The sequence below is a fragment of the Streptomyces sp. NPDC055955 genome (assembly GCF_042270245.1).
Taxonomy (GTDB): domain Bacteria; phylum Actinomycetota; class Actinomycetes; order Streptomycetales; family Streptomycetaceae; genus Streptomyces.
This window is the reverse complement of record NZ_JBHJYS010000031.1, coordinates 1-54978: the sequence shown is the minus strand read 5'-3', so window position 1 is coordinate 54978 and position 54978 is coordinate 1. Positions and strand designations below refer to the sequence as shown.

Below are 54978 nucleotides of genomic sequence, written 5' to 3'. Positions count from 1 at the left end.
CGCGTGTTCGAGGTCATTGCCGACACGCCTCAGCACACCTATCAGGTACTGACCAAGCGGGCTCGGCGCCTGCGGCAGGTCGCCGACCGGTTGGAATGGCCGGAGAACCTGTGGATGGGCGTCTCCGTGGAGAGTGCCAAGGAGCTGCCGCGCGTCGACGATCTGCGAAGGGTGCCGGCGGTGGTGAAGTTCTTGTCTTGTGAGCCGCTGCTGGGGCCGCTGGAGGGCTTGGAGCTGTCTGGGATCGACTGGGTCATCGCAGGCGGCGAGTCGGGAGCGGGGCACCGGCCGCTGGACGAGGCGTGGGTGACGCAGATCCGGGACACCTGCCAGAGCGCCGGCGTGGCCTTCTTCTTCAAGCAGTGGGGCGGCCGCACGCCGAAGGCCGGCGGCCGCGAGCTTGCGGGCCGTACCTGGGACGAGCTGCCACTGCCTGCCGGGGTGTGAGCTGCCTGGGCGGCCGCACAACTGCTGGCCGCCCGGCAGTCGGGCACACAGGCTGGTCGCGAGTTAGCGGTGGGCGGGCTGTACGACAAGTTCGCGGACCCTGTCGCCGACGCCGGTTGATGGTGTCTTTCCCGCACTGTGCAGGTACTTGACGGCCTTGCGGGCGACCGGCTCGGTGACCTGTCCGTAGTAGGAGCCGAACAGCTCCAGGGTGTGGTCGACCAGCTTGACGGAACGGCCCCTGCGCAGCAGGCGCTCGAGGTTGGCGGCCATCGCCGGCACCGCCTCCTTCTCTACGACTGCGGGATCCGGGCGCAATATGGATGTGGCGGAGAAGAGGGCGTCGGGGTCCTGGTGCTCTTCTTCGAGTTCGAGTGTCTCCCACCACGCGCTGCGTGCCCGGGCAGCCTGGTCGCCGAACACCCACAGTCCGTACGGACTGTGGGTGGCGAACACCAGGTGGTAGACGGGCTTCCTATGTGGCGCGCTGGCGACGGGCACGGACTGCACGAACATGCCGGTGCGCATGTGCAGGCGGCGCGCGTACTCGGCAGCGACGGCTTCAGCCGCATCCGTCGCGTCATGGTCGCCGGTGAAGAAGTCCCGCCACCAGCGGCCGCCGCACACCGCGTCGAAGCGCTCCAGGCTGCGCTCGTTGCTCTTGGGCGAGGTCACGTGCCCGCCCAGCCGCCGTACTGCCATCATGCTGAAGTTCATCAGCAGCTCGGTTGCCGGCCGTTTCGCCGGCCTGCGGCGGGCGAGGACGTCGACAAGCCGGTCCAGCGGCAAGCACAATCCGCACGGGTCGAGGAACAGGAAGAGGGGCACCCCGGTGGCACGGTGCACCACGTCGTCCAGGACGTCGTCGACGCCTCCAAGGTGCGCGCGGGCGTCGACGCCCCGCGCCGCGTACCCGGCAACAACCTGCTGGAGACGCTCGAACGACTTTGGTTGCTGCTCCACGAAGAAGCACGACAGGTTCAGCCCGCGTGCCCGGTAGTAGGAAGCAACGCGCAGAGCGATCTCCGCGGATCCGGGATCGCCGTTCTCGTATCGGCCCTCGCCCGCGTACCCGTCGAGGTACACCACCCGCTGATCATGCGCCTGCTTGCTCGTCATCCCCCCGAACGGCGGGATGTAGCGGCGCAGCAGCTCGTGCTTGAACACGCTGGGGAGAGCTTTGCCCTCCCAGTAGGCCCCGCCCGTTCCACTCGACATGATCCCCCACTACGTCACGAATCGAATCCCCGCCGCTACGCATAGTGAGCCACATGGCAAGGCCCGGCAAGACCGAAACCCCTCAACTACCGGGCATGCAGACCGTCGTGGAGAAGGCGAAGCGATGAGTAGTGGCGATGGGTTTGCATGCGAACGGGATCCGGCGTCGCAGAAGTCGTCCGGAACGGACAAGGCATTGAGTGCCTCACCTGGAATGCGTTCAGGAAGCCGCGCCTGGATGCGCCGTACGGTGCGCTGATCGACCTCGCCCGCGACATCGACGCCGGGCGCAGTGACGGGTACGACGACGCCGACCGCATCCGCTCCTGGCGGATCTGACCAACCTGGCCTGAACCGCTGCAGGGGGAGAAGTCCACGATGGCCGACGTAGAGGGGCCCAAGAACCCGGCAGAGATCGTGCGAGCGCGGTACGCGCTCTACGTGGAGACGCTCCGGGGCCCGAATGCCCCAGGAGCAGTTCGACCTCCTGATGGAAGTCATCCGCGAGTACGTGAGAGCCGGCGGCGGCCGGTTCCGACTCGAGCTGGAACCGCGGGAGAAGGAGCTATTCACCGACGAAGTGCGGCAAGAGCTGCTCAACCTCCTTGGTCTGCTTGGCGCGATGCAACCCGGCCACGAGGACCGGGCCGACCACGTCGTCGCCCACCTGGGCGACGGCGAGCACGCCAAGGCCGCGATGTCGCTAGTGCCCCCGGACGTTGCCGACGACCCGGACAGGCTGCGCGCGATGCGAGACAAGCTCGATGCCCAGCAGCACCAGCGCAAGCAGGACGAGCACACGGTGGAGGACATCGCCCGCGCGAGCGGCATGTCCGACGGCTGACCGAGTGCAGAGGCGTCCGCTGCTCGGTGGGCACAACAGGGCTGTCTGAAACGGGAGGTTGGGGCAAACTGGGCCTGTGGCTGACGAACGCTCACCCCGCACCGATCTGGAACAGTACCTTGTGAACCGCTTCCTGGAAGAAGCGCTGGCCCAAGCAGCGGAGACCCTCCGCGACCCGGCACCGGTACAAGCGGCTCTGATCGTGGCGGCGCGAAACGAGGAGGAGAAGCAGCCGGCACTCGTAGTGCAGGTGCTCGACCACGGTGGCCAGGGTGCGGAGATCCTTCGCGAGTTCACTGCCACCATGAAGCACATATCGGAGTTGCTCCGCGCCGAGGCAGTTACCACGGCCATCGCACTCCCGGAGGAGTCGCGCGACGCGGAGCACGGCCTTGACGGCCTCCTCCGGTTGAGCCCTTTCGAGACCCCCGACGAGACGCTTAAGCGCGCCGCCGAACCCGAGATCGTCAACGAAATCCTGGCGGGCGGTGCTGTGGCTGCCTCGTTCACTGCGGCGGCCAGCGTCGCCAAGGCGAAGATGGAGGCCACCACTCAGCGCCGGAAGAACGACCTCGATGCCGAAACAGAGCGGCTGAGGATCGAGTCGACCGAGCGCATCGCCGGCTTCCAGGCCATGACGGGGAAGGTCGAGACCGAGGGCCCCGGCATCGACGAGGCGTGGCCGCTGGCCGGCCGCCCCTTGGGTCGCTGCCGGCGCTTGCAGTGCGGCCGGCCACCCAGCCCCGAAGGGCCCCCGGGCGGCCGACCGAGCGCTGACGCTACTGAACTTGAATGGGTGATGTCGGGGACGGGGAGCGTGGTGGTACCCCGAGCCGCTCCACCTGTGGCTGGCTCGGCAAGATGAGCGCATGGTCGAGAGCGAAGCAGTTCTGCTGGCGTTGCTGCGCGAGCTTGATGATCCGGAGTGGCTGGAGTGGCCGCAGCACTACGACCGTGGCGAGACCGCAGCCCGCTTCGGTGGTCTACTGACCCGACTCGAAGGCGACTTCGCAGCTCGCTGCACGGATGAGCAGGACACCCAGGACTCCAGCGAGTACGGACGCGTCGTCGTGCCGGCTGAGGCGACCGTATGCGGAACCCGGATCGTCGTCTGCGTGAGCAAGTTCGGCTCGCTGGCGCTTGTCTGCGCGGACAACCCGGGCGCCTTCCTCGGAACGGAGGAAGCCCAGGCCGAGGGCGAGTTGGACGGCGCTGACCTTGCCAAGGTCAACCGGGCGTTGGTTGGGCTCGGCTATGTAGTGGTTGCCGAGGAACTGCTGGAGAGCGACTACGACGGGCCGAGCCGACTGCCCTCGCATGTTCAGCGGCCCACCTGGTGGGCTCGCTTCTTCGGCTTCTTCTGACGATCACGCCAACAGGGCCAGGCCCGTGCCCGCCAGGCAGCCGTCGATGACCTCCGGCCGGTGCTGGAGCATCTTGAGCTTGCGCTTCACGGCGCGGGTGACCTGGCCGAGGTCGGCGGCGGCCAGGGTGCCGATGTCGCGCTTGACGAGCGACCAGATGCCCTCCTGTCCGCCGCCTACCAGGCGGGCGACCTGCCGCTGGCCCACGGCGACGAGTGTCCGACCTGCATCGGCGGAGCCTACCGACCTCATTGGTTCTGATCCGGCGGAGTCAGCCGAGCCACACGACCAGTCCGACGGAGAGTCCCTACGTCTGCAAATCAACCAGGGCCTGCATCTACTGAGAGTCTGGCCTGCTCCAACCGCCGAGTCGGTGGCGTGAGCCTGGCCGTAGCCAGGGACTTGACACTGGTCAGCTGGAGGGCGGCTGGTCAGGGAGGCATTCCGGGTCATGGATGGGCCTCTTGCTCGTATGGGCCGCGTACGGCCTCGGCGGAGGCGTCGCCTGCCTGGGGTTCTTCGAGAGAGGACCGATGAGTGGGGTTGAGGTAGTGCCGAGGCCGCCAGTGTGGCGCGTGGTCCGGGTGCTCGCGCCATCGACGGGCGATCCAGACCAGCTGGTTGAAGTCCTGGCTGAGGTTGTGCCGCAGTGTCTGCACCGGCCCCGGTTCCTCGCTGCGACCGTCGGCGACAGCCAGCTGCCAGGCGCTGATCTGCTCGGTGAGCCGTAAAGAGGTGGAGAGCATCGTGTTGGTGAGGGCGTGGACAGCGAAGTGTTCCTCGCTGGCCTCGGGCAGGCGCGCCTTGAGCTCGCCGAGCCGGGCCCGCAGGAAGTCCTTCAACGGCGTGACGTCGGCCTCTATGAGGTCGTCGGAGTACGCCGGCTCCGGACGCGGGGTTCTCTTCGCGCACTCCAGGGCGCGGCGGATGTCGTCCTCGTTCGGTTCGCTGCGCACAGTTGTGCCCTCCCTGTTGGCAAGCCCCGCTGAAGCCGGCCGCCAGCGAACGCGCTCCCATGCATCCACGCTCTGGGGTCCGTGATCCCTTCGCGTAGTGGGAACTTGGGCGGGTGGCGCTGTCCATGTCGGCTTTACTGATCTACCCAATTCGGACACGCAGCCACTCCTACGACTCCGTTGCGTGATCCTCCGAGGTCACCCAGCGCGGCGCCTTCAGGGTGTTCTCGGGGGAGTCCCAAGCGACCGATTTTGATCTCCGCGGGGGGCTAGGGTGAGGGCTTCCCGCGACCCACCCCGGAGGTGCCTGCCCGGTGACCGACAGCTTTGTTCACCTGCACAATCACACCGAATACTCGATGCTCGACGGCGCTCAGAAGCTCAAGCCGATGTTCGCCGAAGTCGACCGGCAGGGCATGCCTGCGGTCGCGATGAGCGACCACGGCAACATGTTCGGTGCGTACGAGTTCCATCAGGTGTCCAAGGGCTTCGACGGCGTCAAGCCGATCATCGGGATCGAGGCGTACGTCGCCCCGTCCTCGCGGCGCAACCGGAAGCAGGAGTTCTGGGGGCCCGGCGGTCAGCGGGCCATGTCGGACGACGGCGAGGGCTCGAAGGACGTCTCGGGTGGCGGCCGCTTCACTCACATGACGATGTGGGCCGAGAACGTGAAGGGCCTGAAGAACCTCTTCTACATGTCCACCGAGGCCAGCTACAGCGGCCAGTTCCCCGCTGGCAAGCCGCGCATGGACATGGAACTGATCAGTGAGCACGCCGAGGGGATCATCGCCACCACCGGCTGCCCCTCCGGAGCGATCCAGACACGGCTGCGTCTGAACCAGTACGACGAGGCGCGCGAGACGGCCGCCGCCTACCAGGACATTTTCGGCCGGGAGAGCTATTTCCTGGAGCTGATGGACCACGGACTGTCGATCGAGAAGCAGGTGCGGGACGGTCTGCTGCGTCTGGCCAAGGAGCTGAAGATCCCGCTCCTGGCCACCAACGACGCCCACTACATCCACGCGGACCAGGCGGATGCGCACGACAACCTGCTGTGCATCGGCGTCGGCAAGAACAAGGCCGACGAGAAGCGGTTCCGGTTCTCGGGCAACGACTACTACCTCAAGACCGCAGCCGCGATGCGTGAGCTGTTCTCGGAGATGCCGGAGGCGTGTGACAACACGCTGCTGATCGCCGAGCGCGTCCAGTCCTACGATTCCGTCTTCGAGAACGTGGACGAGATGCCGCAGTACCCGGACGTCCCCGAAGGGGAGACGCAGGAGTCCTGGCTGCGCAAGGACGTCCTCAAGGGACTGGAGATGCGCTACGGCGCCCCCATCCCCGACGAGGTCATGGAGCGCTTCGAGACCGAGATGAGCATCATCGGTCCGATGGGGTTCTCCTCGTACTTCCTCGTGGTCGCCGACATCTGCAAGTACGCGCGCGACAACGGCATCCCGGTCGGCCCCGGCCGAGGCTCGGCCACCGGCTCGATCGTGGCGTACGCGACCCGCATCACCGAGCTGTGCCCGCTGGAACACGGCCTGCTCTTCGAGCGGTTCCTCAACCCCGAGCGCATCAACCCCCCGGATGTCGACCTCGACTTCGACGACCGCCAGCGCGACACCATGGTCCGCTACGTCACCGAGAAGTACGGCGACGAGTACACGGCGATGGTCAACACGTTCGGCAAGATCAAAGCCAAGAACGCGATCAAGGACAGCTCGCGGATCCTCGGCTACCCCTTCCAGCACGGGGAGCGGATCACCAAGGCGCTGCCGCCGGACATCATGGGCAAGTCGATCCCGCTGGACGGCATCTTCGACTCCGCCCACCCGCGCTACGGCGAGGCGGGCGAGATCCGGGCGATGTACGAGAGCGAGCCGGACGTCAAGAAGGTCATCGACACCGCCAAGGGCGTCGAGGGCCTGACGCGAGGCACCGGCGTGCACGCCGCCGCAGTGATCCTTTCGAAGACCAAGCTGACCGACCGGATCCCGCTGCACATGCGGGCCAAGGACGGCGTCAAGATCACCGGCTTTGACTACCCCAGTTGCGAAAACATGGGGCTGGTCAAGATGGACTTCCTCGGCCTGCGCAACTTGGGCGTCATCGACCACGCGCTGAAGAACATCCGTGACAACCGTGGTGTTCACCTGGCCACCGTCGACCCGGGCACCGGCGATGACAGGGTCAAGGTCATCCCGCTCGACGACAAGAAGACCTTCGAACTGCTCGGCCGAGGCGACACGTTCGGCGTCTTCCAGCTCGACGGCGGCGGCATGCGCGCCCTGCTGAAGCTGATGGAGCCGTCCCGATTCGAGGACATCGCCGCAGCCCTGGCCCTGTACCGGCCCGGCCCGATGGCCGCCAACGCGCACACGAACTACGCGCTCCGCCAGAACGGCAAGCAGCACCCGGACCCGATCCACCCGGAGCTGAAGGAGGTTTTGGACCCGATCCTGGGCTCCACCCACCACCTGCTGATTTTCCAAGAGCAGATCATGGCCATCGCCCGGACCCTGGCCGGCTACACGCTCGGTGGCGCCGACATGCTGCGCCGTGCGATGGGCAAGAAGAAGCCCGAGGTCCTGGCCGCCGAGTGGGACAAGTTCCACGCAGGAATGGTCGGTAACGGCTACTCGGAAGAGGCCATCAAGGCCATCTGGGACGTCATGCTCCCGTTCTCCGGCTATGCCTTCAACAAGTCCCACACCGCCGGATACGGCCTGGTCTCCTACTGGACCGCCTACCTCAAGGCGAACTACCCGGCCGAGTACATGGCCGCGCTGCTCACCTCGGTCGGCGACGACAAGGACAAGGCCGGCATCTACCTCGCCGATGCCCGCAAGCTCGGCGTCACCGTTTTGCCGCCCGACGTGAACGAATCGATCGCCGAGTTCGCGGCCGTCGGCGACGACGTCCGCTTCGGCCTGCTGTCCGTGCGTAACGTCGGCGAGAACGTCATCGAGTCGATCATCGCGGGCCGCAAGTCCGGCGGGAAGTTCGCCTCCTTCGGTGACTTCCTCGACAAGGTCGACCTCCCCGCCCTGAACAAGCGGGCGATCGAGTCCCTCATCAAGGGCGGCGCGTTCGACTCCCTCGGACACACCCGCAGAGGGCTTTCCGCCGCTCATGAGATGGCCATCGACGCCGTCGTGCCGCTGAAGAAGGCCGCCGCCTACGGCCAGGACGACCTGTTCGCAGGCCTGGGCGGCGACGACGCGGCAGACGCCGCAGGCCTGGGCATGGAGGTGAAGATCGGCGAAGAAGAGTGGCCCCGCAGGCAACTCCTGGCCACCGAGCGGGAGATGCTGGGCATGTACGTGTCCGCGCACCCGCTGGACGGCACCGAGAATCTCCTTGCGGCCAACCGTGACACCACCATCGTCGACCTGATCGCCTCAGGACGCACAGAAGGCGTGGTCCGGCTCTCCGGCCTGATCACCAGCGTGCAGCCGAAGATGACGAAGCAGGGCAACGCCTGGGCGATCGTCAATTTGGCCGACCGTGACGGAACGATCGAGGTGCTGTTCTTCCCCGCCACGTATCAGCTCGTCGCCGGCGCCCTGGTCGAAGACGCTGTGGTCTCGGTGCAAGGCCGCCTCAACGACCGCGACGGCACGATCAGCATCTTCGGGCAGGAGCTCCAGACCCTCGACGTGTCCTCCGCGGAGCGTACGGGCGCAGCTCCGGTACAGCTCGTCCTGCCCTATCACCGCATCACCGAGAGGTCCGTCAAGGAGCTTGGGCGCATCATCGGCGCGCACCCGGGCAACACCCCAGTGCGCCTTGCGGTCCGAGGGGTGGCCAAGACGACCGTCTACCAGCTCGGGTTGATGGTGAACGCCGCGACGGTAGCTTCCGACATCAAGGGCTCCTTCGGCCCGGACATCTGGCAGGGAGTGGCGTGACCAACCCGATTGACGAGACCGAGATCGTCCTCCAGCTCGATGAGGTGGAGGATTGCCTCCGCTGCAGCGGGCCATCCTGGCTCAAGGCACGCTTCGCGCACTCGTGGACGAACGCGCGCGGCGAGACCGTCGCAGGGATTCGCGAGGCGCTGCTCTGCTCAGCCTGCGACCGCGGGACGCAGACTGCCGACGAGCTCCTGGCGCTGTTCGCCGGGGGCGACAGGCTCAATGCCGCCAGCATCGTGACGTTCGGCAGTCTCGTGGCGGCATGGGTGGAGTCAGTACGACAGCCGAGGGTGGACGAGATCTGCTCGAGCAGTGGACGCGCGGCGAGCCATAGGCCGTTTGACCCGTGCCATCAGCGTTGCTTCGCCGCGGGAGGACTCCGAGTGATCGAGTGTCGCCATGAAGCGGGGTACCTCTCATCACCCACTTTGACCTGCGATGATTGATGGCAAGGTACCTGGACGGTACTCTTCAGGCATGCCTGCCTTGAATGTGGAGTTCAGCGAAGAGGAGCTCGACGAGCTCCGCGAACTGGCGCGAGAGCAGGGGGTCACTCTCAAGGCCCTGGTACGCGCCTCGACCGCCGACCAGATCGCCCGCCATCGTGCGCTGAAGGAGGGCGCCGAGGCCTTCGCCCGCGTCTTCCACGATCCGGCTCTCGCTGAGGCCATCGCGGCCGCGGGCCTAGAGGACGGCCCAGCGGCCGGGGCAGCGGACCGGGCCGCCTGACCGATGCCGCCTGTCATCTATATCGATATGCGGTGGCTCCTGCAGCAGCAGGAGACCGCCCTGCCCGAACACCCGACCGTCGGCGACTTCTCGGCGCTGATGGCCGGCGTGGCCCGCCACCGCGTCGACCCGCCCCGGGCCGGCACCGACTCCGATGCGTCTTGGCGCGCGGCAGCTTTGCTGCACACCTTCCTGCTCCTCAAGCCGCTGCCCGCGTACAACGTCCGCTTCGCCTGTGCTGTGACGATCGCCTACATGCATGCCAGCGGTGAAGGAATCGACGCCCCCTACGGTGACCTCGTCGACCTTGCCGCCGAACTGCTATCGGGAAAGGCCGACGTGTTTACGGCAGCCGACCGCATCCGCGGCTGGCGCCTGTAACACGTACTGAACCGCGGACCGCTGCGACACGCCATCATGGGGCAGGGCCGTAGATTCTGCGACGGGCCAGCGCAGTTCGATTACCAGGAAGAGCTGGCTCTGCCGGGTCGAAGAAGATCTCAGCACTCGGGCGATGACGGCATGCCGACCCTAGTGTTCTGCTGGAAACGGTCCGCCGCTGCTGGCCAGTTGTCTTCCTCAGCAGGCGCGCTGAGCATCTACTCCCCGTCCTGATCCCTGTCGTCGTGTCCGAGGAGCTCGTCGGCGAGGGCGTGGGCGAGCATCTCTCGCTCAGCAGCACGGTTCGCGGCAGGGAGTCCGAGGAACAGCGCTGCCGACTGTTGCAGGAGAATTCCGGCGCCCTCCAGAACGGCATGCGCCCGCCCGATCTCATGCCAGCCCACGCCGGCCTCCCGCGCGGCATCGGTGGCCCAGCAGGACGCCTCGTGCAGCGCCCGCACCAGGCGCTTAACAGCCTCAAGGGCCACCTGCGGTTCCGCCGTCACCTGCCTTTGGAACTGCGCCAGGAGAACCTCCAAAGCCAGCTCCTGCACCGACAACTTTGTCCCCTCAGCATTCATGCCTACTCAACGAGCGACGGCACCTGGAGAGCCGGGCACCCAGGTGAGGAAGACGCACGCTGCTGTCTCCTGGGAGGCCTCGGATACGACGCTGGCTGGACCGGTGCGCCGGGTCAGCCAGCGTGTCACCATCGGCCTCCCGCCCTATGCACCCGACCTCAACCCCGTCGAAGCCATTTAGTCACTCGTGCGCAGAGCAACGGCCAACAGTGTTCGCCGATCCGGGAGTCACCAGGGTCAGCGGCCTGGCTCATCGCCAGAGCGGTTCGTCGAGGACGTCCCTACGTGGAGCTGCTGGCCTCCATATTTCTAGGGCTGGAGCTTCGACTTTCATCATTCTGGCTGCGCGCCAAACCGGTTACCTATTTGCTGGCTATTCACATGGTTTGTCAGTGCTTGCTGCTCCACTGACGACGTGACAGAACACAAGACATTCTTGGAGGGCTCCGACTGTGCGGAGCAATACGACAGCGACTCGGTGATCCAGGCCCTTCTGGATCGCGAAGAGCGGCGACTGCTCGCCTCGGCGACGGCGGTTCCCGACGGCGTTGATCAGTGGCGGGCGCTGGTGGCCGAGGTTGGCTTCGTTCGACGCAGTTCAGTCCTGGCCCGCGGGGCTCCGCTGCATCGGATCGATCAGCGCCAGGCGTGGCAGAGCTTCACCTGCGGTCTCTACGACCCCCGCACCCTCGCTTTGGCCGCGCTGGAAGCGGTGGTGAGCAGGCAGGAGATGGAGGCGGAGGCGACGACGGAGGAGGTGGTCGAGTTCCTCGCGTCGCTGGCAGCGTCCGCGGCGCCCGAACAGGAAGCCGCTGAGCATCTGGCGGTGGCCCGGTTTGTCCTGCGCGAGCTGCTGAATGACGCGCAGCACGGGGAGGAGATCGAGGTCTCCTACAGCGACTATCGCGCGGGGCACAGTCGGGTCACGCTGTCGCTGCGGATGCTGGAGGAGGGCATCGGCAGACGCGGCCAGGCCGTGTTGCGGGCCACGACTCCGGCCATCAATCTGCTGCTGTCCGGGCTGGAGCACGACCTGGAGGACGAACAGGCAGCGAAGGACACGATGCTGCGCCGTCAGGTAGCGAGCGGCCGGTGGGGACGCGCGGAAGAGAGTGCAGCCGAGAGTCTGAAGCTGTCCCTCATGTACTGCGAGCGGGTGCGAGCGGTGCTGGAGGAGACCGAACGCGATGTGCGGGCGGTGGACTGGAGTCGGGACGTGCCCGTGCTGCTGAAGGCGTCCCGCGAACACCTCGGTGAGCGCCACCGAGTGGAACGCGACCTGATGGAGTACATGCGCGGGGTCCGCAACGCGGTGGAGGACGCCGACGTACGCCGTACCTGTGAACGAGTCCTGCGGCTGCTGGGCCGGGCTCATCTGCGGCATACGCAGCTGCTGGAGAAGGTCATCGATGCCCGTCCGGCGTTCTTACGGTCCCAGGCTGACCAGCGCTTCCGCCCCTCGCCGCGCCTGGCCCTCGTGGGAGTGCAGGAGGACGTGCTGGAGCCGTTGCTCTGCCTCGGGATCGAGGACGCCGAAGTCATCGCGAGTCGGTTCGCCGATGCGGTCGGCGGTCCGGTGGTCTCCCATCAGCCACGGCTTCAGGACTGGTGGGCATCGCTGCTGGCCCCGGCCCGGGAAGTGCAGGAAGCAGTGCCCGACGAGGACATCGAGCTGATCGCCGACGACCCGGGTGAGCTCTCTGTCTACAGCCAGGAGGACCTGGCTGTAGCGCGCACTGTGCTCATGGAGGCTCTGCGTACTCCGGTGCGGCTGTCCCAGCTACTTGAACAGGCGCTGGTTTACACGGTGGAGGCCGCGGACTTGTTGGCTGTCTCCGCGCTGCGGGCCTATGCCCCCGATCCCGAGGAGGACGAGGTGGACGACGTCGCGGACGAGCTGGCGGACCTGCTCGGTGAACTCGTGGTGGTGCTCGATGACGGCGCCGCCTTCGACCTCGGACCGCTCGCGGGCAGTGACCTACTGCTCGTCCCTGCCCAGTCCCTGATCCCTGATCCCACGCACGCCGAGGACGACTTGGAGGTCCTGGTATGACCACCAGCACGTATGCCTATTCCCCCGCCGACCTGGCGGACGCGGCGGTACTGGTGCGGTTCGGATGTCAGCCGCGTCTTCGGCCCCTGCAGTTCCCGCAGTACCGGGACCTCCTGCAGCGCTACCGGATGGACGGGGCGTTCCGCGACGCGGTGGACGCCGGTGCGGACGGTCTGGACCTGGACGTGATGGAGGCGCACACGGTCGAAGGGCTGATCTTGCATCCCCGGGAGGGCTCCTGGCTGTCCTATCGCCTCAAGGACCACCCGAAGCTGGGGGTCAACGACCGCCTCGTCCTCGGGCTCGCCCATGTCGCCATCGCCGCCAGGGCCTACCCCACGGCCGGGGATCTGGAGGAGGAGACCGTCAAGCGGATCTCGCTCACGGATGTCGACGACTTTCTGCGGCGGCTCACCGCCAAGCTCCGCGATGCGGCCGTGGACGCGGACGGCCTGCCCGTGCCGCACCCCGAGCTCAAGGCCGCCTGGCAGCTGTACAGCAAGCTCCCGCCCTCGCAGCTGACACGCAAGAAGGGGCAACTGTCGCAGTCGAGCACCCAGCGGGTGATCAAGGAGGCGCTGGACTGGCTGGTGGATCAGGGCATGGCCTATCGCGCCGACGAGCTCGGGCCGGGGACCTACCGGCTCGCCCACCGCTTCCGCGTCCAGGTACGCGAAGCCGCCGCCTCGGCGGCATTCACCGCGCTGTGCGACCTGCGCCGCGCCCACCTCGCCGAGGAGGACTGACCCATGCTCCAAGTCCGACGCCTTCGTCTGGAGAACATCGGCCACCGCGCTGCCGGCTTCAAGTCACTCGTGCTGGACCTGACCGGCGGCCCCTGCTCGGTCGACGGCCGCCCCATGCAGCCGGTCGATGTGATCTTGTGGCTGCGCAACGGCGGCGGCAAGTCGAGCCTGCTCTCGCTACTCTTCAGCCTGCTGCTGCCGGCCAAGAAGGACTTCATCGGAGCCGCCAAGGCCAAGTCGCTCGCCGAGTATGTCCCCGACGGACAGGTCTCCCATGTGATCGCCGAGTGGGGCGACTCCGACCGCCCCGCATCCGGCGCCGTCCTACTCACGGGAGGGGTCTACCAGTGGCGCGATCGCCAGTGTCCGGCGGACCCGAGCAGCAACTGGGAACGCCTGGAGCGCCGCTGGTACCTGCTGCGGCCCCAGCCCGGCGGACTGGAACTGGACTCACTGCCGGTCCGCACCGAGGACGGCCAGCTCACCATGAGCATGTACGTCAAGGCGCTGGAGGCGGCCAACAAGTCGGAGCGGCGGCTGCAACTGGCTGTCGCGGACGAACAGTACGAGTGGGAGGAGTATCTGGGGAGCCACGGCCTGGACCCCCAGGTCTTCAAGATCCAGAAGACCATGAACCAGGAAGAGGGCGGGATCACTGATCTGTTCAAGTTCCGCACTGCCGAGGAGTTCGTCGACTTCCTCATCGACATGGTCGTTGATGCGGCCGCGCCCACCGCGGCGCGCGCGGCCCTGTCCAAGCATGCCGACAAGCTGGCCGCCCGCCCCGCGCGGGAAATGGAGGAACGCTTCCTCGCCGAAGCTGTTCTGCGGCTGAAGCCGGTGCAGACGAGCACGGCCGAGGTCGCTGTCGCCGAGCAGACGCTCTACCAGCAGGCCCGGATCGCCCGGCGCGCGGGCGAACACATCCAGGCCCAGGCCGAGCGCCAGGCCCAGCAGGCAACCGCCTTGCGCCGCGAGGCGGACACCGCCGAACATGAGGCGCGCGAGGCCGAGGGCCGGGTCGAAGAGCGGAAGCAACGCGTGGCCGAGGTTAGGGAGGTGACCGAACGGCTGCGGATGGCTGACCACCGGCGAGACCATGCCGCTCAGGTCGAGGCGGTTGCCCGCGCGGAACGGGAGGCCGCAGCCTGGGAGGCAGTCCCCTGGCTACTGGACCTGGAAGACCAGGAGACCGAACGCCGCGAGGCCAAGCAGCTCTTGGCCTGCGCCCAAAGCGAGCAGGCCCCGTTGCGCGAGGCCGTAGAGCACGCCGGGGCCGAACTGTACGCCAAGCTCGAAGACGTTCTCGCACGGCTTGCGGTCGAGTCCGACCAAAGCCGTGCCGCGCTCGAGACAGCCGCCGCGCAAGCCCAGGCGGGTGAGCGGGGGTACGAGGAAGCGCGGGCTGCGACCGTCCGGGCCGAGAGCCGGGCGGCGTCTGCCGAGGAGGCCCGCAAGGAGGAGCAGGCAAAGCTGGCGGCTGCCCGCCGTACCGGCCTCCTCGGCAAGCAGGAAGATCCCACCGAGGCCTTGACGCGGCTCGTGCACGAGGAAGAAGCAGCCACGGAGCAGGCTGAACAGGCGCGGCGCCAGGTGGAAGAAGCCCGCGAGCAGGCCACCGCCATTGCGGCGGAGCGGGTCTCCTGCGCCGGCCGCCTCAGTACCGCGCGACAGCGGCACGACCAGGTGTGGGACCAGTGGAACGCCCTGGCCCAGGACCGGCGCGACCTGGTTGCCGATCCCCGCCTGAGGGAACTGGCCGGGATCGGGGAGGCGGCTGGTGAGCTGGACTTGGACGGGGCCGGAGTTGACCTCGTCGCGATGCTCACGGACCAACTGGTGACCGCCGATGGGCAACTGGCCGCCGAACGTGCCCAGGCGCTCGAGGACGAGCGGCTGCGTGAGGGTCTGGATCGCGACGGGTTCTGCCCGCCGCCTCGCGAGGTCGAGCAGGCCGTCACCGCGCTGCGGGAGCAGGGCGCCCCGGCGGTCACAGGGGTGCAATTCCTGCGCGAGACCGTGCCCGCCCACCAGCACGACGCCGTCCTCGCGGCCATCCCCCACCTGATCGGTGGCGTGGTCATCTGCGGACCAGTGCCCGGCGGCGATCTGGCGGCGCTGGCCCGGCGGGCCGATGTCGCCCTGCCGACGGTGATCTCTCTTTCCACCGACGACCAGGCCAGCAGCCTGCTGTCCCAGCCACTTGGTGACATCGCGGTGCTGCCGCTGCGCCCCTCAGTACTGGATGCCGAGGCCGGCGAGGAGGAACTGGACCGCGTCAGTGCCCGTCTGGCCACCGTGGACGAGCGCTGCACGACCATCGTCCAGCGGCGGGAGGCCGATCGCGTTCTTCGCGGACGACTGCGCAACCATCTGGACACGTTCGACGCGCAGACACGGGCCGGTCTGGAAAGACTCCTCGGGCAGCTCGACGAGGAGGTGAACACACTCACCGAACGGACGAGCGTCCTGGTCCGCCAGGCCGCCGACGCCGAGGACGCCGGACGCCGGGCGGAACACCGGTTGGCCCAGTACACAGCTGCGCTACGGGCACTCGCCGCAGCGCTCCCTCAGGTCCAGTCGCTGGTGGCGACGGCCCGAGCTGTGGAGCACTGGGTATCGCAGCGCCAGCATGCTCAGGCCGAGGCCCGGGAGCACCGCGTGGCCGCTCAGGCATGCAAAGACGGGTGGCAAATCGCCCAGGAGCAGGAGCTGGCCGCGCAAGCAGCGCTGCGGCATTGCCAGGACCGCGCGGAGCGCTGGAAGGGGTGGACCCAGGAGATCCAGCAGGAACTGTCCGATGACGTCCTCGACGCTGCCCGCCCGGCTGCCGTGCCCGAGGGCAGCGTGCAGGCCCTGCGCGAGCGCTGGGCACAGGCCCGCCGGGACTGGCTCAACGGCATCAGCGACACCGTCCTGCAGCAGCGGCTCACCGCTGCCGAAACCGCTATCAAGCACCTCAACCAGAAGCTGCCCAAGGCCGGCTCGGTGGCCCGCAGACGGGCCACAAAACTCGTGGACCAAGCCGAGACCATGGACGCCGAACACCTTGCTGCCCGCATCGCCGTCGCCGACAGAACCCTCAAAGACGCTGAGCGTGCAGAGGCGGAAGCGGGACTGCTGCTGCGGCAGGTCACCAAGGACCACGAAGAGGCGGCCACTGCCCTCGACGACTTCCCCGATGCCAAGGTTCCGGCCTTCGACAGCACCGAGGAAGCGCAGGAGCAACTGCAGTCAGCACGGCAGCTACTGGAACAGGACGGGACCTTCGCCCAGGTGCGGCATCTGGACGCCGAGAAGATCCACCGGCGCGCCGACCAGGCTGCCAGCCACGACGCGCAGCTTCGGCAATCAGTCAGCGCCCTCCGTGCGGCAAGCGACTATCCAGCCCCCGCCCAGGGTGCTGATGGCGCCCCGGAGATGACCGTGGACGTGCTCCTGCTCGAACGGCACGGGCTGTCCGCTGTGACCGCGCAGTCGCTGCAGCCGCACGACGCCGAGCAGATCAAGGACGCCCTCGTCCGCGAGGTCACTCAGGCCGACCGAGCCCTGGAGAGAGCCAGAACCGTGCTGCGCAAGGACGTGCAGAAGGTGGAACGGCTCGCACAACAGCCGGAGTACGTGCAGATCGTCGACGGACGGCTACGCGAACGCCTGCAGCAAGACCTCACCACACCCACCCGGCTGGCCACACTTCTGGAGGACATCGAGGAGCGTGAACGGCAGGTCGTCGCACTTCTGGCCGAGTCCGCCGAGGACCAGGCCCGCGTCGTGGACGCCTGTACGAGCACAGTCGAAGCGGTCCTGGACAGCGTGGAAGAAGTCGCCCGCCACTCCCGTCTTCCCAAGAATCTGGGGAGCTGGTCCAGCCAGCGATTCCTGTCGCTGGAGCTGCGCCAGCGTGCCACAGGCGACGAACTGGCCCGCAGACTGTCCGCCGAGATCGACCGTCTCATCACCGCTCTGCCGGCCAGCGCCGCCGGACGAGCCAGCGCCCTGCCCGAGGCGATTCCCCTGGCCAAGCGGCTGGTCCTGGCAGCCCTCGGTGGCCGGGGCAACATCGTTGCGAAAATCATCAAGCCGACACAGAACCTGGACACCGTCGAACGCGAATCTGTCACCGAGATCCAGAAATTCAGCGGCGGCGAACTGCTGACCGTGTCCGTGCTGTTGTACTGCACGCTTGCCCGGATGCGTGCCGCCCAGCGTGACCGGCGCATCCCCGGCGGAGTGGGCACACTGGTGCTGGACAACCCGTTCGGGAAGGCCAATTACAGGCCCTTCGTCGACCTGCAGCGCCGCGTCGCCGACGCCCACGGCATCCAACTCGTCTACACCACCGGATCCAACGATCTGCCCGCCCTGGGCCGCTTCCCCCTCATCATCCGCATGCGCAACGGCGTGGACCTGCGCACCAAACGGCGCTATGTCCAGATCCTCGACCGGTACGGCGACGCCGTCGCAGCTGGCGTCACCCGCGCCCAGGACGACGGCATCACCACCGCCCATCTCCTGCGCCGCGCCGTGCTGCGCACCGAGACGGAAACAGACACTCAGGCCCCCGAGCAGGAGGCTATGTGACCGCCGCCGATCACATGGCCGCGTTCCTCTCCCGACAGCCCCGCCAGCGCGTCGACTTCGACGCGCTGGCGGGTGCCGCCGACGCGGGCGACTCCAGCCTGGCCGCCTCGCCCCGGCGCCGCCGCATCCTCGCCGACGCCGCCCGCACCTTGGCCCACCGTGGGCTGGCCACCCTGCCCAAGGGCAGGGAAGGCTGGGAGTACAGCGCCCACCCGCCCCTGCCCCGCTGGGTCAAACGCCCGCCCGCCGCGCGGCAGCCCCGCCACCAGCCCGCCCCCCACGCCTATGTCGAGCAGCTGCGCTTCGCCACCACCCTGCGCCTGACGGCAGGCGACCACGCCCTGCTCGGCCCCGTCAACGCGCTGCTGCGCGACCAGCCGAACGCCGAGATCATCCCGATCGCTGACCGCTCCTACGAGCTGTACGGCGACGAAAAACGCCTCAAAAACATCGAGCGACACCACCTCGTCACCAAGGGACTGCTGGACCTCACCGAGCACCTCCGAGCCCGGCCCACACCCGCCCCACTGGCGATGTATGAACTCGGGCCGGCGCCCTGGCTCCTCATCGTCGAGAACACCGCCGCGTTCACCAGTCTGCGCGACATCCTCGGCACCTGGCCCGACCGCAGCCAGGTCGGCTGGCTCGGCTTCGGCGAAGGCGACCACCTCATCGCCTCCCTTCCTTCCGCCCAGGCATCCTTCCGCGAGCGCGACCACCCCGTGGACACCCTGCTGCTCTACGCAGACCTCGACCTCAAGGGCTTGTGCTGCGCCCAGAAGGCCAGTGAGCGCGCCCTCACTGCCGGCCTTCCCCCGCTGCAGCCCGCCGCCGGCCTCTACCAGGCCCTCCTCACCCGCCCACCGCGCGCCCACCCGCCCGTCGAGGCCGACGACGCCCATGCCGCGACCACCTGGCTGCCACCACAACTCGCCGCTCCGGCAGCACAGTTGCTCACCGAAGGCTTGGTCCTACGCCACGAAGCCCTCCCACTTCCCCAGCTCCGCTCTCTCCTCACCCCCACTGCGCCGCTGCTTCCCCAGCTCCGCGACATGGCGCTAGCCATCACGCCGGCGATCTCACAGCTCCCGCGTCGATCCGCACCCGTACGGAGGGGTCCCGGCACATGAACCCCCGCTACCCCCCGCCATCCCTGCCGTCCCCCAGCACCGACATGGCCTGCTCCGACCCACAGACCTGGAGCGACAGCTTCATCACGACCATCGACACCGTCCCCGTCGAATGCATCCGGCCGAGCGACACCGACCGGCCCACCTGGGGCATCTACCCACCAGGCAGCTACCAGCCCGAGGACTACCTCGGCACCCTCCACGCCCGAGACACCGACGGCCTCTGGCACGTCCAGGCCACCGGTGAGCGCCACGCCTCATTCGCCGACGCCGTTCGTACCCTGCGCCGCCCACCCACCTGGCCCCGCGAACGCGCCCGCGCCACATGGTGGGCTCGCCGCCTGCTGGCCGACCCGGCCCTGCTCATCATTGACGTCCAGACCACCGGCCTCACCAACCCCTTCGCCGCCCAGATCGCTGCGGTCGATGGCAGCGGGACGCTCATGCTGAACGAACTCCTCAACCCACAAGCCGAATTCGAACTCGAAGCCAGCGCGCTGCACGGCCTCACCGAGGAAAACACCCGAAACGCCGCCACCTTCAACGACCTGCTACCCGTACTCACCGAGCATTTCCACGGGCGCCACCTCGTCGCCTACAACACCTACGACCACACCGTCATCGCCCGCGAGCTCCACCGCCACCTCAGCGACCCTGTCCGGGTCAGCGCATGGCTGAACAGCAGCCACTGGCACGACGCCATACCGCCCATCTCCGCCTGGACCGGCTTGTGGTCCACCCGGTACCACGCCTACCGCCACATCAAGCTCGGTAGCCGCTACGACGCCGCCGCCAACTGCCACCTCCTGCTGCGCCGCCTCCAACAGCTCGCCAACCACCGGACGGAGACCTGCCCCCATGCCCGGCGCTGACCTGCCGACGCCCCACCAGCCGACAGGGAGTTGTGCCGGGACGTACGTTGGGCGGATCGCGAGCAGGGCGTGTATGCAGTCACTGACGTACGCTGCGGCGTGCCTGCCCGCTCAACCCGTGTGGGGTGCATGCCGTTGCCGGCGAGCACCCCACACCTTCATGGCGCGTGCGTGGTCAGCCGCGGATGATGTTCTCCGCCTGGGGGCCCTTCTGGCCCTGGCCGATGTCGAAGGTGACCTGTTCGCCCTCGACGAGTTCGCGGTAGCCGTTGCCGCTGATGTTGGAGTAGTGGGCGAAGACGTCGGGGCCTCCGCCGTCCTGCTCGATGAAGCCAAAGCCCTTTTCGCTGTTGAACCACTTCACGGTGCCGCTGGCCATACGTGTGTCCTTCACATCACCCGAACTCGTCCACACCGGAAGAGCTCGGCCTCTATGCACTCACAGAAAGGAGCACTACAACGCTGCTCATCCTGCCCCACACCCCATGCTCCCCATTGCAGGAGAGGGCAACAGGGGACGAGGGGGCAGCAGGGGATCCACACATCCAGAAACCTTGCCGCCGCGGGCATTGCCAAAAGCGCTAGCGGACGAAGCCGAGTCGACTACGATGCCGTCCGGCAGGACGCGCAAAGCCGAACGCCGCCGCTGTATCCCCGCCCGCGCCGGGTCAGCTCTGGCGGCCAAGGTCCCCACCCGGGCCCGTGACATCCACCCGCACGACTGCGGGCAGGCGCGGGATGCCCGGAGAGACGACCTCATGCCACGTCACCAGTCCCGCGCCGCCCGACGGGCCCGTCGCGCCCAGGAGGCCACGGGCCGCAGCCGGAAGTACACCGCACTCCTGCGCGCGGCCGCCGCCCCGCCCTTCATCCGTAAGGACCCCGTCCACGCTGACTCCGCACGCCGTCTCGCCGACCACCTGCGCGCGGTTGAGGGGGACGCGGCGCAGAAGGCTGCGCGCTTCGTCGACGACGCCCTGGCCTGGGCGCTCAAGGATCGCGAGCTGCTCTGGGTCCTGTGGGAGACGCCCGATAGCGCCCCTGAGGCCCGCCGCCGAGCCGGCGACGTCCTGAAGGCGCACCGGGTGGACGAGATCGCAGTGCACGACGCGCCCCTCGTCAAGGTCGTGCACCTGGTGTTGGAGATGGCTGCCGATGAGGCAGCGCCGCCGCAGTTGCTGCGCGCGGCCGCGGACGTCCTGAACCGCCTCGTCGGCTACGACAACTACATCTTCAACTCCGCGATTTACGGGGTGCGGGCGGCCGGTTGGCTTTCCGCCCCGAGGATGGGGGAGCCGGTGTACACCACCACCGACCCGGTCGCGACCCTCGCGGCTGGCGCGCTGCGATCCCTGCGGGATGCGGCCCGCATCCCCGACGAGGACGACCTGACCGACGCGGAATGCCTGTTCACCCTCCAGGAAGCCGTCCGATTCGCTCTCTCCGCAGCCGATCTCGCCGCACCCGAGGCCGCCTGACAGCAGGCCGGCCGGTGGCTTGTACCGAGCGCAAAGCTGTGCGGGACAAGCCATGCGCAGCCCCATGGGCCACCCACGCGACAGCGACAAGGGAGGACGAGGTGCATGGCTGGGCGAGGATCCGGCTCGGAGGAGCTCGAACCGTCACGGCGTTGTTCAAACCGACAGCATCCCGCCGTTGGGGACGACGGTTGACCGGACGGCCGACACGGCAACGAGCAGAGCCGGAGCGACTGTAGCGACTCAGCAGCAGACCCGGTGCGATCCGTCTTCCGAGGTGGGGACTGTTCTGCTGCTGAGTCGCTTCAGTCGCTACACCCAGTTGCGGTGCCAGAGGCAGCGGGCCAGATGTAACAGCGACTGAAGAGCCAGCGACTGAGGGAGCAGCTCGGTAGCTGCGGACCCATGTTCGAGTTTTCCCAGGTCAGGGGCTTGGATGTTGCTCCCCAGCGACTGAAGCGACCGGAGTTCGAGTATGTGGAGACATTCCCGTGCGCGCGCCTGTGTCATATATAAGGAGCTTGAGTCGCTTCAGTCGCTGATCTGGACTGGTCATGGGCTCTGACCTGGTCTTTTGCCGGGTGGCGGGCGCGAGCGACTGAAGCGCGTCCAGTCGCTGGGTAGCTTCTCCGGTCGCTGGTTCATGGTTGGGTGTTGGTCTCATCATCGACACGGACGAGGGCAATCCGCATGGGCTCCGCCCCCCGTTCTAGATCCTTCGCTAATCTATGTCCGTCGTTGAGTCGCTTGGGTCGCTGATAGGGGAAGTGGATGCCTGCTGAGCTGCGGTTTTCTCGCAGCGACTCACAGCATCTGTCCCTGGAGGCCTCAGTCGCTGTGCAGTCGCTAGCCACAGCACAGCAGTGTGCATCCCGAGGGTGGCCCGTTCACCCGCTGGGCCGGGGCCGCAAGACCCCGGCAGCAAACTGTGCGCGTTGCCGACAGCCCGGTCACTCTCGTGCTGGCTGCCCGTGCCTGTCCGCAGGGCGTTGGTGCCACGGCTTCCATGCCGCGACGCTGGATCCGGAGCGCATCGCCCAGTGGTGGGGTCCCCGTCCTGACTTCGGCGTCGGGGTTGCGTGCGGTCGCGCAGGGCTGGTGGTTATCGACATCGACGCCCACCAGGTCCAAGTGCCGGACCGGGGCCGGATACTGCCGGGCATCCACATCGGCGAGCACATCGACCTCAGGGGCCTGGCATCCGGATTCCACACCCTGGCCGTTCTCGCCGCGCTGCGCGGCAAGCCTAATCCAGCGACCGATCCGTCCACGCTGCGCGTCCGCACGCCCTCGGGTGGACTCCACGTCTGGTACCGGACCGACCCCGCAGCCGGATGGCAGTGCTCGGCAGGCTCAAGCCACGGCCGAGCACTGGCCTGGCAGGTAGACGTCCGCGCGCACGGCGGATACATCATCGCCCCACACACCACCACCAGTTCAGGCACGTACATCCCGCTCAAAGGCGCCCAGGAGCCAGCGGAGCTCCCCGCATGGCTGGCCCAAGAGCTCGAGCGCACCGGGCACCGGCCAACGCCTGCCGTTCCGGCACCCAGGCCTGTCCCGCCGCGCGCCCGCCAGGCGGTCCTGGCCGCCGGCGGCGGCCGCGACCACATCCAGCGAACGCTCACCTCGGCCCTTGCCGATGTGGCTGCCTGCGGCCAAGTCGCTGAAGGCGCTGGATTCTCCGACCGGCTCAACCGGGCCGCGTACACCCTCGGAGGGCTCATCGCAGCCGAATACCTGCCCCACGACGCCACGGAGCGCGCCCTGCTCGACACCGCAGTCACTGCCCGCCCCGGACAGGACCACCGGGCAGCACAGATCATCCGCAGCGGGCTGAGCGCCGGCATGCAGCGCCCCCTCCACCCGGGAAGGCGCCCGTGACATACCCCGACGAGCCCAGCGTGCTGTTCGACTTCGACCCCGAGGCCGTCGCCGCACAGATCCGAGCCCAGACGGCGCCCGCATCCCTGCCCGCCCAAGTCACCAGCCCTGCGCCTCCTGCCATGACGGGAGGAGCGACGCCGGCCGGACTCTTGCCCGACACGCTCACTGACCGCGGCAACGCAAAGCTGTTCGTGAAGCTGTACGGCAGCGACTACCGCCACGTCCCAGGTCTGGGCTGGTACCGCTGGCAGGGCACCCGCTGGCAGTTCGACGAGGACGACACCGTCATGTGGGCCGCCGGTGACCTCGCTGAAGCCTTCGCAACCTCTGACCCGCGGGGCGTATTCACCGCCTCGGCGCTCAACCAGCACATCAAGCGTTCCATGAGCACCTCCGGCATCAATGCGATGCTGACCCAGGCCAAATCCGCCCCAGGCATGGTCCTCAACGCGACGACTCTGGATGCCGACCCCTACGTGCTGTGCACCCCGGAAGGCATCGTCGACCTGCGTACGGGCCTGCTGCGCGCCCCGGACCCGGGCAAGGACTTCAACTCCCGCTCCACCACCGTGGGCCCCCAGCAGACACCGACGCCGCGCTGGCAGCGCTTCCTCACCGACACATTCGGCAGCAATCCCGAAGACCAGGAGATGATCGGCTTCCTGCAGCTGCTGCTCGGCTACTCCGTCACCGGGGACGTGGGCGGCCAGGTCATGCCTTTCCTGTTCGGCTCCGGCAAGAACGGGAAGAGTGTCCTCCTGGACGTGCTGATGAAACTCCTGGGCGACTACGCGGACGCTGCACCTCCCGGTTTCCTCATGTCCCGCCCCTTCGAAGGGCACCCCACCGACCTGGCCGAGCTCCACGGCCGTCGGGTCATCGTGTGCTCCGAGGTCAAGCCCGGTGACAAGTTCGACGAGGCCCGCGTGAAGCTCCTGACCGGCGGCGACCGCATCAAGGCTCGCCGCATGCGCCAGGACTTCTTCAGCTTCGAACCCACCCACAAGCTGTGGCTCTTGGCCAATCACCGACCTGAGGTCGGCACTGGTGGTTTCGCGTTCTGGCGCCGTATGCGTCTGATCCCCTTCGAGCGCGTCGTTTCCGACGACCGCAAGATCGACAATCTGGCTGACGTCCTCGTCACCGAGGAAGGCCCAGGCATCCTGGGCTGGCTCATCGAAGGTGCCCGGCGCTACCTCGCCGGCGACAAAGACCTCACCGGCCCCGCCCGCGTACGCATCGCCACTACCGCCTATGCGGAGACCGAGGACCATATCGGCCGGTTCTTCGACGAGTGCTGCGTCCTCAGTCCCGACTCACGCGCCGAGCAGGCCCGCCTGTATGCCGAGTACAAGACGTGGTGCCAAAATGAGGGCGCCCCTGTCATCTCATCGCGCGCGTTCGCCGCACGCGCCCGCGAGTTGGTCGGACTGGCCTCCCCGAAGGAGATGATCCTGTCCAACTCTAGGAAGTACTACCCGGGCATCGGACTGCTCGCCGACGAGGAGAGAGCATGAGCTCCCTGATCACCGAAGACGAGATCCGACACGAGAGCGACCTCGTCTGGCTCGAGGACGTCACCGACCTCGACTACGTACGCCAGAGCCTGGACCGGCTGCCCACCCGCCGCGGCAAACCGGCCTACCACCGCGATGGACGCATGGTCGGCTACGCGACCCTAGCCCCCCAGGCCAAGGCCTCCCGCTCCTCGGGTACCTTCCGCCGGCGCGTGTTCTGGCTGCTGCCCCACGACCGTGACACCCAGCCCGATGGCCTGTACGAAACCGGCGCCCCTGCAGAAGCTGTCGACCCGCGCACCCTCGCCGCTGGCACCAAGGGCTACAAGACGGAACGCTCCGAGGGCGGACCGCCCTCCACCGCGATGCGGGAGCTGGGCATAACGCTTCCGCTCTGATTGATTCAGGGTCCGGTTGGGTCCATCGAGCACGCACGTGCCTCGGCATGCATGTGCGGGTCGAAGGACGACGCGTCCGCTGACAGATCCTGCGAAGGTGACTGAGGCTACGTGAGTTCCTTCCGCATCAACGTGCACATCGTTTCGTAGCGGCGCAACGATCCATCAGGGGCTTGTTCGTCCCACGAGTCCGGCTGACGGTCGTACGCGACGTAACCCAGCCTTTCGTATAGCGCACGTGCCCGGGGGTTGCTTTCCTCCACACCGAGCTCGGCCTGGCGTAGACCGCGGTTCCTGATCCGCAGTTCTGCGGCTTCAACAAGGAACGTGCCGATCCCGCACGACTGCAATGCGGGGTGGACTGCCAGCTGCCACAAAGTCCCGACGCCCTCCTTGGCCTGGTAGTCGACGCCGCCCTTCGCCACAGGGATGTCCGTTGCGGGGCAGACCGCAAGGTAGTCGACCTCGCCGATCCGGGCACGTTCCAACTGCTTTGCGACGCCGGCCAGGTGGCGGTCAGACCCTGCCCACCCGCACGAGGCCAGGTCCGCATGCACCAAATCACGGGCTGACAGCTTCAACACAACGTTGATCATCTTCAGTACCTCCGGCGAGCCAGCATCCATGCCGATCACCCAGGGCGCAAAGCAGTCTCCACTACCCACACTCCTGGCTCACGGGCCACCGCTGCTCAAGCAATCAGGCGAACGCTGCTGCTGAAAGCCAACGAAGCTGGGGGGCTCTGCCTTGGGCCGGTGAGCCTCCTGCCTGCGTGATAGTCCGCAGAGGTCCATGCTCGTCCGCAGGTGTTCATCGCCGTTGTCACGTGGTTGGTCACACACCACTGAACAGCTGGTCAGAGCTACCTTGCGATACATGGCACCGCCATCTACTATGCATTGCATGGAACCTGGCAAAACATTGAGCCAGCTCCGCAAGGGGGTCCTCGAGTACTGCGTGCTGTCCCTGTTGCGTGACGGTCCGCGCTACGGCACGGAGCTGCTGGGCGAGCTGGCGGACACCGGCGCGCTGGCGACGAGCCAGGGCACGGTGTATCCGCTGCTGACCCGGTTGCGACGCGAGGAACTGGTGACGACCGACTGGAGCGAGTCGCCCAATGGCCCCCCGCGGCGCTACTACGCGCTGACGGTCAAGGGCCGTACGGCGCTCACGGACTTTGCCCTTGTCTGGGCGGAGTTCACTCAGGCGGTCGACCGCCTCATCACCCCCGACCAGCACGCCGACCGGAGAGCACAGTGAAGAGCACCGCCACCCGCCCCGAGATACGCCGCTACCTGGCTGCCGTCGACCGTGCCGCGTCCGCCCTGCCCGCCGGCCCCCGCAAAGAGCTACTGGCGGACCTCTCCGAGCACATCGACGTCGCTCTGGCCGAGCGGCCCGGCGAACTCGACCAGATCCTCGCCGAGCTCGGCGACCCCCAGGACATCGCCGCCACCGCCGTGCGCGAGGACGCCGAGTACGACGACCCCGACCAGCGGCGCGGCAATCCGCGCACCGTTCTGGCACTGCTCGCGGCCAGTTCAGTGATGGGCCTGCTCGCCGTGGCGCCGCACTCCGACGTGCTGAACTTCCCCATCCTCGTCGTCACAGCGCTCGGGTTCGTCTCCCTGGCCATGTCGGCCTCGTGGACCACCGCACGCAAGTGGATCACCGTCGCGTGGTTCATCCTGCCGAACCTGTTCCTGCGCGTCGTCGACCAGGCCTTCGACCTCGGCCACTCCGCCGAGGTGACCCTGTCCTTCCTCGCGGTGGCCGTCCGGGCCGGCGTCCTCGTATGGCTGTGGCGCCACCGCGTCACCCCCGAAGGCCCCGGCCGCATCAACCTCCGCCTGCCCCGCTGGGCGCGCATCCTGCTGTGGACCCTGCTGGCCGTCTTCCTCGTCTTCGAAGTGTCCATGTGGGTCGCGGCCTTCGCCCTCACCGACAGCCTGTCCTCGGTGAAGGAAGGAACCCTGAACCCCTGATCGAACAAGTCACGGGAAGACCGAAAACTTGAAGGGCCCCGCCGTTCACGGCGGGGCCCTTCAACGTCGCGGCCTGTGCCCGCTGCCACAGGCACAGGCACAGGCACCCGGGCCGGGCATGGTGCTGACACCGCCTGACGCCACCACTTTGTGGTGGCTAACAGGGGCGGAAGCCAGCTGGCTGGCGGTGTGCTGCGGCTGTTGAACGACGGTTGCAAGGCCATCTTCCAGTGAACGTGCCCCGCCGATACGATCCCCTCTCAGCCTGGTGCCCAGGCATGAGCATGGGGGCTGGAACACGGTTTGACCACCGACGGAGGGCGCCATGGGGGACACCGTTCAGGGCGTCTTGACGTCGGTCTTGGCGGCGAGTGCTTCGACGGTCTCGCCTCCCCTTCGCCGGGGTGTTACGGCGCCAGAAGTAGGCGACGATCGCGGGCCGCCGCCCCCGCCTGGAGCAGGTGATCACGTCGATGGGCAGGTGGGCGTCGAGCCCCTGGCGCAGCCACCGGACGGCGTGCTTGGTGAGGGTGGTGTCGGCGGTGTGGCAGTAGCGCGCGACGGTGCGCCGCGGTTCAGGGCGAGTTGAAGGTGGCGGCCGGGCGCGTGGCCATCTACCAGTGGCGTGGTGCGAAAAACGTCATGAGCAGCTTCGAGGGCGCCCTGGTCGGCGGCGGTCAGGGCCTCAATCTCCTCGCCCGGGCCGCCAGGACCTCAAAGAGGGCCGCCGCACGAACCATCCCGAACTGGTGCTGTTCACCTCGTGGGGCGACCTGCAGGTTTACGCGACCCACGATCCCCGCGGCCGCGACCTGCAGCCGCTCGTCGACCTCGTGGACACCCACGGCCCGGACGCCATCCTGGCCGCCGTCGCCGGTCTTGCCCCCGAAAACAGCGCTGACATCACCGTCTCCACCGCCCACAAGGCCAAGGGACGCGAATGGACGTCGGTACGCATCGCCGACGACTTCGGTCCCCCCCCGCACCGCCCGCAGACGGTCCGCAGCAGCCCGCAGCGCCACCCGCGGTCGACGACGCCGAGGCACGCCTGGCCTACGTGGCCGTCACCCGCACCCGGACCCGTTTGGACCGTGGGGGATTGTGCTGGATCGACCACTCGACCAACGGCACCCCGCTGCCCCTCTTGTGCTGAGCCGAGGCCTGTGGCCGGGGGACCACCGGGACCTCGCGCAGACCAGTGACGCGGGCCTCTGCGCTGCCTCGACAGCAGGAACGCGACAACGGCGCCAACGTCGGGTGGTCCTGTGCGGTCCACTGCCTGGGCAGTTCGGAACCTCTGCTCGCGCACATGCCCTTTTGAACGGCAGCAGACAGTCCTGTCCTGCGACTGCGTCATGCGAGGACGTAGCGACGTGGCGGCTCTGTGCCGTGCAGCCGATGCGGTGCGTCAGATGCCGGCTGTCGAGCTCTTCAAGGCGCCCACGAGCGATCGAAGATTGAGGTGGACCGATGCGCGTGGCGCACCGAGCGCTTTGTCGGCGCTCTGGAGGAAGGTGCCGGTCTTCTTCTCGGCGACGACGTGATCCGCGTAGCCCGCGGCACAGGCGAGGAAGTACAGGTCGTTGAGGTCGTTGTTGACCCACACATCCGAGGCGTTGCGGAGCCGAGCCTGGAGGACCTCCAGCACTCTGCCCGTGAAGGGAAGGCGACTGAAGAATTCCACCACCTTCTCGGGCTGCAGGAATGTCAGTGTCTCCGCCGGAGAATGATGACCTGCCAGCTGGCCTGCCTGGGCCAGCTCCATTTTGAGATCGTTCAGCATGTACGCAGCGGCGACCAGACGCATGTCCCGCTCTGCCGGGTGCTCCCGCAGTCCCTGGGCCAGCTGCGACGCGGCATCCGCCCACCCCGCGACCACCGTGTTAATGGCCTCCTGTTCGTCCTGCGGGAGGCTCTCCTCGAGCAGCAAACTCGCCCATGTAGCCCGCCAGACGACGTCCGTCATTCCCAGTGTGGCTGTCCCCGTCGGGGCTGCAGCGTCCGGACTGTCGATTTCGAGTGGGTAGTTGGAGAAGGGCGACTGTGGCGCGTTCGTGAAGACATGCTCCGCGGTCAGTTTCCGTCCGCTGAAGGCACCGGCAAACTCATGCAGGCGCACGACCAGGGGACTGAGCATGTGCCACCCGTCGTACGCCTCCAGCATGGCCCTCGCGAGGTCATGGCGACGCTCCTTGGTACCGGCGTGTGCCGTCTCGACCAGGTGGGCACTGGACAGCGGAAGGCGCACCGCCTTCTTTGCGGCGAGCTCCCACAACTCCTCGGCTGCCCGGCGCTCTTCGGCGCCCTGAATCTTCTCTGGTGCAACACGTGCCCGAGCCATCGTGACCCAGTGGTTCTGATCCAAGTAGATGACCTCGGCCATCACACCCCGCCTTCGAAGAGCCTCGACGCCACGCACAGCGTCGACCTGCACAGACCAGACCGCTGAGGACGACCACAGGTTGTACAAACACCACGCGAGGAGTTCTGTACAGGGCTCGCGATGGTTCTCGGGTGACCCCTGCTGGTTCGGCGGTCTACGGGCGGGCATGCCTAGCGGCTCCTGGACGGCTCCCGCCCCAGGGGGGTGACGCAGGAGAGGAGCGCCTCAGGGCCGTTCCCTGTCCCGGCCGACGCAGACGGTGGGGGCCTGTCGGCCACCGGCCCCCACCGTGCGTGCATGTGTGCCCTTGCGAATGCGGGACCGCTATGACACCCCTCAATCGGGCAGCAGGGCGAAGGCCACGAACCCGGCCTGGGCCACACGCTCCTCCGCCAACGGGGTGAGCGAGCCGTCGCCGGCGTTGACCCGGTAGGAGCGCACCAGGTCGGCGGGCCGGTCGGCAAGCAGGAGGAATTCCCCTGATGGCGGCGCGAAGGCGAAGCTGCGGGCCGCCACACCGGGATGGAGTGACGCGGCGAGCTTCACGTCGGCGATCCGGGTGAGCTTGCCGTCGCCGGCGATGCGGAACCAGGCGAGGGAGTCCTCGCCCCGGTTGTTGACGTAGAGCAACTCGCCGCCGGGATGCACCCGGATTTCGGCGGGCTCGTTCAGCCCGTCGTATCCGGCAGCGACCGTGGCTCTTCGACTCCCGCCTCGTCGCCCGCTTCGCGTTCGACGAGGACGACACCACCCTGGGTGTGTACGTGACCGAGGACCCGGCCGAAGTCCTCGCCGCCTGCCAGGCCCGCGATGCCGCATGGCATCACGCGCCCGAGCTGCCTCGCAGCATCCCTCACGGTGAGCGCCCTGGGGCGCGCGCTGCTCGGCCTCGAACAGTTCGCGGGAGGCGACCGATGAGTCCGAAGCGCACTGCCGCAGCCGAGCACGTCGAGATCCCCGGTATTTGCTTCATCCGTCAGCCCGACGGCGTACGGCGCTGCACCCTGTCGGCCGGCCACGGTGGCGACAAGCACAGGCACTTCTACAGCGGGGAGCTCCGCAACGGCTTCCGTGTCGGCACGAGTTGGCCGCGTCGGCCCGGCGAGACGCAGGCCGATTGAGGCTCCCGCCGCCGGTGCCTGGAGGTGCCCGGCGGCGGGACAGGGCGGGCCGCTCGATGGCAAGCGGTGGGAGTGGCCCGCCCTGCACGACGTCGCGCAGGGCGACATCGAAGCCAGGGAGAGTAGCCGACCGAGTAACCGCAGCGCGACCCGTATGCGAGACAAACGCATCGCGGACGGCGACCTGGACAACGGGTTGCTCATCGACTGCCCGTCGCTCTCCCCCGTGGGCGCGGGCACCACCTGGCCCCCTGCGACTGATCTCGCGCTCTGCGGCAGGGGGCCAGGGCCGTCGTAAAAGTGTCCCTTGGAGGGACACTTTCGAGTGTACGAGTGGGCGAATCTAGCATTCTCTATGCAGAAATCGTATTTGGAGTGCTAGAGTGTTATGCATGACGCTCGGTACTGAAGAACTGTTGAGGCTCACGGTGACGGCGCTCATGAGCCGGTCCGGTGAGCGGCAGGGGGATCTCGCGGCGGCGCTCGGGCAGGCCCAGGCGCAGGTGTCGCGCAAGCAGAGCGGGAAGCAGCACTGGACCTTGGAGGACGTCGACCGGCTGGCGGCGCACTACCGGATCGGGGTGCTCGATCTGCTGGCCGGCCCGACGCACGCGGTCACGGTCCTGTCCTCCCTCGGCTCCGGCCCCGGGCAGGCCTCTCTCCCGCTCGCTGCGCCGCCCGCAGCTTCCGTCCCGACGGCTGTGTCGGTGCCGCGCAGCGAGGCCTTGAGTGGGCCGTGTGTGCTGTGCGGTGAGCCTGCTACGGACGCGGTCGAAGGCATGTGGCAGCACCTGACGCGCGAGGAGTGCATCGCAGCCCTGGATGCTGCTGATCCGATCGCCGACTACGCCGAAGGCGCGGACCAGGAAGGGGAGTTCGCGCCGACGGGCCCGGGAGAGCCCGTGGTGCCGCAACCCGGCGCCCCGCAGCCTGTGCCCGTGGATGACGGCGTGGACGTGGTCGTGCCGGTTCCTGCTGCGCGTGAGCCCGCCGGGCAGGCGCCCGAGGCGGAGCCCGCCCCCGCCGCAGAAGCCGCGGAACCCGCCGCCGAAGAACCGGGCTCCGCTCCGGCTGCTGCGGCCGGCCAGGCGACGACGTCGGCTGCGGGCCGGGCGCCCGGCTACGCCTCGGAGATGCTCGTCGATCAGATCCATGCCCGGGTGCGGGATGTCCTGGCGTGGTCGCAGGGCGACATCGAGGCGGCACAGGCCGCGCTGATCAAGACGGCGATCCCGGACGTGATGGCGCTGTTCGAGCGTTCCCGGGTCGGCGGCCGGTACGCGCACTCGAAATTCCCGCCGACCGATGACATTCTGCGGAAGAAAACACAGAAGGGCGCGGACGAAATCTGGGAGGGCCGTCCGAAGTGGCGGAATAAAACCGCGTACGACGCGGTGAAGAAAGGCGAACAGTTCGAGGTGACCGCGCTGGACATGAACGCGGCCTACCTGTCCGCGTTCAAATGCTGGCTGCCGATCGGAAAACTGGTGGAGGACACCACCGGTGTGCATGACCCGAGGCGGTCCGGCGTCTACCAGATCACCCCGCCGGTGTGGGAGCACGCGGACCTGCCCAACCCGCTCGGCGCCCGCAAGGAGCCCGGCCCGGTCTGGGTCCCGGACTCGATGGTCCGCCTCCTGCTCGACTGCGCGAAATGGGGCCTGTGCAAGGCGCCCGAGATCCACCGGGCGATGCTGTCCGGCGGTACGGAAAGCCTCCTGGAAAAGCTCCGCCGCGCCCTCGCGGAAACCAGGGATACCGCGATCACGGAAAACGACGAAATCGTCGTGGAGTACGTGAAGGCCATGTATTCTAAGTTCGTGTCCACGATCGGTGAATCCAGCGCGAACACGGATATTCGCCGCCCGGACTGGATGCACATCATCCGGTCGAAGGCGTTCACGAACCTGTGGCGCAAGGCCTATAAAGCCAATAAGGCGGGCCTGAGTGTGATCGAGATTTCCGGCACCGACGAACTGCATGTCGCCGGAGACTGGCGCCCGGTTTTCCCTCAGGGCCGCGCACTGAACCAGGTCAAGGCGAAGAACACCTATACGCTCGGGGGTAACCGTTAATGGGCGGGTCGCCGGAATTGTGGGCACGCTGGGGCGAGTGGAAGAAATACGACGCGAGGGGATTGAAGGGCGGCGAAGCCCTCATCCTGGAACTCAACCGCATCGTCTACGAGTCCGGCTTTTCCTCGCCCATCACCTCCACGCGCGGCCAGAACGCCCGGCTGCGCTACCTCGACAGCAAGGCCGGCCGCGCCGAGCTGCGCGCCCAGGGCGTCAGCGACCGCGCCATGCGCTCGTGGTTTCGGGGCAAGTCCCGCCCCGGCAAGGCCAACCTGGAACGCCTCGACAGTGCCTACTGGGTTCGCCGCCGCGAGAATTTGATCCGCTCCGGCTGGCTCAAGCGGCACCTCGACAACGACGGCCAGGGCCGCCGCGTGGAGATCTACCCCGTCGACCAGAACGCCGTCCCCCAGGCCCGGGCCCGATCGAACATCACCGAGCGCTCGATCACGGTCCGCTACGTGTGGACGGACATGGTCGACGCCTGGGCCGCCCAGAACGCCGACCTGATGGACGAAATCTGGGACGACATCATCACCGACCTCGACAGCGACTACGCCGCCTACGCCTACGTGGCCTCCGTCGGCATCGGCGCGTGATGCCAGAACACCGATCAGGTGTCCGATTTTCTCGGCAAGGTGGCCCCCTCGCCCCAGGTCCGGACGCACCTTGATTGTCCTGTGACAGCGGATCTTGAGCGTGTGCCATCGAAGTCTGAGTGATCGAGGCGGCCCCTGGGGCGAGGCGGTACGAACGCCTCGCCTCACGTTGGTGGTTGAGCGAGTGTGTTGCGCTCGACCAGGTCCATCAGGAACGAGTTCAGTGCGTGTCGAGCATTCTCAGCCTTAGCCAGGGACTGGCGCAGTTCTGTCAGGCGCTCCGGGGACGGCGCCTCGTCCGCGAGGAGGTGTTCACGCACCACACTCGTAGCGGCGGCTAGGGCAGCAGTGGCTGCGATCACTTCTGGCTCTAGTGGCTCGTGCCATCCCGGAGGGTGGTAGCTGGGGCTTCCCGGCCCTTGCGGCACCCGCACACCGTCGTGCGCCGCTTCGTCGACGGCCGCGCGAGCATCTCGTGCCACTTGCTCCATTTCTTGATCAAAGTTCTCTACGGACGGGCTTCGCCGCCACGTCAGGTCTTGCTCGTACCGGTGTAGGAGCGCATCCCATTCCCGGGTTGTGGAGCGGATACGAGTGAGCCGCATGAAGGCTTCAGCCCGCTCGGCGCGGCGCCGCTCTTCGTCCTGTCGCTGTTCGACTGTGCGTGCTTGTTCCGCTTCCCGCAGCCGAGCGGCTTCGCGCGCGTCCTCTTCACGTTGTCGGGCGCGCGCCGCCTCTTGTCGAGCCTCCGCAAGGGCCCGGCGTTGAAGGTGCAAGGGCCCGGCATAGGCGGTTGCGGCGGTAATCGCTGATCCGGCGAGGGCGCCAATCAATCCATACAGTGCGTCCGACATGGCGTCACCCTGCCCGAGCGCAGCGTGAGGTGCCAGGGCTTCCGATGCTTCTTCGGCGTCAGGGGCGGCGGGTTGCCCGGCCGGTTGGCAGCACTGACCGCGTGGGAGCGGGCGAAGGCGGCCGAGTCCCGATGCCCGGCCCCCAGCCCTGAGCGCCGTGGCATGATCGGGGCGTGGTGAAGCCGAGGCTGAGGGGGCCACCGTGCGGGATCAACTCCTGGGAAACCGCTACCGGTTGGTGAGGCAACTCGGTGAGGGCGGCATGGGTGAGGTCTGGGAGGCGCAGGACGAGACGCTGGACCGGCACGTCGCGGTCAAGGTGATCTCTTTGCTCGCCGGGGGCGGAAGCCGCGGGAGTGAGGCGCGCGCTCGGTTCCTGCGTGAGGCCCGGATCACGGCTCGTCTGCAGCATCCGCACATCGTGACCGTCCACGACCTCGGCGAGAGCGGGCCCGAGAACGGCAATGCCCCGTTTCTCGTGATGGAACTGGTCCGGGGCGAGGGCCTGGACGCCAAGCTGGCCCGGGGTGAGGTCAGTCTGGAAGAGGCGGCCCGGTGGGGCGCGCAGGTCTGCGACGCCCTCGCCGAGGCGCATGCGGCGGGCGTGATGCACCGGGACATCAAGCCGTCCAACATTTTCATCACGCACACCGGCACGGTGAAGGTCCTCGACTTCGGCGTCGCGCGGGCGGCCGACCCGTATGCCACCGCCGACCGTCTCACCCAGACCGGGTTCATCGTCGGCACGCCGCCGTACATGGCCCCCGAGCAGGCACGCGGCTACCCGGAGCCCAGCAGCGACCTCTACGCACTCGGGTGTCTGCTGTTCGAGCTGATCACCGGCCGACTGCCCTTCCAAGCACCCGACAGTGTCGGCTATCTGACGGCCCACCTCAGCCAGGAACCACCCGCCCCGAGTTCGGTGCGGCCCGGCATCCCCGGCGCGTGGGACGGTCTCGTCCGCAGACTCATGAGGAAGGACCCCGCCGAACGGTACGAAACCGCCGCTGACGTCTCCCGTGCCCTGCGGCAGCTCGACCGGGCGGCCTCCACCCAGGTGCTCACGCGGCAGGACGAGGTCTCCCCGTCTTCGACCGCCAGGAGCACGTCTGTGGGAGGCCTCTGGCTGTCCGGCGCGGTCTGGCTCCTGACGGTGGTGGCGAGCGCAGTTCTGGTCTCGATCAATCTGGACGGCGAAGAGGACGCCCGTGACGCAGCGTCAGGCGCGCTCGTGGTCACCCTCGTCACTGCCTTCCTCATCGGCCGTTTCGTCCTCATGGCACGTCCGGTCTGGCGTGCGGCGGTGACGAAAGTGTCCCGCTTCGCCCTGCCGCTGCTGCTGTTCGGCATGTATGGCACGGTGATCGCGCTTACGGTCGACGGGAGCTATGTGGGGTACTGGTGGATGCTGGGCATCTCCACTGTCGCTCTGGCGAGCCTGCTGGCTCTGACCGCCGCTCTTACAGCCCAGACCGGACTCGGGGCCCGCAGAGTGGGCTACGCACTCGTGGCCCTCAACGCCATCGCACTGTTCGACACCGCCGCCGAGGCGTTGGACATCCCTGTCTCCGTCACTCCCTACATCGCCTTCGTCCACCCGGAACCGGGCACGGTCCCGCCTGCCGTCCTAGCCATCGCGATGTACTGCATCCGGGAGATCGCGACCCGCCGGGCGGCGGACGGCCAGCGCTTGTCCCACGCCGAAGTGTCGTTGCGGTAGGGGTGCCTCCGGCTTCTCACGGGCGGTGCTACGAGCTGACGCCGCCGACGGCCCTCGCGGCTCAACCTTCACTGCGACAGGGCGTCGAAGTCGGCCCGGGGAAACGGACTGGTCGAAGGAGCAGCACCGCGCCCCGGGCCGACTTCACCCGGCACCCGGGGAACGCTCACCATGGCGTGCCGGGTCGAGCCCCGCGCCTTCTCTCGGCGTAGCGGCACGTCCGGGCCGGGGGAGCGCTGGTGCTGCCCGGCGTGACTGCAGCCGGATGCGCGCGTTAGACCTGTGTGACCATGACGAAGCCCCGGCCCGCTGCGGTCACCGGCCGCGGGGAAACGATTCCTCCTTCGTCTGGTGAGCCGATCTTCGCGGCACTCGCCACCCGCTGGAAGGCGGAGGGGCGTGTCGTGCCCGGGCAGGTGGATGGGGAGTGGGTCAGGTTGGCCAGGTGTCCGTGGCCCACCCGTTAGGCCGGCGGGTGCGGGTCCCTCTCCCCCCCCATCCGCGCACCCGCTGTACCGGCCGGCAGCCTCGCCGACCTGCCCGGTAACCCGAGGCTGTCGGCCGGCCGGTCCAGTGCCGCCACCTCCCTTGACGCGCCGGCACCATGCGGGCGGGGTCAAGGGACGTGCCGGCCGGGGGAGGCCTTCAGGCGGTGTTCGTGGTGAACAGGCGTTGGGCGGCCGCGGTGGCTCCGGTCAGGTTGAGGGGGATGTCGAGGCTCTGGCACATGCGCTGGGCGCGGACGACGACGCTGAGCGTCGCGGGTGTGGGTTCGCCGGCGGGGACCTGGACGGAGACGCGGCGGGGCCGGTGGGTGTGGACGAGGTCCTCGATCTCTGCGGCGGCCGCGGCCCTGGTGTGGACATCGAGGCTGTGGTGCAGGGTCACGCGCAGGGTGTCGCCGTCGACGCGGTGACTGATCAGCATGATGGCCTCCGCTCGCGTGTCTTCAGGCCGTCCCGGTGGGCCGGGGGGTTGTCCGGTCTTCAAGGATGACAGTCGGGGCGGCGTTATCGCAGTTCACGGCCGCTCTCGGCACGTCGCTTCGCACTCCCGGGCCGCCCGGGGCCGGTGATCCGGATGCCGAGGGGTGGCTGTTCGCTCGTGTGCGGTGATGCTGTCCGCGCGGTGCGGGCGTGGTCCCCACCGCGCCCGCACCGCTTCCCCCGTGGAGCCGCGAGGCGCCCGCCGGCGCCGCGCTCCAGGCTGCCGTGGCGGGGCCTCCCCCGTGGGGCCCCGGCACGGCAGCCCCATCAGTGGATCATTTCGGTCGGTTGGCATGAACACCGCCCCCAGCGAAAAGCCCTGGCCATGCCCCCGCACGGGCGGGGCCAGGGCTGTTCTTCACGCGGCCCGGGAAGGGAGCGGGCCGCTGTCGCGCACCCCTCTCAACTATCTCCCTTCCCGTCGGCACACGCTGCGCGTCCACGCTCCGCGTCACCGAACAGCGCCTGCGCCGGTCTGCTGGGAGGATGCTTGTCATGGAGCCGCTGCCGACGCCTTGTCCCGCGGACCGGATCCCGGACACGACTGGTCTGGAAGCGTTCGAGGCCGCGTGCAAGGCGGCCAAGGATCAGGGCGTCGTGTTCATCGCGGTCGAGCAGCAGGGGAGCTCGCTGTGGACGGTCAAGGCCGATGCGCTCACCGCGCCGCAGCACACCATCACCCCCACCGTGTACAAGGCGGTGCGCGCGGCCGTCATCCGTCTCATCCGAACCTGGGAGATCCGTCCCGACTCCTTGGCCGGCGCCGTCGACTTCGCCCTGCACGACGTGGACAACGAGCCACGGGCCCGGGAACTGGCTGCCGCCCTGCATGCCGCCCTCTACGGCGACCTCGAGCCGCTGTCCCGCGCCGTGCCCCCCACCACCTGACGACGTACCGGCCGCGGGCGAACCAGGCTGTTTCCCTAACAGACCGCCGCAGGGTGCGCGATGATCCCCTTCGAACCGGGAGGGAGACGGGCATGGACAAGGGCAAGCGGATCACCGGTGCGGCACGTGACAAGGTCGCCGCCGAGCTGAAGGCCGCCTACGAGGGCGGCGCCTCGATCCGGAGCATCGCGGCGAGCACCGGACGCTCCTACAGTTTCGTCCATCGCATCCTCACCGAGGCGGGCGTCACCCTGCGCGGACGCGGCGGCGCCGTGCGCGGCAAGCCCCGCTCATAACACTCTGCCTCTGCCGTGAGGCGGCATCACGGACGAACAGACGGATCACCGCCCGCAGTGCGGGCACCGGTCGCTGCGGCGGCCCCGGGTCTCCACGACCAGGCCCCGCTCCCGCAGCCGCCGCAGGTGATAGGCGACGCTGGAGGAGCTGGTCAGTCCCACGGCCGCGCCCAGCTCGCGCACGGACGGCGCCTCGCCATGCTCGGCGATCCACTCCCGCGCGCACGCGACGATGCGGCGTTGCCGGTCGGTCAGGGTGTCCGGGGCCGTGGTGCTCATAGATTGATTAGAGCACGTGTTCGATTTTTTGGGCGAGTTAACAGGCGAGAGTCCGGCATGCGTGGTTGTCCTGTGTCATCGGAGCTTGAGTACGTGCCATTGAACGTTGAGCGACGCGAGTCTGTGTCACCGAATTGATTGCCCCAGTCGGTCGGAGCAGCTGAGGTGCTGACGGGCCCGATGGGCCGACACGGGGCGCCGTTCGCATTGACCTTGCTGGGATGTGAACTTCTGGACGGCGGGTTCGGCTACCGGCAATGCTGTACGGATGCTTCGACGTGGATGGCGAGCGTGGCGGGATCGCCGCTCGTACCAGAACCGGGCTGTGGCCGTCCGGATGAACGAGTTCTTCGACTCACTTCCGGCGCCGAGAAGAGCCGCTCTCTCGGACGTTGCCCACCACTACGCCCGCACGCTCTACCCCAACCACGAGCGCCTCTTGAGCGCGAAGTCCACCGCTGCCTACCCGTACTACGTCGGTCTCTCCTCGGAGCTGGGGAGCTTCACACATGTCACCAAGCGGATAGTCCTGGTCGCGGACACGATGCTGTTGTCCGACCACGGCATCGGATCGGTGCACGAGATCGGGCAGCACTCTCGGAGTACTTACGGCAGCAACATGGATCAGAACGGAGGGGAGCGCCTGACACCGGTATCAACCCTGACATATCGCTACGGAATGGTGACCAATGATCTTGCCCAGGTGGGGCGGTGGCTGCTGGACGCGGAACCCCTCCTACGCAGCGGGCTTGCCTGGTACTTGCCGGTTTACACGCAAGGACGCGCGGGGTGGAGGGATAACGAAGACAGGCTGGCTGCCAGCAGTCCCGGTCCTCTGCCCTCGTTCAGTGACCGGTCCATCGACTTCATGGTGGAGCATGGCCGTGCTGTAGATCTGGCGGGGACCAAACCTCTTGCCAGCCGGGTGGTCCGTCCGGTCCTGGAGATCGATCTGCCTTTCATCGACGGGCTCAGCCTCACCGACTTCGCCCAGGTCACCAGGGAGGAGTTCGACTCATACCGCCTGTACCGCGATTTCATGCGCTCCCGGCTCCTCGAACTCGATGACGCGCTGGAAGCGGTCGATTCTCAGGTGGCCCGGCCCTAGAACGGATCGCGCTCTCCATCCGTGACGAGCTGAACGCCGCTGCCGCGCAGATGAGCAGCGCGGCCCGGTCCCGGGCCCTCAGCCGCGCCGGCGCCGTACTGGGCACCACGAGCGCGGTCCTTGCCGCAGTCCGCCCCGCGGCCCTACAGGGTGCGCTCAGCATCAGCGCGACGCTCGCGGCCGGGGCAACTGGCCTGTGGCCGACCATCCAGGCGTTCGCTGACACCAAGCTCAAACGCACACATGGAAAGTGGCACTACGTTTGGGTCCTCCAAAAGAAGGCCGGCCGCTGAGACGTCCTCTTCGACGACACGCAGACTCACGTCGATCAAGGTTCGGTGGAACGCGCTCAAAGTTCGCTGCCACAGGACAGCCTTCCCGCGGCCGAGGTCAGCCTCGCCGACCCGTTCCCGTGACCGCGCGAAACCCGGACTTGTCAACTAAGCTTCAACTCATGAGCGTGCTGGAGCTGACTCTCTCGGAGCTGCTGAACAAGCCCAAGGCCACGCTGGCGAACCTGCGCGGCACGCGGCGGATAGTGCTCCGACGCCGTGATGACGAGGACCTGGTGCTGACCACCGCCGCGCGGGCCGACCAGGACCTGGAGGTGATGGGCGCAACCAGCCGGATGTTCGTGGAGATGATGCGCACCCCCCAGGGCCGCACCCTGGTCCTGGACGTGCTGCCGGCGACCTTCCCGTGGGTGCGCTACCTCCCCGCACACGACGTGCGCGCCTTCTCCGTCGAGCTGGTCGAGGCGCTCGGCGCCGCAACGTCGCTGGACAACACCGCAGGCGTCGCCCAGCTGCTCACCGAGTGGCGGCACACCGCCGAGGTGCACGCCGACCCCGAGCTCTACGCCGCGCTGACCACCGATTCGGGCGAGGACTACGGACCGGTGCCCGAGCCCGGAACCGCCGCGTGAGCCCAAAGCGCGGAGAGCGTGCCGCCCCGCCGCCGGGCCCCGACGAGTGGGACATCCGCTTCGCCAATGGCGAGGCCGCCAAGGGATGGGAGCAGCTGAGTGCCCAGGCCGCGGGCAACACCCGCGCCGCCTGGCACCTGATGCGCACCGACCCGGCCCCGGCCGCCCGCACCGAGCGCCATCACCGGCTCAAGGGCGAGCTGGCCCGCGGCGTGCACCACGGCGAGGCGATGGACCGCTGGCAGATCGAGGTAACCGCCGGCGGCCGTATCTGGTATCTGCTCGACGTCGAGCGCCGCACGGTCTGGATCGACCGTGCCTCCACGGGCCACCCCAAGGCAAGCGACCGCTGACCTCCTGGCCTGGCCTGCCGGTGCGCAGGACGATGGAGGTATGGGCATCCGCGACCAGGACCACGACCAGTACGACGTCGTTGCCGAACCGGCGCGGCCGCCGCTGACCGCGGCCTGCGCCCGGGAGATGACGGCCGGACTGCGCGCGGCGATGGACGACGTCCGGTGCTGCGTGGCGATACTCGCCGCCCGGGTCCGCGACGCCCACGCCGCCCGCGTCTGGCTCCCGTTGGGCTTCACCAGCTGGGAGTCGTACTGCCACGCGGAGCTCGGCATCTCCCGGGCCCAGGCGTACCGGTTCCTGGACGTCGCCCGTTCGCTGGCCGCGATCCACCGCGCCGCCGCCGGCACCGAGATGTCTCGCGTGCGAGACAGCGACCCGGCCGCCGCGGCTGCCCTCGACTACGGCCTGTCCCAGCGCGCCCTGATCGCCGTTTCCGCCCGCAGGGGCGACGTGGCGGAGCTGATAACCCGCCGCCTCGCCACGCGCGTCCACAGCGGCCTGAGATCCCTCGACGAGCCGACGGTGGTCCGCCAGCCCGTCCGCGACGTCCGCACCAGCTCACCCTCGCTTCCGGCGCCTGCCGGTCCGTCGGCGGATCCCACACTCACCCGCGTCGTCGACGACCTCGCCGCCAACGAGCACGCGCTCGGCGAGCTGATGCTCGAAGTCGCCCCCGCGCACCTGTCCGACACCGACGCGGCCGACGTCCTGGCACCGCTGTGCGAGGCGATCGGCAAACCCCTCGACCACGGCCTCGCCGCCCGCCGCTACGCGATATCCGACGACCGCCGCGCCCTGCACGGCACCATCCTGTGACCGCCAGGGCCGGCTGCCGCGGGCGCAGGTACCGGGGCCGGCATGTTGTTGACACGGCCTGACGCCATCACTTTGTGGTGGCTACCTTGGTGCCATGTCGATCACGCCGATGACGCTGCGTGTCCCCGACGAGCTCGCTCCCGCGATCAGGCAGGCGGCGAAGGCGGCCGGGCTGAGCGTCAACGCCTACATCGTGCGGGCCGCCCGCCGCGCCGCGACCCTGGATGCCGCCCGCCAGCTCGCCGGCCTCGGCTTGGGCGAGGACCTGGCGGGCGAGGGCGACAGTCTGTGACCCGAGAGCTCAAGCGCGGGGACGTGTGGTCCCTGTCCGACGGCCGGCACGTCCTGGTCGTCTCCCTGTCCGGCCTGGACGAGGCGTACGGGGCCGTTCTCACCCTCGTGCTGCACCCGGCCGGCCGCTACCCCGACACCGCCCTGTCCGTCACCCTCACCGACCCGGTCCTGTGCACCGCGGTTGCCGGGAACCTCCAGCAGCTGCGCGCCGCCTGCTTCGCCGGGGCGAGTCACCTTGGCGCCGTCGAGGCGGCCACCATGGCCCGCGTCGACCAGGCTTTGCGCTCCGTCCTGGACCTCTGACCGGGGTGGCCTGGAACATGGGAAAGCCCCCACGGGCGAGGGGGCTTTCCCTGCGGTTTTTCCTGGTCGGAGCACCTTGCGCTCGACTACGGCTACTCCTTCAGGCTACGCCCGCTTTCGCTCGGGCGAGCGCCGCCGATCTGGTCCACGGCAAGGGTCATGAGCACGCGCGGGGCGCCGTTCAGGCCGCCTCGACGACGTCGGGCCGCTCCGCAGACGCCTTCGCTGCGTTGATCAGGCCCATGCGCGCCTCGACGAGGTCCGGGCCGGAGAGGCTGCCCCAGAACTCGTGTCCGGTCACGATCGTGGCGAGGCGCATGACGTCGGCCTTGAGCCGGGCGACCTCGACGGCGTCCTGCTCCGTGTAGCCCGGGGTCGGCGGCCGCGCGATGTCGTGGGGGCCGTGGCCGGTCGCGGCGATGCCGTTCTCGTCCGGCTCCACCGACCAGGGCAGCGTCCTGGACAGTGCCGCGAGAGCCGCGTACGCGGCGTCGAGATCGCGCCGGGCGGCAAGAAGATCGCTGGGGAAATCTGTGGCCATAGCCCGATATTAGTTCGACCATTCGGCGACCCCGGGCACGTCAAGCGCCGCGGGGCGCAAGGTCTCAGACCGTGACCGGATGTGGCCCCTCACCACCACAACTGGCCACCATTCCTGACGTGTTGTCAGTGGCGGGTGCTTTCCTGGTGGGTCCCGTGCGCGAGGGGCGCACCGGATCTGGACGGGGGAGCAGCCAAGTGGTGCACGTGAATAAGTACGTCCGCGCGGACGGCACGAGGGTGCGGGCGCACTCGCGCTGGGCGCCCGGCGCGCGGCGGGAGATGAGCGCCGTGGCCGTCATTGTCCTGGTGGTCGTCGGTTTCGCCGGCACCACGGGCAGCGGCAGCGCAGACGGCTCCAACAAGCACAGGCCCCGGCCCCGGTCGACGGCCGTGTATCCGGTGAAGTTCCCGGACTGGGACCGGCCGCAGCCCCGGCCGACGCCGACCGTCTCGTATCCGATCCCATGGGACCGGGGCCACTGAGCCAGCGCGTCACATTCGCCCACCGCGCTGGAGGCTTTCCCAACTGCGCATTTAACAGTGGGTGATTGATCGACATGCAGAGGGTGACGGGGCCTGTTTCGCTGATGTGGCCCGCTCTTCCCCATCACCCAAGGAGTGATCATGAGCGTTGCAGGCGAGGCCGGTCGTGCCCAGCAGATGCGTGCCCGGGTCCAGGACCTGGAACAGGCCGCGGAACGCGCCACTGACCCGCAGGAGCGTCAGCGTCTGAAGGACAAGGCCCGCCACCTCAAGGAGCAGAGCGAGCACGCAGGCGGTACGCGCACGACCGACACCGACCCGACGGTCTCGTCCCACCGGTAGTTCCCAGCACAGACCACCGGCCGGGGGCCGACCTCCGTGGCTCTCCGGGCCCGCGAGAGGCCCCCGGCCGGTCACTGCTTTTCTTCGCTCCAGTACTCCCGGCAGTACCGCTAGGCACGGCCGCCGGCCACTCAGCCGCCCTGGTGGGCGCGTGCGGCCCGCACCGACTCCTGAAGCGCGGCCATCAAGTCCACCGCCGGCACCGGCTCGGGCGGCGCGGCCAGCTCGTCGCCGGACAGCTTCGCTGCGACCAGCTCCTCAAGCGCCTGCCGGTACTCGTCCCGCAGCTGGCCGACCCCGACACCCGGGAGTTCACGCATCAGCACCTCGGCAAGCTCCAGCTCCCGATCGGTGACCGGCGCGGACGGGGCCAAGTCCCCCGGATCGCGCAGCTCGTCCTGCCACAGCAGCGTGTGGAGGATGAGGATGCCGTGGCGTGGCCGCAGCAGTGCGATCCGTTCCCTCGAGCGGACGGCGACCTTGCACACGCCCACCTGCCCGCTGCGCGCGAGCGCCTCGACGAGCAGCGCATAGGGCCGCTCGGCCGGCGGCCCGTCGGGACCGACGTAGTACGGCCGGCTGAACGAGATCGGGTCGATGTCCTGCCACGGCACGAAACCGAGCACCGACACGACGTGCCGGCTCGCCAGTGGCAGACGCGCCAGATCCTGATCGCCCAGCGGCACCAGCCGCCCGTCCGGCAGCTCCCAGCCGCGCCCGACCTCCTCATACGGGATCTCACGGTCCTCGGCCTCACAAAACCGCCGGTGCTGCACCCTGCCGCCGTCCGCGGCATGGACCTCCCGCAGCCGCACCCGGTGCTCCTCGGTCGCCGAGAACAGCTTCACGGGCAGCACGACCAGCCCGAACTGGAGCACGCCCGACCACAGGGCCCTCATGCCTTCAAGCCTCCATCGCCACCGCTGCGGGTGCACCTCGGCCGAGTCGATCACTGCGACCTGATCTGGCCGCTGGGAGGGCTTTTCCAACTGCGCATTTAATGACCCGGCGCCGCCCGTGTAGTGGCTCCTTTACCTGTCGGTCACGGCGGCGTACGAAGAACGGGTGGCCCTGCCCGGTTCGGCGAAAGGCGGGCCGGGCCCTTCTCCGTTGGAGCCGCAGCCCGACGATGTGAACGCCCGGGCGCAGCCCAAGGGGCCGGCGTGAGATGCGGGCTGGTTGCCACACCCGCAACGTATGGGCGGGAGTGTCGTTGTGGCAGGCAGGGCAGCCGCTCTCGGGGCTTCGCGCTATTCGTCGACAGTGTGTGGGGGCGAACAGCGGGGATGGCGGTGCACACCTGCGGCGACTGCCCGACGTCGGGCCCCTCTGCGCCTTCCCGCAGGCCGCAGAGGGGCCCCTCCCTCAACCTCCTGTTTGTCCCTTGTGGAGAGGAGAGCCCTGCGGCGCATGAGCGGGACGGGGAGCGTGGCTGCGGTGCAGGGAACAGATGCCCCGCGGCGAGGGCGCGGGTACCGCGGGGACATCGGCCAGCCACTCCAAGGGGAGCGCTTGGAGTAACCGTGCCAATGTGCCCGTCCCGGATACGGCGGCGGCGCTCCCGGCGCGGCGTGTCACGGGCGTGCCCCCTTTGGCCGCCCGCATCCGACCTGCCGCACGCGCCGTGGGGTCTGCGGACCGCCCTCCCTGCTGGCCTCCGGGCCCGGCAGCATTATTCGAACGAGTGAGCCACTTTGACGCGCGCGAGCGCGGACTGGAGTGCCCCTGGCCCTGGCCGGTCAGGGCGCCGACCTTGCCGTAGTGGAGCACGGTGTTGGCGTTGCTCCAGTCCTCCACGTCCTTGAGCCCGCCGTGGATCTCCCCGCGCAGGGTCGCCAGCACCCTCCCAGGAGACAGGTGGAGACGCCTTGCGACGCGGTGCGTCCCCCTGTGGAGGGTGCGCGGTGGCAGGCCACGGCTGGCCGCCGCCCTGCATGTCGCCCTCTACGACGTCTTCGAACCTCTGCCCTCGCGCCGTGCACTGACGCCGCCGGACCTGTTGAGCAGGCAAGCCGCGGAACTGACGACATGACAGGGCCTGAGGCCGAGAGCGGAGAACCTCCGGCACTCGGATCGTGCACAGTTCCTATGGCAGACGCAGCGAGTACTCAGGTGAGCCACAGCCCCTGAGCGTGACGGTCGAGCATGGCGCAGTTGGCGCTGGGCCAACCGCGGATACGTTGCGCTGCATGACGGCAGAACCGGAACATGGACCGGCGGAATCGGCTGACGTCCGCGAGGCGCGGAGGGCTATTGACGAGCACATGGGCCGTGCCGGCACCGACGAGGAGCTGGCCCGCTGGAAGGACAGCGGTCGTATCGATGACCGAGTGGCGGAGGAAGTCGCGCGTGCGGCGTGGGACGCGGTCCAAGACGTCACACCACCCCCGCCCTCACCTCGGTCGGGCCCGGTGGAGAAGTCCGTCCCGTCGCCGCAACGAGCGGAGCGGCACCGGCGCGCGGTGGCCGTGGCGCGCGGCCTGCGCGAGCTCGGATACCACCTGGACGAAACGCTCCTGCCGGGTCCGGACATGGCAGCTGGGTAGGTCACACCGGCAGGCCCGCAAGAAGTCGCATTTCCTCTGGATCGCCGGCCCTCGGACGGACGGGCCTGTGCTTCCCACTGGCGCGCCCCTGGGCTCGGCGCCCCCACCGCCGGCACGTGCGCAGGTGCGCCACCGGGGCGTTATGCCCTCACGGCTTCGGGAACCCGTGGAGGGGGACAGCCGGACGTGCTGGCTGCGCATCGAGAGGCGGCGCGCCATGGGGCATGGCGGTGATGTGATCGCGGAACTCACCACCGACCACCGTGAGATCAAAGACCTCTTCAAGCAGTTCTCGAACATTCTCCCCGGGAGCGAGGACCGCAAGCGCCTGGCAAATGCGTTGACGATCGAACTGGTGCGGCACTCCGTCGCCGAGGAGGAGTACCTTTATCCGGCCGTGCGCAAGCATCTGCAGGACGGCGACGCCCTGGCGGACAAGGAGCTCGCCGAGCACGCCCGCGTCGAACGGCTTCTCGCCGCCCTCCAGCAGCGCGAACCCGCCGATCTCGACTTCGACCGGCTGGTGGTGAAGCTGTACACCGAGGTGACCGCCCACGTGTACGACGAGGAGAGCCACCTCTTCCCCCGGCTGCGCAACGGTGTTCATTCCTATGTCCTTGAGGAGCTGGGCAACAAGGTGCGGCGGGCGAAGAAGTCCGCGCCCACCCGTCCGCACCCCGGCGCCCCGAGCACCCCACCGGCGAACAAGCTGCTTGCCCCGGGGCTGGGAATGGTGGACCGGGTGCGCGATTACCTCTCCGGCCGCGGCCAGTAGCCGCCGCCCTCGTTTTCCTCGCAGTCACGACGTCGGGGCGACTGAGGCCGGCCGACGCCGTTGACTGGCGGCGCCGAGGGTTCGGGCGTGCACTGGTAGGGCCCTGACAGATCCCGAAAGTGTGAAAGGGATGAGGGACTGTGCCTGCAGGATCGAGCAAGAAGCGGGAACGACAGTACGAGCACATCAAGGAACAGGCCAAGGAACGTGGCACCTCGGAGAAGCGGGCCAAGGAAATCGCCGCCCGCACCGTCAACAAGGAGCGTGCGCGTAGCGGGGAGGCCGAAACCGCCAGCAAGTCCTCCACTCGCGACCCGAAATCCGCCTACCAGCGCGGCGGGGAACGCTCCCACAGCGGGCCGGGCGGCCCGACCAAGGACCAGCTGTACGAAGAGGCGAAGAAGAAGAATGTCGAGGGCCGCTCGACCATGAACAAGCAGGAACTGCGCAAGGCCCTCGGTCGCTGACTCTCAGCCCCCTGGGTACGCGGGGATGGCTGGAGCGGGCTCCGAACATGTGCCACCGATCCGGCGGCTGAGACGTGGCCGAGCGCCCCCGCTCCCCGCCGCATGCTCACCGCCCGCGGGGCGCGAACGGGGGCGCGGGCGCCGACGTTGTCAGGAACAGCCCGCTGTCCCGACATCAGGGTGGTGAGGCAGGCCGGGGATGTAGGTCGAGACGGCAACGGTGTCCTTGCGTTCATCCCGTCGGCAGGACGCGGTAGCTGGATTGCGGGGTAGGGATGGTTCATGCAACGGATCACGGCGGTGGTGAGCGGCCGGCCGATGGTGGCCTGGCGGCTTGCCGGACGGAGACCGCCGGTGGTGTGCCTGCACGGCGCCGGAGTCTCCAGTCGGGAATTCCGGCCCTTCCTTGAGGTCCTCGCCCGTCGCCACGACGCGTGGAGCGTCGACCTCCCCGGGTACGGTGCCAGCGGCAGTCCTTTGCGACCGCTGGGGTTGCGGGCGCTGACTGACGCGCTCGCCGAGTGGCTGACCGCTGTCGGCCTGGACCGGGCGGTGCTGCTTGGCGGATCCTTCGGCTGCCAGGTTGCCGTCGACGCCGCCGTCCGGCATCCGGAGCGCATTACTGGCCTGGTGCTCGTGGGCCCGAGCGTCGACCCTGCCGCCCGCAGTTTCATGCGCCAGCTGGTGCGCTGGATGCCTGAGGCGCCTCCGGTGACGCCTACGCGTGCTCGTCGTCCCGCGTGTTCTCGCCAGAAGACTGCCGGCAACCGGATGTCCCGGCGCTGCCCGCCGTGGCTCCTTTACCTGTCGGTCACGGCGGCGTGCGAAGAGCAGGTGGCCCGGCCGGGTTCGGCGAAGGCCGGGCCGGGCTCTGCGCGTCGGGGGACTCAGCCCGATGACGTGAACGCGCGGGCGCGACGCACGATTCGGGGCTCAGCTTTCAGGTGGCCTGTGCGTCCTCGCCCGGCTGCTTGTCGCGGGGGAGGCTGAAGATTCGTCGTGCGTTGCTGGACAGAAACAGCTCTGTGGTCTCCTCGTCCAGGCCGAGGTCGTCGAGGTGCTCCAACGCCTTCGTTGGAGTGATCATCGGGTAGTTCGTGCCGAACAGCACCTTGGTGCGGCCCCGGCCGCGCAGGTAGTCGACCAGCTCGTGGGGGTAGCGGCGGGCGGTGTAGGCGCTGGTGTCGATGTAGACGCCTTGGTGCTTGTCGGCCACCGCGATCATTTCCGTGGTCCACGGGTAGCCGATGTGTCCGCACACGATGGTCAGCTCGGGGAAGTCGAGAGCGATCTGGTCGATGTAGGGGATGGGGCGGCCGGTCTCGGACGGGCGCAGTGGCCCGGTGTGTCCGACCTGGGTGCAGAAGGGGATGCCGAGTTCGACGCAGGCGGCGTACAGCGGGTAGTACAGCCGGTCGGTGGGCGGGAGCTGCCACAGCCAGGGCACGATCCGCAGGGCCACGAAGCCGAGTTTTTCCACGGCGCGGCGCAGCTCGCGCACGGCCTGGACCGGCCGGGTGAGGTCCGCGCCGGCCACCCCACGCAGCCGGCCGTCGGACTGGGCGACGAACTCGGCCACTTCATCGTTGCTGATCAGCGGCCCCTGCGGGCCGTACCAGGCCGCCGAAAGGCCGATCTCGACATCAGCGGCGGCCAGGGCGGCCACGGTGGCCTTGACCGGCAACGGTTCCTCCAGCAGGCCCCGCCCGGTCCAGCGGCGCAACGACTCGAACATCTCGTGGTTGGAGTGACGGAGCGTGGGGTGCTGCATCCACACGTCGATGACCGGCATCAGATTCCTGCCTCTGCTCTGGGCCGCGGGCAGCCCTGCCCCGGAACCGGCTAAGCGATCGCTTACCGCGACCCTAGCCGGTACGTGTCGCCCACAACCACTCCGAAAGCCACCCCACTTCCTGCCCTCTCGACCGGCGGCCGTCTGAATCTCGTCGGCTCGCCCTCGCGCTCCACCCCGAGCAGTCCAGGTCCGCCTCCCGCGACGACTCCGCCGCGGGGGCCGGGACGCTTCAGGTGCCCTACCCCGCCGGTCTTCTTTGCGGTCAGGCTGCCGGTGCGCCTTGACCAGGTTGCTGGTCGCGGGTGGCTTCGTCGCGTACGCGTTGGCAGCTGGTGTGGATGAGGCGGGAGACGTGCATCTGTGAGATCCCGAAGTGTTCCCCGATCTGGCTCTGGGTCATGTCCTCGAAGAACCGTAGGTAGAGGATCGTGCGTTCGCGTTCGGGGAGGTGTTTGAGGCCGGCCTTGGCGGCTTCGCGGTCGGTGATCACGTCGTAGGCGGCCTCCGAGGCGCCGAGCGCGTCCGCGAGGCTGAAAGCGGCGTCGCCTGAGGACACGAGCCCCGCGTCGAGGGACAGGGCGCTGAAGCCGTCGATGGCTTTGAGGCCGTCGCGGACCTCGCCCTCGCTCAGGCCGGCATGGGTGGCGATGGCGGTCACGCTGGGTTCTGAGCTGCCGCCGGGCTGCTGGGTGAGTTCGCGGCGGGCGAGGCGGACCGTGTTGCGCAAGTTCTGCACGCGCCGGGGGACGTGGACGTCCCACATGTGGTCGCGGAAGTGGCGGCGCAGCTCGCCCCTGATGGTGGGGACGGCGTATGGCTCGAACCTGCCACGCTGCGGGTCGAAGTTCTGGACGGCCTTGAGTAGCCCCATGGCCGCGACCTGGCGCAGGTCCTCGAGGCTTTCGCCCTTGTCCTGGAAACTGCCGGCCATGCGGTGCGCCATGGGCAGCCACGCCTCGATGACCTCTTCACACAACAGATCCCGCTCGGGTCCTTCATCGAGGCCGGCAAGGTGAGCGAACGCGTCCGCCGTGTCCGGACTGTCGTCGTGAACGCGACCGGACGGGCTGTGGCGCCGGGGCCTTTGGTCGGTGAGCATGAGAACGCTCCTCAACGGTCGGGACTGTCGGTCCGTCCGCGAGGAGCGATGCGCCGGGGGGCCATTCGACCAGAAAGCGTTTCGCCGCTCGCGGGTAGATGCCTCCGGTCCGAAGCACCGTTCTGGTACGCCTGCCCACCATTGTCCGCCCAAACAAAGCCGCCCACGAATCGCCGTCGGCGGCCCGGACCGCTCCGCGGCCCACGAGGACCTGTCCGGGCGATCAAGCCGGGCTCATCCGGTGCGCTCCTGGAGAGAACTCGCGATCACGCCGGAATGAGACTGCCACGTCAGGAGCCCGCCCGCCGTCTGGGTCGCTGTGCGCGCCGTGCACTCCCGCCATCACTCCCGTCCGGCAGGCGGGCGCCGCATGCTGGATGCCCAACCGGCGTCAGGGGCCCAGCAGTACCGGGACGGTCTGCGGCGCGGCCGCCGACATCTCGGTGCCCGACTGGGGGAGAGCGCGCCGCCGAACAGCTCGGCCACGACCAAGCCGCCGTCCGCCTCGCCGGCGTCTACGCCCTCGCACGCCTCGCCCATGGCTGAGCCGATGCCCTGGCCGCGGTGCTCGGGCAGCAGGTAGGCACACGCGGCCGCCGACCAGAAGCCGCCTAAGCCGGTCAACATCGGCCCGTCTGGATCGTGGCACCCCCATCCTTCTTCGTCAGCGGCCAAGGGCCTTGCGCAACTCCTGCTTGTTCATCGAGGAGCGCCCATCAATGTGGCGCTTCTTGGCCTCTTCGTACAGCTGGTCCTTGGTGGGGCCCTGCGAACCGCTGTGCGAGTGCTCGCCGCCGCGCTGGGAGGCGGACTTCTTGTCCTGGGTGGACGTCTTGCTGGTGCTCTTGGATTCGCCCGAGCGTGCTCGCTCCTTGTTCACGGTGCGCGCGGCGATCTCCTTCGCACGCGAAGCACTAGCCCCGCGTTTTTGAGCGCCTTCCTTGATGTGCTCGTACTGCCGTTCCCGCTTGGAACTTGATCCTGCCGGCATGACTTTGTGCCTTTCTGGCGCGAGTCGTCACGTGACGTGCATGCGCACACCGAGCCGAGTACCGAGCATTGGCGTGCATGCGCCGTAGGGAGCGCCTTTGCTCCGGCGGCCTGCCTTCCCACTTCATGACGGTTGGGCGCGATGCGCGACAGCAGTAGGCCAAGCGTGTTGCTGCCGTCCCAGGCGTCAGGTACGGGTCGCAGGGTGTGTGGTGATGTGAGCTTCGGGTACCCGGGCCGCCGAGAGGCCGAGCCCGGCTGCTCGGCCTCGGCGACCGCATTGAGGGGAGGCCCCCGCTATGGGGCACGGAGGGAACGTCATCGCGGAGCTGACCGTGGACCATCGCGAGGTGGACGAACTGTTCATCAAGATCGAGGCGCTGCCGCTTGGTGACCCCCTGCGCCGGGATCTGGCTGATGAGCTGACCGTGGAGCTGGTGCGGCACTCGGTCGCCGAGGAGCAGTACCTCTATCCGGCGGTGCGTGAGCACGTCGACGGCGGCGACGCTTTGGCGGACAAGGAGCTTGAGGACCATGCCGGCGCGGAGCGGCTGCTCAAGCATCTCGAGGGCCGCGACGCCCGCGACGATCAGTTCGACACGCTCGTGGCGAAGCTGAAGTCCGAGGTCACCGAACACATCCGCGACGAGGAGGTACGGCTCTTCCCGCTGCTGGCAGCCGCCTGCACACCGCAGGAGCTGGAGGAGCTGGGGGACAAGGTCCGCAAGGCCAAGAAGACGGCCCCGACCCGCCCGCACCCTTCCGCGCCGTCCACTCCTCCCGGCAACAAGATCGTCGGTGCGGGAATCGGACTCGTCGACCGCGCCCGGGACCTGCTGACCGGCCGCAACCAGTAAACAACCGCAATCCGAAGGGAGGTCATGATGGCCACCGCACGGGAAATCATGACCGCAGACGCAGAGTGCGTCGGTGAGCACGAGAGTGTTCTGGCCGCGGCGCGCAAGATGACGGGTCTTGGTGTCGGAGCGCTGCCCATCTGCGGCAGCGACGAGCGACTCAAGGGCGTTCTGACCGACCGCGACATCGTGGTGAAGGTCCTGGGCGAGGGAAAGGACCCGGCCAAGACCGAAGCGGGGGAACTGGCTCAGGGCGAAGCCGTGACCATCGGCGCCGACGACGACGCCGCCGAGATCCTGCGCACCATGACCGCACACAAGGTCCGCAGGCTGCCCGTCATCGACGGCCACGTCCTGATCGGCATGGTCGCGCAGGCCGACGTCGCCCGCGCCCTGCCCGACCTGGAGGTCGGACAACTCCTCGAGGCACTGTCCACCGACTGACCACAGCCGGCCGAGCCGGTGGGATTGGCGCAGGGCCGGTGCGTCACGGCGAGCCCCATGGATCGGCATTAGGTTTCGTCACGGACTGTCGGCCTGTCACGCGCGTCCGAAGCGGCAGGCCCGCGGCATCGGTCACCGCGGGCAGAACTTTGGGTTAGAGGGCCGGCGGCCATCACCCAACGCCTTCGGGGCCCGCCCCCTTCCACGAAAGGAGATCCCATGACCGAAGTACTCGGTCACAACACGGACCCGGTCAGCGCCCTGATGCACCTGATCAGCGCGGACAACGGGCGATGGCTGAAGGACCAGCCACTATCGAAGCAGAAGGAGATCGCCGGACGGTATTTCGACAGCACCGACGTGGACGTGGCCGACGTCATGGGCGGCCTGGCAGAACAGCCGAGCTCGCAGGACATGGCCAACGAGCTCATCGAGTCAGAGAGGAAGACGACAGGGGACTAGCGGCGTCTTCTTTCCCTTCGGCCAGCCGCGCACTTCTTTGCCGGTGGTGCTCTGCGCCCAGACGGCCAATGACCCCTCGATGCACCCAGCGAGGCTGGGTATCACCGAGACTGAGCGGATCAAGAAGTACGGCGCCGAGTGTGACGACACCGAAGAGCGGCCCAACCTGTCGTGTTGCCTCCGGCGCCATCGACCGCAGAGCGGCAAGGAGGGCGCGGCGCCCATGCCTTGGGCTGCGCGGTTAGGACTGAGCGACGCGGACGAGGTGGTTGTACTCCAGGTCGGACCGGCTCGTGGCCTCGAGGGAGATGTCGATGCCCTCAAACTGACTTCTGAGGGCGGCGTAACAGGCGGCTTGCGCTGTCCCCTGCTCGGGACTGATGTCTTGAGGGGACCAGGCGATCAGCACGATCGCTTCTTGGCGGTTGCCGCTGCGGTCGGCGAAGCACAGTTCATAGACCACGAGGCGGGGATCGGACGGCAGAACGTTGAGCAGCTCGTCGTGGGTCAGGTTCCCTGCGAAGTCCAGGGTGAGGGTGTCCAGGCTGTCATTGAGCCGGTACAGCACGGTGGTGATGTGCCGGCTCCTCTTGAGGTCGTCGAATGCGTCGATACAGCGGTCTTCCACCGAGATAGCACTGGTCACGACAACACCTTCCGGTCACGGGCTGCGCTTCGGAGAGATCAACGAACCCTTGGCTAGAAGGTTGTGAACCGACCGTCGCGAGAGCTGGCGGGATGCCCCTACACTCCACGAACCGCTGTCGGCATCCCCAGCAGCAAGATCACGATCTACGGCTGGAGTACTAGACCGGCCCGGCGCCCGCCCGCCGCACTGACCCACCGTGGCGAAGCGGACGCAGAGGCGTTCCGATGCGGCTACGCCCCAGGCTGCTGCTGTGGGACAGTGTCGTGCTGGCCCTTGGGGCTGCGGCGGCGCGGGGGCTTGGCGGCAGCTGTCACAGCCTTCTCAGCTGCTGTATTGCGGTGCATTTCCTTCGCGCTCTCCAGCACGTCCTGCACGACGCGTTCCAGCACGTCTGCCTGCCGCTCCGCCGGCAGCGACGCCGCGATGCGCTCTGCCGAGAGGAAGTACCCGTTCAAGACCGGCTGGTTGAAGTACTGGTTGAGCTGTTGCAGAGCGCGTTCATAGGTTTGCATGAAGGTGCGGCTCAGGTAGGTGGTGAAGGCCGTACCGATGGCCGCAACCGAACCAATGAAGAGTCTGTCGCCTTGCGCATTGAGCTGCCAGCCGGCGAAGAAGGCCACGATCATGATGACCAGCCCAACCACCATGGCAAAGCGGCTGCTGAGATACGCCTTCGTCGCCTGATCCGTGGCGATGCTGTGGTACCGCTCAAGCAGGATCCGATTGAAGTCCACGATGCTGGGCAGCTCCATCTTCTCCCGAAGCCGGTCTGCCGCGGATTCGAGAACACGCCGCTCCTCCGCTGCCTCGGCCAGGCGAGCCTTAGCCAGACGAATGGACGCCCACACAACAAGCAGAACCAGCACGGCGAGCGCACCAAGGATCACCGGCCACAGCCACGCTGGCACCGGATCAGAGACGGTGACCACTCTCGTCGCACCACTCTTGGCGCCGCCGGCAACCGCGTCGTCGTAGTGCTTCGCCGCTTCCTCCTCAGCAGCACTACGGCTCGAGAAAAGGGAGTCGAACGTGCTGGTCATCAGGAGCCCGCTAACCCCGGCCACTGCCACGCCGACAAGCGAGACAACCGCAATACGGGTAGAAACGTCATGATAGTTAGCCATTCGCCCCAACCTCAACGCGCCCTGGATCAGACGACGTTAGCCTCAGTCTTTCGTGATGCACCGTCAATGTAGGCGGTCGGGCGCCACCGTCACGGCGTTCGAGGGGGTCTGATGCACGCGATCACGTGCGGCACCTGCGCCACCGACCCCCGGCCGCTTCGCGCTCTTTCCAACGGCGCCTTCGAGTGCTCCGGCGGTCACCAACTCGCTCCGCGAGACGTCGTCTTGGACGGCAGCCATGTGTGGACCGTGGACGCACAGGGCATCCTCGGGTGCGTCGTCGACCCGGCACGCGCCGTTGAGGCCCTTGG

At 68.2% G+C, this 54978-nt stretch carries 58 protein-coding genes and 4 pseudogenes (1 of these 62 only partly in view); 44 read left to right on the top strand and 18 right to left on the bottom strand.

Features of this window, described 5'->3' with window-relative positions; all coding sequences use genetic code 11:
- Positions 1-447 carry the 3' portion of a DUF5131 family protein gene (locus ACFC96_RS41085; RefSeq protein WP_376617490.1) on the top strand. The gene continues 300 nt to the left of window position 1, outside the view, so only the last 447 of its 747 coding nucleotides appear in the window; its start codon lies beyond the left edge, outside the window; it ends in the stop codon at positions 445-447.
- A gap of 63 nt (positions 448-510) precedes the next feature.
- Here the strand turns inward: ACFC96_RS41085 and tcmP are convergent, their stop codons facing one another.
- Complete coding sequence (gene tcmP / locus ACFC96_RS41080; protein WP_376617488.1) at positions 511-1665, bottom strand: three-Cys-motif partner protein TcmP; 1155 nt, start codon at positions 1663-1665, stop codon at positions 511-513.
- A gap of 234 nt (positions 1666-1899) precedes the next feature.
- Here tcmP and ACFC96_RS41075 point away from each other — a divergent pair.
- From ACFC96_RS41075 to ACFC96_RS41060, 4 genes and pseudogenes are all read left to right on the top strand, one after another.
- A pseudogene (locus ACFC96_RS41075) lies at positions 1900-2004 on the top strand (toxin Doc); the annotation flags it as partial.
- Between the two features lie 124 nt (positions 2005-2128).
- A complete protein-coding gene (locus tag ACFC96_RS41070) occupies positions 2129-2509 on the top strand; it encodes a hypothetical protein (protein ID WP_376617487.1) in 381 nt (126 codons plus the stop codon).
- A gap of 76 nt (positions 2510-2585) precedes the next feature.
- Positions 2586-3374 carry a hypothetical protein gene (locus ACFC96_RS41065; RefSeq protein ID WP_376617485.1) on the top strand — a complete coding sequence of 263 codons (789 nt, stop codon included), beginning with the start codon at positions 2586-2588 and terminating at the stop codon, positions 3372-3374.
- A gap of 4 nt (positions 3375-3378) precedes the next feature.
- Positions 3379-3873 carry a hypothetical protein gene (locus ACFC96_RS41060; RefSeq protein WP_376617483.1) on the top strand — a complete coding sequence of 165 codons (495 nt, stop codon included), beginning with the start codon at positions 3379-3381 and terminating at the stop codon, positions 3871-3873.
- 3 nt (positions 3874-3876) lie between these two features.
- Here the strand turns inward: ACFC96_RS41060 and ACFC96_RS41055 are convergent, their stop codons facing one another.
- The gene (locus tag ACFC96_RS41055; protein ID WP_376617481.1) at positions 3877-4080 is read right to left on the bottom strand and encodes a hypothetical protein; all 204 of its coding nucleotides are present in this window, start codon (positions 4078-4080) and stop codon (positions 3877-3879) included.
- A 242-nt stretch (positions 4081-4322) separates the two neighbouring features.
- Positions 4323-4829: a hypothetical protein gene (locus ACFC96_RS41050; protein WP_376617480.1), complete on the bottom strand. Its 507-nt coding sequence runs from the start codon at positions 4827-4829 to the stop codon at positions 4323-4325.
- A gap of 314 nt (positions 4830-5143) precedes the next feature.
- On the opposite strand from ACFC96_RS41050, the gene dnaE reads away from it, so the two are divergent.
- The 4 genes from dnaE to ACFC96_RS41030 are packed head-to-tail and all read left to right on the top strand — an operon-like array spanning position 5144 to position 9859.
- Positions 5144-8743, top strand: a complete 3600-nt coding sequence (gene dnaE / locus ACFC96_RS41045) for a DNA polymerase III subunit alpha (RefSeq protein ID WP_376617478.1) — start codon at positions 5144-5146, stop codon at positions 8741-8743.
- Positions 8740-9195, top strand: a complete 456-nt coding sequence (locus ACFC96_RS41040; RefSeq protein ID WP_376617476.1) for a DUF6300 family protein — start codon at positions 8740-8742, stop codon at positions 9193-9195. The genes dnaE and ACFC96_RS41040 overlap by 4 nt, the downstream gene beginning before the upstream one ends.
- Before the next feature lie 31 nt (positions 9196-9226).
- Positions 9227-9478, top strand: coding sequence for a hypothetical protein (locus ACFC96_RS41035; protein ID WP_376617474.1), 252 nt, complete (start codon positions 9227-9229; stop codon positions 9476-9478).
- Between the two features lie 3 nt (positions 9479-9481).
- Positions 9482-9859: a toxin Doc gene (locus ACFC96_RS41030; protein ID WP_376617472.1), complete on the top strand. Its 378-nt coding sequence runs from the start codon at positions 9482-9484 to the stop codon at positions 9857-9859.
- 218 nt (positions 9860-10077) lie between these two features.
- Here ACFC96_RS41030 and ACFC96_RS41025 read toward each other — a convergent pair whose 3' ends face one another.
- Positions 10078-10419, bottom strand: coding sequence for a hypothetical protein (locus ACFC96_RS41025; protein WP_376617470.1), 342 nt, complete (start codon positions 10417-10419; stop codon positions 10078-10080).
- 436 nt (positions 10420-10855) lie between these two features.
- On the opposite strand from ACFC96_RS41025, the gene ACFC96_RS41020 reads away from it, so the two are divergent.
- From ACFC96_RS41020 to ACFC96_RS41000, 5 genes are read left to right on the top strand one after another with little or no spacing between them, the layout of a single operon-like run.
- A complete protein-coding gene (locus ACFC96_RS41020) occupies positions 10856-12493 on the top strand; it encodes a hypothetical protein (protein ID WP_376617468.1) in 1638 nt (545 codons plus the stop codon).
- Entirely contained in the window at positions 12490-13239 is a 750-nt protein-coding gene (locus tag ACFC96_RS41015) for a hypothetical protein (protein WP_376617466.1), read from the top strand. The genes ACFC96_RS41020 and ACFC96_RS41015 overlap by 4 nt, the downstream gene beginning before the upstream one ends.
- A 3-nt stretch (positions 13240-13242) precedes the next feature.
- The gene (locus ACFC96_RS41010; RefSeq protein WP_376617464.1) at positions 13243-17820 is read left to right on the top strand and encodes a hypothetical protein; all 4578 of its coding nucleotides are present in this window, start codon (positions 13243-13245) and stop codon (positions 17818-17820) included.
- Entirely contained in the window at positions 17817-18950 is a 1134-nt protein-coding gene (locus ACFC96_RS41005; protein ID WP_376617462.1) for a hypothetical protein, read from the top strand. Before ACFC96_RS41010 ends, ACFC96_RS41005 begins: the two co-directional genes overlap by 4 nt.
- Positions 18947-19822, top strand: a complete 876-nt coding sequence (locus ACFC96_RS41000; protein WP_376617460.1) for a 3'-5' exonuclease — start codon at positions 18947-18949, stop codon at positions 19820-19822. Before ACFC96_RS41005 ends, ACFC96_RS41000 begins: the two co-directional genes overlap by 4 nt.
- 175 nt (positions 19823-19997) lie before the next feature.
- Here ACFC96_RS41000 and ACFC96_RS40995 read toward each other — a convergent pair whose 3' ends face one another.
- Positions 19998-20201 (bottom strand): cold-shock protein, encoded by a 204-nt coding sequence (locus ACFC96_RS40995; RefSeq protein ID WP_376617458.1) that lies wholly within the window; start codon positions 20199-20201, stop codon positions 19998-20000.
- Between the two features lie 379 nt (positions 20202-20580).
- On the opposite strand from ACFC96_RS40995, the gene ACFC96_RS40990 reads away from it, so the two are divergent.
- The 4 genes from ACFC96_RS40990 to ACFC96_RS40975 all read left to right on the top strand — a co-directional run bounded on the left by ACFC96_RS40990 (position 20581) and on the right by ACFC96_RS40975 (position 25102).
- On the top strand, positions 20581-21300 hold the full coding sequence (locus ACFC96_RS40990; protein WP_376617457.1) for a hypothetical protein: 720 nt from the start codon (positions 20581-20583) through the stop codon (positions 21298-21300).
- A gap of 771 nt (positions 21301-22071) precedes the next feature.
- The gene (locus ACFC96_RS40985; RefSeq protein WP_376617455.1) at positions 22072-23184 is read left to right on the top strand and encodes a bifunctional DNA primase/polymerase; all 1113 of its coding nucleotides are present in this window, start codon (positions 22072-22074) and stop codon (positions 23182-23184) included.
- 122 nt (positions 23185-23306) lie between these two features.
- On the top strand, positions 23307-24704 hold the full coding sequence (locus tag ACFC96_RS40980) for a phage/plasmid primase, P4 family (RefSeq protein ID WP_376617579.1): 1398 nt from the start codon (positions 23307-23309) through the stop codon (positions 24702-24704).
- A complete protein-coding gene (locus ACFC96_RS40975; RefSeq protein ID WP_376617453.1) occupies positions 24701-25102 on the top strand; it encodes a DUF6009 family protein in 402 nt (133 codons plus the stop codon). Before ACFC96_RS40980 ends, ACFC96_RS40975 begins: the two co-directional genes overlap by 4 nt.
- Before the next feature lie 107 nt (positions 25103-25209).
- Here the strand turns inward: ACFC96_RS40975 and ACFC96_RS40970 are convergent, their stop codons facing one another.
- On the bottom strand, positions 25210-25728 hold the full coding sequence (locus ACFC96_RS40970; RefSeq protein ID WP_376617451.1) for a GNAT family N-acetyltransferase: 519 nt from the start codon (positions 25726-25728) through the stop codon (positions 25210-25212).
- 277 nt (positions 25729-26005) lie between these two features.
- On the opposite strand from ACFC96_RS40970, the gene ACFC96_RS40965 reads away from it, so the two are divergent.
- The 3 genes and pseudogenes from ACFC96_RS40965 to ACFC96_RS40955 all read left to right on the top strand — a co-directional run.
- Positions 26006-26362, top strand: a complete 357-nt coding sequence (locus ACFC96_RS40965) for a PadR family transcriptional regulator (RefSeq protein WP_376617449.1) — start codon at positions 26006-26008, stop codon at positions 26360-26362.
- Positions 26359-27087 (top strand): DUF1700 domain-containing protein, encoded by a 729-nt coding sequence (locus ACFC96_RS40960; RefSeq protein WP_376617447.1) that lies wholly within the window; start codon positions 26359-26361, stop codon positions 27085-27087. Before ACFC96_RS40965 ends, ACFC96_RS40960 begins: the two co-directional genes overlap by 4 nt.
- A gap of 660 nt (positions 27088-27747) precedes the next feature.
- Positions 27748-28240: pseudogene (locus ACFC96_RS40955) on the top strand (3'-5' exonuclease); the annotation flags it as partial.
- Between the two features lie 255 nt (positions 28241-28495).
- On the opposite strand, the gene ACFC96_RS40950 reads toward ACFC96_RS40955, so the two are convergent.
- Both ACFC96_RS40950 and ACFC96_RS40945 read right to left on the bottom strand, forming a co-directional pair.
- The gene (locus tag ACFC96_RS40950) at positions 28496-29470 is read right to left on the bottom strand and encodes a hypothetical protein (protein WP_376617445.1); all 975 of its coding nucleotides are present in this window, start codon (positions 29468-29470) and stop codon (positions 28496-28498) included.
- A 336-nt stretch (positions 29471-29806) separates the two neighbouring features.
- Positions 29807-30118, bottom strand: a complete 312-nt coding sequence (locus tag ACFC96_RS40945; RefSeq protein ID WP_376617443.1) for a beta-propeller fold lactonase family protein — start codon at positions 30116-30118, stop codon at positions 29807-29809.
- 47 nt (positions 30119-30165) lie between these two features.
- On the opposite strand from ACFC96_RS40945, the pseudogene ACFC96_RS40940 reads away from it, so the two are divergent.
- The 4 genes and pseudogenes from ACFC96_RS40940 to ACFC96_RS40925 form a co-directional block, all read left to right on the top strand.
- Positions 30166-30300: pseudogene (locus ACFC96_RS40940) on the top strand (DUF6879 family protein); the annotation flags it as partial.
- A gap of 84 nt (positions 30301-30384) precedes the next feature.
- Positions 30385-30591, top strand: coding sequence for a hypothetical protein (locus ACFC96_RS40935; protein WP_376617441.1), 207 nt, complete (start codon positions 30385-30387; stop codon positions 30589-30591).
- 392 nt (positions 30592-30983) lie between these two features.
- Positions 30984-32666 carry an acyltransferase gene (locus ACFC96_RS40930; protein WP_376617439.1) on the top strand — a complete coding sequence of 561 codons (1683 nt, stop codon included), beginning with the start codon at positions 30984-30986 and terminating at the stop codon, positions 32664-32666.
- A gap of 62 nt (positions 32667-32728) precedes the next feature.
- Positions 32729-33265 (top strand): hypothetical protein, encoded by a 537-nt coding sequence (locus ACFC96_RS40925; protein WP_376617437.1) that lies wholly within the window; start codon positions 32729-32731, stop codon positions 33263-33265.
- Between the two features lie 164 nt (positions 33266-33429).
- Here ACFC96_RS40925 and ACFC96_RS40920 read toward each other — a convergent pair whose 3' ends face one another.
- On the bottom strand, positions 33430-34119 hold the full coding sequence (locus tag ACFC96_RS40920; RefSeq protein WP_376617435.1) for a hypothetical protein: 690 nt from the start codon (positions 34117-34119) through the stop codon (positions 33430-33432).
- Positions 34120-34321: 202 nt separating this feature from the next.
- On the opposite strand from ACFC96_RS40920, the gene ACFC96_RS40915 reads away from it, so the two are divergent.
- A complete protein-coding gene (locus tag ACFC96_RS40915; RefSeq protein ID WP_376617433.1) occupies positions 34322-35839 on the top strand; it encodes a serine/threonine-protein kinase in 1518 nt (505 codons plus the stop codon).
- A gap of 645 nt (positions 35840-36484) precedes the next feature.
- On the opposite strand, the gene ACFC96_RS40910 is transcribed toward ACFC96_RS40915, so the two are convergent.
- Positions 36485-36766 (bottom strand): hypothetical protein, encoded by a 282-nt coding sequence (locus ACFC96_RS40910; RefSeq protein WP_376617431.1) that lies wholly within the window; start codon positions 36764-36766, stop codon positions 36485-36487.
- Between the two features lie 554 nt (positions 36767-37320).
- Here ACFC96_RS40910 and ACFC96_RS40905 point away from each other — a divergent pair.
- Together ACFC96_RS40905 and ACFC96_RS40900 are read left to right on the top strand one after the other, a co-directional pair.
- Positions 37321-37713, top strand: coding sequence for a hypothetical protein (locus ACFC96_RS40905; protein WP_376617430.1), 393 nt, complete (start codon positions 37321-37323; stop codon positions 37711-37713).
- A 92-nt stretch (positions 37714-37805) separates the two neighbouring features.
- Entirely contained in the window at positions 37806-38009 is a 204-nt protein-coding gene (locus tag ACFC96_RS40900) for a helix-turn-helix domain-containing protein (protein WP_376617428.1), read from the top strand.
- Between the two features lie 45 nt (positions 38010-38054).
- Here ACFC96_RS40900 and ACFC96_RS40895 read toward each other — a convergent pair whose 3' ends face one another.
- A complete protein-coding gene (locus tag ACFC96_RS40895) occupies positions 38055-38288 on the bottom strand; it encodes a LexA family protein (RefSeq protein WP_376617426.1) in 234 nt (77 codons plus the stop codon).
- A 337-nt stretch (positions 38289-38625) separates the two neighbouring features.
- Between ACFC96_RS40895 and ACFC96_RS40890 the strand changes: the two genes are divergently transcribed.
- From ACFC96_RS40890 to ACFC96_RS40865, 6 genes are all read left to right on the top strand, one after another.
- A complete protein-coding gene (locus ACFC96_RS40890; RefSeq protein ID WP_376617424.1) occupies positions 38626-39396 on the top strand; it encodes a hypothetical protein in 771 nt (256 codons plus the stop codon).
- Positions 39397-39850: 454 nt separating this feature from the next.
- Positions 39851-40321, top strand: a complete 471-nt coding sequence (locus ACFC96_RS40885; RefSeq protein WP_376617422.1) for a DUF6247 family protein — start codon at positions 39851-39853, stop codon at positions 40319-40321.
- On the top strand, positions 40318-40674 hold the full coding sequence (locus ACFC96_RS40880) for a hypothetical protein (protein WP_376617420.1): 357 nt from the start codon (positions 40318-40320) through the stop codon (positions 40672-40674). Before ACFC96_RS40885 ends, ACFC96_RS40880 begins: the two co-directional genes overlap by 4 nt.
- 40 nt (positions 40675-40714) lie before the next feature.
- Positions 40715-41494 (top strand): hypothetical protein, encoded by a 780-nt coding sequence (locus ACFC96_RS40875; protein WP_376617419.1) that lies wholly within the window; start codon positions 40715-40717, stop codon positions 41492-41494.
- A gap of 94 nt (positions 41495-41588) precedes the next feature.
- Positions 41589-41786: a YlcI/YnfO family protein gene (locus ACFC96_RS40870; RefSeq protein WP_376617417.1), complete on the top strand. Its 198-nt coding sequence runs from the start codon at positions 41589-41591 to the stop codon at positions 41784-41786.
- Entirely contained in the window at positions 41783-42091 is a 309-nt protein-coding gene (locus ACFC96_RS40865; RefSeq protein ID WP_376617415.1) for a hypothetical protein, read from the top strand. Before ACFC96_RS40870 ends, ACFC96_RS40865 begins: the two co-directional genes overlap by 4 nt.
- A gap of 181 nt (positions 42092-42272) precedes the next feature.
- On the opposite strand, the gene ACFC96_RS40860 is transcribed toward ACFC96_RS40865, so the two are convergent.
- Positions 42273-42632, bottom strand: coding sequence for a hypothetical protein (locus ACFC96_RS40860; RefSeq protein ID WP_376617413.1), 360 nt, complete (start codon positions 42630-42632; stop codon positions 42273-42275).
- A 197-nt stretch (positions 42633-42829) separates the two neighbouring features.
- Here ACFC96_RS40860 and ACFC96_RS40855 point away from each other — a divergent pair, with 197 nt between their 5' ends.
- A complete protein-coding gene (locus ACFC96_RS40855; protein ID WP_376617411.1) occupies positions 42830-43117 on the top strand; it encodes a hypothetical protein in 288 nt (95 codons plus the stop codon).
- A 141-nt stretch (positions 43118-43258) separates the two neighbouring features.
- The gene (locus ACFC96_RS40850) at positions 43259-43459 is read left to right on the top strand and encodes a DUF6381 family protein (protein ID WP_376617409.1); all 201 of its coding nucleotides are present in this window, start codon (positions 43259-43261) and stop codon (positions 43457-43459) included.
- A gap of 131 nt (positions 43460-43590) precedes the next feature.
- On the opposite strand, the gene ACFC96_RS40845 is transcribed toward ACFC96_RS40850, so the two are convergent.
- Positions 43591-44358 (bottom strand): Ku protein, encoded by a 768-nt coding sequence (locus tag ACFC96_RS40845; protein ID WP_376617407.1) that lies wholly within the window; start codon positions 44356-44358, stop codon positions 43591-43593.
- A 1290-nt stretch (positions 44359-45648) separates the two neighbouring features.
- On the opposite strand from ACFC96_RS40845, the gene ACFC96_RS40840 reads away from it, so the two are divergent.
- The 4 genes from ACFC96_RS40840 to ACFC96_RS40825 all read left to right on the top strand — a co-directional run bounded on the left by ACFC96_RS40840 (position 45649) and on the right by ACFC96_RS40825 (position 48237).
- On the top strand, positions 45649-46005 hold the full coding sequence (locus ACFC96_RS40840; protein ID WP_376617405.1) for a hypothetical protein: 357 nt from the start codon (positions 45649-45651) through the stop codon (positions 46003-46005).
- A 217-nt stretch (positions 46006-46222) separates the two neighbouring features.
- A complete protein-coding gene (locus ACFC96_RS40835) occupies positions 46223-46780 on the top strand; it encodes a hemerythrin domain-containing protein (RefSeq protein ID WP_376617403.1) in 558 nt (185 codons plus the stop codon).
- Positions 46781-46920: 140 nt separating this feature from the next.
- Positions 46921-47247: a plasmid stabilization protein gene (locus ACFC96_RS40830; protein ID WP_376617401.1), complete on the top strand. Its 327-nt coding sequence runs from the start codon at positions 46921-46923 to the stop codon at positions 47245-47247.
- Between the two features lie 282 nt (positions 47248-47529).
- Entirely contained in the window at positions 47530-48237 is a 708-nt protein-coding gene (locus tag ACFC96_RS40825; protein WP_376617399.1) for an alpha/beta fold hydrolase, read from the top strand.
- Here ACFC96_RS40825 and ACFC96_RS40820 read toward each other — a convergent pair.
- The 3 genes from ACFC96_RS40820 to ACFC96_RS40810 form a co-directional block, all read right to left on the bottom strand.
- Positions 48188-49039 carry an amidohydrolase family protein gene (locus tag ACFC96_RS40820; protein ID WP_376617397.1) on the bottom strand — a complete coding sequence of 284 codons (852 nt, stop codon included), beginning with the start codon at positions 49037-49039 and terminating at the stop codon, positions 48188-48190. The two genes, ACFC96_RS40825 and ACFC96_RS40820, sit on opposite strands and share 50 nt — an antisense overlap.
- Before the next feature lie 265 nt (positions 49040-49304).
- Entirely contained in the window at positions 49305-50141 is an 837-nt protein-coding gene (locus ACFC96_RS40815; RefSeq protein WP_376617395.1) for a SigB/SigF/SigG family RNA polymerase sigma factor, read from the bottom strand.
- Between the two features lie 664 nt (positions 50142-50805).
- Positions 50806-51132, bottom strand: coding sequence for a plasmid stabilization protein (locus tag ACFC96_RS40810; protein ID WP_376617393.1), 327 nt, complete (start codon positions 51130-51132; stop codon positions 50806-50808).
- A gap of 298 nt (positions 51133-51430) precedes the next feature.
- Here ACFC96_RS40810 and ACFC96_RS40805 point away from each other — a divergent pair, with 298 nt between their 5' ends.
- From ACFC96_RS40805 to ACFC96_RS40795, 3 genes are all read left to right on the top strand, one after another.
- Complete coding sequence (locus ACFC96_RS40805) at positions 51431-51988, top strand: hemerythrin domain-containing protein (RefSeq protein WP_376617392.1); 558 nt, start codon at positions 51431-51433, stop codon at positions 51986-51988.
- Between the two features lie 27 nt (positions 51989-52015).
- Positions 52016-52432 (top strand): CBS domain-containing protein, encoded by a 417-nt coding sequence (locus ACFC96_RS40800; RefSeq protein WP_376617390.1) that lies wholly within the window; start codon positions 52016-52018, stop codon positions 52430-52432.
- Positions 52433-52651: 219 nt separating this feature from the next.
- The gene (locus ACFC96_RS40795; protein WP_340459613.1) at positions 52652-52894 is read left to right on the top strand and encodes a hypothetical protein; all 243 of its coding nucleotides are present in this window, start codon (positions 52652-52654) and stop codon (positions 52892-52894) included.
- Between the two features lie 241 nt (positions 52895-53135).
- On the opposite strand, the gene ACFC96_RS40790 is transcribed toward ACFC96_RS40795, so the two are convergent.
- Both ACFC96_RS40790 and ACFC96_RS40785 read right to left on the bottom strand, forming a co-directional pair.
- Positions 53136-53540 (bottom strand): cofilin family protein, encoded by a 405-nt coding sequence (locus tag ACFC96_RS40790; protein WP_376617388.1) that lies wholly within the window; start codon positions 53538-53540, stop codon positions 53136-53138.
- Between the two features lie 233 nt (positions 53541-53773).
- Positions 53774-54583: a hypothetical protein gene (locus ACFC96_RS40785; RefSeq protein WP_376617387.1), complete on the bottom strand. Its 810-nt coding sequence runs from the start codon at positions 54581-54583 to the stop codon at positions 53774-53776.
- Between the two features lie 195 nt (positions 54584-54778).
- On the opposite strand from ACFC96_RS40785, the pseudogene ACFC96_RS40780 reads away from it, so the two are divergent.
- Positions 54779-54978 (top strand): annotated as a pseudogene (locus ACFC96_RS40780) (hypothetical protein); the annotation flags it as partial.

Coding starts and splice junctions, on each gene's coding strand:
- tcmP (WP_376617488.1), bottom strand. CDS start 1,665: ATGTCGAGTGGAACGGGCGGGGCCTACTGGGAGGGCAAAGCTCTCCCC.
- ACFC96_RS41070 (WP_376617487.1), top strand. CDS start 2,129: ATGCCCCAGGAGCAGTTCGACCTCCTGATGGAAGTCATCCGCGAGTAC.
- ACFC96_RS41060 (WP_376617483.1), top strand. CDS start 3,379: ATGGTCGAGAGCGAAGCAGTTCTGCTGGCGTTGCTGCGCGAGCTTGAT.
- ACFC96_RS41035 (WP_376617474.1), top strand. CDS start 9,227: ATGCCTGCCTTGAATGTGGAGTTCAGCGAAGAGGAGCTCGACGAGCTC.
- ACFC96_RS41030 (WP_376617472.1), top strand. CDS start 9,482: ATGCCGCCTGTCATCTATATCGATATGCGGTGGCTCCTGCAGCAGCAG.
- ACFC96_RS41015 (WP_376617466.1), top strand. CDS start 12,490: ATGACCACCAGCACGTATGCCTATTCCCCCGCCGACCTGGCGGACGCG.
- ACFC96_RS41010 (WP_376617464.1), top strand. CDS start 13,243: ATGCTCCAAGTCCGACGCCTTCGTCTGGAGAACATCGGCCACCGCGCT.
- ACFC96_RS41000 (WP_376617460.1), top strand. CDS start 18,947: ATGAACCCCCGCTACCCCCCGCCATCCCTGCCGTCCCCCAGCACCGAC.
- ACFC96_RS40995 (WP_376617458.1), bottom strand. CDS start 20,201: ATGGCCAGCGGCACCGTGAAGTGGTTCAACAGCGAAAAGGGCTTTGGC.
- ACFC96_RS40990 (WP_376617457.1), top strand. CDS start 20,581: ATGCCACGTCACCAGTCCCGCGCCGCCCGACGGGCCCGTCGCGCCCAG.
- ACFC96_RS40985 (WP_376617455.1), top strand. CDS start 22,072: ATGCCTGCTGAGCTGCGGTTTTCTCGCAGCGACTCACAGCATCTGTCC.
- ACFC96_RS40980 (WP_376617579.1), top strand. CDS start 23,307: ATGACGGGAGGAGCGACGCCGGCCGGACTCTTGCCCGACACGCTCACT.
- ACFC96_RS40975 (WP_376617453.1), top strand. CDS start 24,701: ATGAGCTCCCTGATCACCGAAGACGAGATCCGACACGAGAGCGACCTC.
- ACFC96_RS40970 (WP_376617451.1), bottom strand. CDS start 25,728: ATGGATGCTGGCTCGCCGGAGGTACTGAAGATGATCAACGTTGTGTTG.
- ACFC96_RS40965 (WP_376617449.1), top strand. CDS start 26,006: ATGGAACCTGGCAAAACATTGAGCCAGCTCCGCAAGGGGGTCCTCGAG.
- ACFC96_RS40950 (WP_376617445.1), bottom strand. CDS start 29,470: ATGGCCGAGGTCATCTACTTGGATCAGAACCACTGGGTCACGATGGCT.
- ACFC96_RS40935 (WP_376617441.1), top strand. CDS start 30,385: ATGAGTCCGAAGCGCACTGCCGCAGCCGAGCACGTCGAGATCCCCGGT.
- ACFC96_RS40930 (WP_376617439.1), top strand. CDS start 30,984: ATGACGCTCGGTACTGAAGAACTGTTGAGGCTCACGGTGACGGCGCTC.
- ACFC96_RS40920 (WP_376617435.1), bottom strand. CDS start 34,119: ATGTCGGACGCACTGTATGGATTGATTGGCGCCCTCGCCGGATCAGCG.
- ACFC96_RS40910 (WP_376617431.1), bottom strand. CDS start 36,766: ATGCTGATCAGTCACCGCGTCGACGGCGACACCCTGCGCGTGACCCTG.
- ACFC96_RS40905 (WP_376617430.1), top strand. CDS start 37,321: ATGGAGCCGCTGCCGACGCCTTGTCCCGCGGACCGGATCCCGGACACG.
- ACFC96_RS40900 (WP_376617428.1), top strand. CDS start 37,806: ATGGACAAGGGCAAGCGGATCACCGGTGCGGCACGTGACAAGGTCGCC.
- ACFC96_RS40895 (WP_376617426.1), bottom strand. CDS start 38,288: ATGAGCACCACGGCCCCGGACACCCTGACCGACCGGCAACGCCGCATC.
- ACFC96_RS40890 (WP_376617424.1), top strand. CDS start 38,626: ATGAACGAGTTCTTCGACTCACTTCCGGCGCCGAGAAGAGCCGCTCTC.
- ACFC96_RS40885 (WP_376617422.1), top strand. CDS start 39,851: ATGAGCGTGCTGGAGCTGACTCTCTCGGAGCTGCTGAACAAGCCCAAG.
- ACFC96_RS40875 (WP_376617419.1), top strand. CDS start 40,715: ATGGGCATCCGCGACCAGGACCACGACCAGTACGACGTCGTTGCCGAA.
- ACFC96_RS40870 (WP_376617417.1), top strand. CDS start 41,589: ATGTCGATCACGCCGATGACGCTGCGTGTCCCCGACGAGCTCGCTCCC.
- ACFC96_RS40860 (WP_376617413.1), bottom strand. CDS start 42,632: ATGGCCACAGATTTCCCCAGCGATCTTCTTGCCGCCCGGCGCGATCTC.
- ACFC96_RS40850 (WP_376617409.1), top strand. CDS start 43,259: ATGAGCGTTGCAGGCGAGGCCGGTCGTGCCCAGCAGATGCGTGCCCGG.
- ACFC96_RS40845 (WP_376617407.1), bottom strand. CDS start 44,358: ATGAGGGCCCTGTGGTCGGGCGTGCTCCAGTTCGGGCTGGTCGTGCTG.
- ACFC96_RS40840 (WP_376617405.1), top strand. CDS start 45,649: ATGACGGCAGAACCGGAACATGGACCGGCGGAATCGGCTGACGTCCGC.
- ACFC96_RS40835 (WP_376617403.1), top strand. CDS start 46,223: ATGGGGCATGGCGGTGATGTGATCGCGGAACTCACCACCGACCACCGT.
- ACFC96_RS40825 (WP_376617399.1), top strand. CDS start 47,530: ATGCAACGGATCACGGCGGTGGTGAGCGGCCGGCCGATGGTGGCCTGG.
- ACFC96_RS40820 (WP_376617397.1), bottom strand. CDS start 49,039: ATGCCGGTCATCGACGTGTGGATGCAGCACCCCACGCTCCGTCACTCC.
- ACFC96_RS40815 (WP_376617395.1), bottom strand. CDS start 50,141: ATGCTCACCGACCAAAGGCCCCGGCGCCACAGCCCGTCCGGTCGCGTT.
- ACFC96_RS40810 (WP_376617393.1), bottom strand. CDS start 51,132: ATGCCGGCAGGATCAAGTTCCAAGCGGGAACGGCAGTACGAGCACATC.
- ACFC96_RS40805 (WP_376617392.1), top strand. CDS start 51,431: ATGGGGCACGGAGGGAACGTCATCGCGGAGCTGACCGTGGACCATCGC.
- ACFC96_RS40800 (WP_376617390.1), top strand. CDS start 52,016: ATGGCCACCGCACGGGAAATCATGACCGCAGACGCAGAGTGCGTCGGT.
- ACFC96_RS40795 (WP_340459613.1), top strand. CDS start 52,652: ATGACCGAAGTACTCGGTCACAACACGGACCCGGTCAGCGCCCTGATG.
- ACFC96_RS40785 (WP_376617387.1), bottom strand. CDS start 54,583: ATGACCAGCACGTTCGACTCCCTTTTCTCGAGCCGTAGTGCTGCTGAG.